Below are 42,040 nucleotides of genomic sequence, written 5' to 3'. Positions count from 1 at the left end.
CTGCCTCTCCGCCCCCCCCCCCTCCTGCTCCGTCGCCTGCTGGCTGCGGGGGGGGGGGGGGGGGTGGGGGGGGGGGGGGGGGGGGGGGGGGGGGGGGGGGGGGGGGGCCCGGGGGCCCCCCCCCGCCACGTCATGACCGGGCGTCGATGAAGGCGAAGAGTTCCTCGTCGGTCGCCCCGTCCAGGGCCGCGGACGCCGCGTGCGAGCGGCCGGTGTCGACGCCCAGGCGGTTCAGCGCCGCGCACAGGCTGTCGACCATGCGCTCCCGCAGCTCGGGCGGGGCCGCGTCGCACTCGCCCGTGATGCGGCGCAGCGTCAGGTCGAGCTCCGCCACCGGGTCCGGCGCCTCGGGGACCAGCTCTCCCGCCAGGTGGCCGGCGAGGGAGTCGATCGTCGGGTGGTCGAAGACCAGCGTCGGGTCGAGGTCCAGCGCGGTGTCCGCCTTGAGCCGGTTGCGCAGCTCCATCGAGGTCAGGGAGTCCATGCCCAGGTCGATGAAGGCGGCCGTGCGGTCCAGGGACTCCGGCGAACCGTGCCCCAGCACCGCCGCCACATGGCCCCGTACGGCGGCGACGACCGCCTCGTGCGCTTCCTGCCCGGTCAGCTCCGCCACCCGGGCGGCCAGTGCGCCGCCGGCCGGACCCTGCTCGGACCCGCTCCCCGCGGAGGCGGTCCGCCGTACGCCCTTGACCAGGCCGCGCAGCGTCTGCGGCACCGTCGCACCGTTCTCCACGGCGGTCCGCAGCGCGGCGAGCGCCCACCGGGAGGCGACCATCAGGGCGTCACCGTCGGGGTCGGTGAGCGCGATGTCCAGCAGCCGCAGGCCCTGCGGCTCGCTGAGCGCCGCGATCCCGCCCCGGGCCAGGCGCGCCTCGTCGGCAGCGGTCAGATGGGTGCCCATGCCGGACGTCGACCACAGGCCCCAGGCCACCGACACCGCGGGCAGACCCTGCGCCCTGCGGTGCGCGGCCAGGGCGTCCAGGAAGGTGTTGGCCGCGCCGTAGGTGCTCTGTCCGGCGTTGCCGAGCACACCCGCCAGCGAGGAGAAGAGGACGAACGCGCGCACCGAGGGCAGTTGGGCGGTCAGTTCGTGCAGCGCCCAGGCCGCATCGGTCTTGGGCCGCAGCACCCGCTCCAGACGCTCGGTGGTCTGCCCGGTGAGCAGGCCGTCGTCGAGGACCCCGGCGGCGTGCAGGACACCGGTCAGCGGCCGGTCCGCCGGGAGCGAGCCGATCAGTGCGGCGAGCGCGTCGCGGTCGGCCGCGTCGCACGCCTCCACCCGGACCGTCGCGCCCAGGGCGGCGAGCGAGGAGGCGAGTTCTTCCGCCCCCGGGGTGTCCGCGCCGCGTCGCGAGGTGAGCAGCAGGTGCTTCACCCCGTGCCGCTCCACCAGATGGCGGGCGACGATCGCGCCGAGGCCGCCGAGGCCGCCGGTGACCAGGACGGTGCCCTCGCCGAGCCCCGCGTCCCGCGCGTCCCGGGCGGAGGTCCGCCGGGCCACCCGGGGGACCAGCGCCCGGCCCTCACGGATCAGGAGCTGCGGCTCGTCCGCGTCCGAGGCGGCGGCCAGCAGCGCCCGCGCCGCGGCGTCCACGCCGGGGCTGCCGACGAGCAGGAACCGGTCCGGGTGTTCGGACTGCGCGGCCCGCACCAGCCCCCACACGGCCGCGGTGCCGAGCCGGTCCGGGGCGGCGGCCACCACCAGGCGGGAGCCGTCGAACCGGGCGTCCGCGGCCCAGCCGCGCACGGTTTCGAGAACCCGGCCGGTGATCTCCCGCACCGAGGCGGGCAGTTCGGCCCCGGCAGGGGACGTGGCCGACGACGCGGCGAGCGCGTCGCAGTCGAACAGCACGAAGTCGGGTGCGGCGCCCGCCGAGGCGAGCGCGTCCAGGTCGGCGTGGGCGGGCAGGCCGTCGTCGGCCGGGGCCCCGAGGCGTGCCCAGCGCCGTTCCCCGCCCGCCGGGGCGGAGGGCAGCGGGACCCAGTCCAGCCCGTAGTGGCCCTCGCCGCCCGCGGTGCCGACGGCGGCGGCCAGCGCGGCCGGGTCGACCGCGCGGACCAGCAGGCTGTCGGCGGCGAGCACGAGCGCGCCCCGCTCGTCGGCCGCGGTCAGCGACATCTGGTCCCCGTCGGCGCCGACGACCATCCGTATCCGGAGTGTGGTCGCCCCCGTCGAGGCCAGCCGCAGTCCCCGGAAGGCGAACGGCAGCCGCAGCTGGTCCGAGCCGCTCTCCAGCACGTACGGGTGGAACGCGGAGTCGAGGAGCACCGGGTGCAGCGCGAACCCGGTCTGCTCGGCCGCCTCCGGCACCCGCACCTCGACGAGCAGTTCGTCGCCCCGCCGCCATGCCGACCGGACGCCCCGGAACGACGGGCCGTACTCGTAGCCGAGGGCCGCCAGCCGTTCGTAGCCGCCGGTCAGGTCCACCGCGGTGGCACCCGCGGGGGGCCAGACGGCCGCCCAGTCGCACACGCCGCCGTGCTCGCCGTCCTCGGTGACGCTGCCGGAGGCGTGCCGGGTCCAGGGGGCCTCGCCGTCCGAGCGGGCCAGCACCTGCACCGAGCCGTCCGCACCGGCCACGACCCGCAGGTCCAGCGGGCCGCTGCGCGGCAGCGGCAGCGGTGCCTCGAAGGCCAGCTCCTCGATCCGGCCCCGTCCCGCCCGCGCGGCCGTCTCCGCGACGACCTCCAGCAGCGCGGTGGCCGGGACGATCGGGGTGCCGGCCACCGTGTGGTCGGCCATCCAGGGCAGGTCGTCGGCGGTGAAGCGGCCCGTGGTGACCAGAGCGCCGTCGTTCAGCTCGACCGCCGCCGACAGCATCGGGTGGGGCACGCCGGTGAGTCCGAACGCCTCGGCGTCCGGCCGGGCTTCGGGACCCGTCAGCCAGTACCGCTGGGTGTCGAAGGCGTAGGTGGGCAACTCCACGCAGCGGCCGCCCGCCGCCTGCGCGGCCCAGTCGACCGGCGCCCCGCCGGCCCACATCTCGGCGAGCGCGGTGAGCAGGGCCTCCGGCTCCCCGAGGCTGCGGCGGGACACGGCCGTGACCACCGCCCCGGTGTCGGGCAGCGAGGCCCTGACCATCCCCGACAGCACGGGACGCGGTCCGATCTCCAGGTACGTGCCGGTCCCGGCCTCGTCGAGCCGGCCGGCCAGGGCGGCGAAGCCGACCGTGCCGCACACCTGGTCCATCCAGTAGGCGGGGTCGGTCCAGTCGCGGTCCGGCCCCAGGTTGTTCTCCCGGGCGAGAGTGGGCGTGCGGAAGGTGAGGGTGGCCAGCTCGGCGGCGAACTCCGCCAGCATCGGCTCCATCAGCGGCGAGTGGAAGGCGTGGCTGACCGTCAGCCGGGAGGTGCGCCGGCCGCGCTCCGACCAGAGGGCGGCCACCTGCGCGCAGGCCTCCGCCTCACCGGAGACCACCACGTCCCCCGGGCTGTTGACGGCGGCGATCCCCGCCCGGCCCGCCAGGCCCACGAGGCTCTCCGCAACCTCCTGCGGGCTCGCGGAGACCGCGAACATCGCACCGCCGTGCGGCAGTTGCTGCATCAGCCGGGCCCGCGCGGTCACCATGCGGGCCGCGTCGGCCAGGTCCCACACCCCCGCCAGATGGGCGGCGGCGATCTCGCCCACCGAATGCCCGGCGACCCGGTCCGGGGTCACGCCCAGCGAGCCCAGCAGCCGGAAGACCGCGACCTGGTACGCGAAGAGCGCGGGCTGCGTGTAGTACGTGCGGTCCAGCTCGGCGGCCTCCGCGGTGTCCGGCTCGGCCCACATGACCTCGCGCAACGGCCGCTCCAGGTAGGGGTCGACGGCCGCGCACACCTCGTCGAACGCCGCGGCGAACACCGGGAACGCCCGGTACAGCTCGCGGCCCATGCCGGCCTGCTGGCCGCCCTGCCCGGTGAACAGGAACGCGGTGCGCGAACCGCCGGGCGCCACCGCCCCGTGCACCACCGGACCGGAGTCCTGACCGCGGGCGAACGACGAAAGCCGCTCCAGCAGTTCCTCCCGGTCGCGGCCGACGACCACCGCGCGGTGGTCGAACGAGCGACGGGCGGTCAGCGAGTGCGCGACGTCCGGCGCGCCGACCGCGGGACGCCCCGTGAGGTGGCGGTGCAGCCGCTCCGCCTGGCCGCGCAGCGAGACCTCGTTGGCGGCGCTCAGTACCCAGGCGCACGGCGCGCTCGCGGAACCGGGGGCGTCCGGGACGGACTCCGGCAGCGGCTCCGGCTCCTCCAGGATGACGTGGGCATTGGTGCCGCTGATGCCGAACGAGGAGACGGCGGCCCTGCGCGGCGCGTTCTCGCGGGCCGGCCAGGGCTGCTCCTCGGTCAGCAGGCTGACCGCTCCGGAGGACCAGTCGACCTGGCGGGTGGGCTCGACGATGTTGATCGTGCGGGGCAGCACACCGTGCCGCATCGCCATCATCATCTTGATCATCCCGGCGACGCCGGAGGCGGCCTGGGTGTGCCCGATGTTGCCCTTCAGGGAGCCCAGCCGCAGCGGCGGCAGCTTCTCGGGGCGCTCCCGGCCGTAGACGGCGCGCACCGCGTTGGCCTCGATGGGGTCGCCCAGCGGGGTGCCGGTGCCGTGCGCCTCCACCGCATCCACGTCGGCGGCGGTGAGCCGGGCGTCGGCCAGGGCCCGCGCGATGACCCGCTCCTGGGCGGGACCGCTCGGCGCGGTCTGGCCGTTGCTCGCCCCGTCCTGGTTGACGGCGGTGCCCCGGACGATCCCGTACACGGGGCGGCCGTTGCGGCGCGCGTCGGAGAGCCGCTCCAGCAGGACGACGCCCGACCCCTCGCCCCACGCGGTGCCGTCGGCGTCCGAGGAGAAGGGCTTGCAGCGGCCCGAGGGCGACAGGCCCCGCTGACGGGAGAACTCCACGAAGGAGTCCGTCGTCGCCATCACGGTGACGCCGCCGGCCAGCGCCAGCGAGCACTCCCCGGACCGCAGCGACCGCACCGCCTGGTGCACCGCCACCAGCGAGGAGGAGCAGGCGGTGTCGACGGTGACCGACGGCCCCTCCAGGCCGAAGGTGTAGGAGACCCGGCCGGAGAGCATGCTCGGCGTGCTCGACACCATCAGGGTGCCGTCGACCTCGGCCGGGGTGGCACCGGCGAACCGGGCCGAGTAGTACTCGTACATCAGCCCGGCCCAGACGCCGGTGTCGCTGCCCCGCAGCGTCGCCGGGTCGATGCCGGCCCGCTCGAACGCCTCCCACGCGGTGGCCAGGAAGAGCCGGTGCTGGGGGTCGATGCCCAGGGCCTGACGGGGGCCGATCCGGAAGAACGCGGCGTCGAACTCCCCGGCGTCGTGCACGAATCCGCCACGCGTGGTGTACGTGGTGCCGGGCTTGGCCGGGTCCGGGTCGTAGACCTTCGCGGCGTCCCAGCCCCGGTTGTCCGGGAACTCGCTGGTGGCGTCCGTACCGTCGGCCGCCACCCGCCACAGGTCGTCGGGGCTCTCCACGCCGCCCGGGTAGCGGCAGCCGATGCCGACGACCGCGATCGGCTCGTGGGCGCGCTCCTCGGCCCTGCCGATCTGCTGCCGGGCCTCCGCCAGGTCTGCGGTGACCCGTCTCAGATAGGTGCGGAGCCGCTCCTCGCTTGCCATGGTCATTCCTCCGTCTGGTCGCTCACGTGTGGGTGCGGTGCGGCTGCCCGCGGTCTACAGCTGGGTGTCGATGAACTCGAAGAGGGCGTCGTCGCTGGCCAGGCCGAGCTCGTCCGCCAGATCCCCGCCGGGACGGTCGCCGCACAGCTGCCGCAGGGCGTCGCGCAGCAGCGCTTCGGTGGCGTCGCGACGGTCGTCCCCGGCCCCGTCGGTGGGGTCGTCCCCGGGGCCGGGCACGGGCGTCAGCAGGGCGGTCACGTCGTCCAGTGCCTCGCGCAGCCGGGCGAGCGCCGGGTCGGCGTCCGCGGCGGCGCCGTCGGTGCCGCCGTCGCCGTCGCTGTCGCCGCCGTCGGCCGACGGGCCGACGGAGCCGAGCAGCTCCGCGAGATGGGCGGCGACATGGGCGACGGTCGGGTGGTCGAAGACGAGGGTGGCGGCGAGGGAGAGGCCCGTCCGCTGCTCCAGCTGGTCCTGGAGCTCCACGGCTCCCAGCGAGTCGAGGCCCAGATCGGTGAAGGGCTGGTCGGTCTCGATCTCCTCCGACGCGCCGTGACCGAGCACGTCGGCGACCGCCGCCCGGACCAGTTCCACCAGGGACTCCGGGCTGAAGTGCTCCGCGGTGGCCGTGGTCCCGGCTCCGGGTGCCGCCGTCGGTCCGGGCACGGGTGCCGGGGCCCCGCCCAGCACCCGCTCCTGGACCGGCGCGTCGTCCGCCGCCGCCCCGGCCGCCGGCGCACCGGCGGTGGCCGCGCCGAAACCGGTCGCCGCGTGGCGGAGGGTGACGGAGACCCGGCCCACCGGGCGGTTCCTGGCATCGCACAGCGCGAGCCGCACCCGGTCGCCCTGCGGGGACAGCCGCACCCGCAGCGCGTCCGTGTCCGGGCAGACCACCTCCGCGGCGTCGAACGAGAACGGCACCGGCCGCGAACCGGGCGTTTCGAGGACGAGCAGGTGCAGTACGGCGTCGAGCAGCGCCGGATGGAGCAGCGACCCCTCCGCGGCCACCGCCTCCGGGAGGCGGACCTCGGCGTAGAGGTCGTCGCCCGCCCGCCACGCGGCCCGCAGGCCCCGGAACGCCGGGCCGTAGCCGTAACCGGCGGCGGCCAGCCGTTCGTACCCGTCGGACAGGTCGAGCGGGCTCGCGCCGGGCGGGGGCCAGGCCGCGGCCCAGCCGGTCTCCGCGCCCTCCGTGGCGGGTGCGGCCCCGGGGGCGGCGGTGCGTCCGGTGGCGTGCGGGGTCCATACGGCGTCCGGGCTCCCCGCCGGGCGGGTGTGCAGGGCCAGCGTGCGCTGCCCCAGCGGGTCCGCGACGCCCACCGCGACCTGCACGTCCACCGCGCCCTCGGCGGGCAGTACGACGGGGGAGGTCAGGGCGAGCGAGGCGACCCCGGCGGCCCCGGCCGCGGCGGCGGCCCGCAGGGCGAGCTCCAGCAGGGCCGTGCCCGGGACCACCGTCACGCCGTCGATCACATGGTCGGCCAGCCAGGCGGTGGAACGTCGCGACAGCCGGGCGTCGAGCAGCAGACCGCCGCCGGCCGCCACGGCGGTGGTGCGGTACGACAGCCCCGCGCCGGTGCCGCCCGCGTCGGTGAGCCAGAAGCGCCGACGGTCGAAGGCGTAGGTGGGCAGGTCCGCGCGCGGGCCCTCGGGGAGGCCGGCCGCCCAGTCGACGGCCGTACCGGCGACGAACGCCCCGGCGAGGCCGTGCAGCAGCGCCGTGTGCTCGTCCCGGCCGCTCCGGGCGGTCGAGACGACGACCGCGGCCCTGCCCGCCGTACCCGCCGGACCGGCCGGCTCGTCCGTGCCGTGCTCCGCGAGGCACTCGCGCAGTGGCCCGGCCAGGTGCGCCTGCGGCCCGACTTCGAGGAGGACTTCGGTCCCCGCCCGCGCCAGCCGCTCGGCCAGCGGAGCGAACAGCACGGTCGCGCGGACCTGTTCCACCCAGTACTCGGGGTCGGTCCAGGGGCGTTCGCTGTCCGCCGCCCGCTCGTGCGCGAGGCACGGCTCGGCGTACGAGACCTGCTCCGCCTCCTTGCGGAAGCGGTCGAGCACCGGCTCCATCAGAGGGGAGTGGAAGGCGTGGCTGACGGTCAGCCGCTTGGTGCGCCGCCCCAGACCGGCCCAGTGGGCCGCGATGTCCTCGCAGGCGCCGAGCGTGCCGGAGACGACCACCCCGCGTGGCCCGTTGACCGCCGCGAGGGACACCTCGTCCTCCCGTCCGGCGAGGGTCGCGAGGACCTCCTGCGCCGTCGCGGAGATCGCGAACATCGCCCCGCCCCCGGGGAGTTCGTCCATCAGACGGCCCCGGGCCGCCACCAGCCGCGCCACGTCCTCCAGCTCCCACACACCGGCCGCGTACGCGGCGGCGAACTCGCCGACCGAGTGCCCGGCGACGGAGTCCACGCCGACGCCCAGCTCCCGCAGCAGCCGCCAGGAGGCCGCCTCGAAGGCGAACAGGGCCGGTTGCGCGTACCTGGTCCGGTCGAGCAGCGCGGCCTCGGGGCTGCCCGGCTCGGCCCACATCAGATCGCGCAGCGGGCGCTCCAGGTGCGGGTCGAGGGCGGCGAGGATCTCGTCCAGCGCCGCCGCGAACACGGGCCGGGCGTCGTGAAGGGCGCGGCCCATGCCGGGCCGCTGGGCCCCCTGGCCGGTGAACAGCACCGCGGTGCGGGCCGGCCGGCGGACCTTGCCGGTGACCAGACCGGGCGCGGAGCGTCCGGCCGCCAGCGCGGCGAGGGCGTCGCGCAGCTCGTCGCGGTCGGCGCCGACCAGCACGGCGCGGTGCGGCAGGACGGTCCGGCCGGCCAGGGTGCGAGCCGTGTCCGCCGGGTGCGGCGCGGCGGCGGCCTCGGCGAGGCGTTCCGCCTGCGCACGCAGCGCGGCCGCGGTGTGCGCGCTCACCGGCCAGACCAGGGGCGGGTGCGCGGTGTCGTCGTGCTCGTGCGGGACCGCGGCCGGCCCGGCCGGGGCGGGGGCCTCCTCCACGATCAGGTGCGCGTTCGTGCCGCTGATGCCGAACGAGGAGACGGAGGCCCGCCGCGTGCGCCCGCCGCGCGGCCACGGCACGTCCGCGGTGAGGAGCCGTACCCGGCCCTTCGCCCAGTCGGCGCGGGGCGTGGGCCGATCGGCGTGCAGGGTGGCCGGCAGCAGCTCGTGCCGCAGCGCCGCCACCATCTTGATGACGCCGGCCACGCCGGCCGCGGCCTGGGTGTGCCCGATGTTGGACTTCACCGAGCCCAGCCACACCGGGTGCGAGGCCCCGTCGGCGCTCTGTCGTCCGTAGGTGTCGATCAGGGCATTGGCCTCGACCGGGTCGCCCAGCCTGGTGCCGGTGCCGTGGGCCTCGACGGCGCCCACGTCGTCGGTGGTGAGCCCGGCGTCGGCGAGCGCGTCGAGCACCACCTGGCGCTGGGCCCGCCCGTCCGGGGCGGTCAGTCCGTTGCTGGCGCCGTCCTGGTTGACGGCGCTTCCCCGGATCACCGCCAGCACCGGGTGTCCGTTGCGGCGGGCGTCGGAGAGCCGCTCCAGCACCAGTACGCCCGCGCCCTCGCCGAAGGAGGTGCCGTCGGCGGCGTCGGAGAACGGCTTGGCCCGGCCGTCGGGGGCGAGACCGCCCTGCCTGCTGAACTCGACCAGGAGGCCGGGGGTCGACATCACGGTGACGCCGCCCGCCAGTGCCAGCGGGCACTCCCCGGCGCGCAGCGCCCGTACCGCCAGGTGCACGGCGACCAGGGACGAGGAGCATGCGGTGTCGACGGTGAGGGCGGGGCCGCGCAGGCCGAGGCTGTAGGCGATCCGGCCGGAGACCACGCTGGACGCGGTGCCGGTGAGCAGGTGGCCGTCGGCCCCGCCGGCGGGCCTGTGCAGCGGGGGGCCGTAGTCGGAGGCCATCGCGCCGACGAAGACGCCGACCCGCTGCTCCTCCAGCGACGCCGGGTCGATCCCGGCCCGCTCCAGGGCCTCCCAGGAGGTCTCCAGGAGCAGCCGCTGCTGCGGGTCCATGGCCAGGGCCTCTCGGGGGCCGATGCCGAAGAAGGCGGCGTCGAAGAGCGGGGCCTCGCGCAGGAACCCGCCCGCCGGGGTGGCGCACGAACCGGTCGCGCCGGACCCCTGCCCGGCGAGGGCGTCCAGGTCCCACCCGCGGTCGTCCGGGAGCGGGCAGATGCCCTCCGCGCCGTCGGCGACCAGCCGCCACAGCTTCTCCGGGGTGTCCGCTCCGCCCGGGTAGCGGCAGCCCATCGCCACGATCGCGATCGGCTCGGCGGCATCGGTGCCGTCGTCGCTCCCGGGACCGTGGGCGTCCTCGGCGGTGGTCCCGGTGTCCGGGGCCGCGCCGTCCGTCCGCCCCGCGACGAGCGCGGTCAGGTGGGCGGCGAGCCGGGCCGGAGTCGGGTACTCGAAGAGCAGGGTGCTGGGCAGCGTCAGCCCGGTCGAGGCCCCGAGCCGGCTGCGCAGGTCGACGGTGCCCTGGGAGTCGAGGCCCAGGTCCTTGAAGCTGCGGGCGGGGTCGATGCCGGAGGCGTCCGTGTGGCCCAGGACGACGGCGGTGGCGGTCACCACGAGGTCGCCCACGTCGGCGGAGGACCGCCCCGTGGGGCCGGTGGCCGTCACCGGGGCGACCGGTGCCGTCGCCGTGTCCCGCCGGGCCGTACGACGACGGGTGCCGGACGCGCCGTCCAGCCAGTGCCGTTCGCGCAGGAAGGCGTAGGTCGGAAGGTCCACCACGGCCGAGCCCTCCGGGGCCGCCTCCGGCGTCCAGTCGACGTCGGCCCCCCGGACATGGGCCTCGGCGAGGGCGCGCAGCAGCTGCGCAGGGCCCCCCGCGTCGCGGCGCAGCGTGCCGATGGCGGCGGCTTCCCGCCCCGCCGCCTCCGCGGTCTGCTCGATCGCGCCGCACAGCACCGGGTGCGGGGTGCACTCCACGAAGAGCGCGTGCCCGTCGGCGAGCGCCGCCCGGGTGGCGTCGGCGAACCGCACCGGCGAGCGGAGGTTGCGGTACCAGTGACCGGCGTCCAGGCCGGCGGTGTCCAGCAGGCCCCCGGTCAGCGAGGAGTAGAACGGCACGGACACCGGGCGCGGGCGGACCGGGGCGAGCGCTTCGAGGAGCTCGTCGCGGATCGCCTCCACGGCGGGGGAGTGCGAGGCGTAGGCGATGGGCAGCGTCCGCACCCGGACGCCGTCCGCGTCCAGCTCGGCGGCGAACGCGTTCAGGGCGTCCACCGGACCGGAGACCACGGTGGCCGACGGGCTGTTGACGACGCTCACGCACAGGCCGTCGTGGGCCGGCGTCCGGTCCAGGCGCGCCCGGACCTGCTCCGCGGACAGGGCCGCCGAGACCATGCCGCCGCCGTCGAGGGTGCGCAGCAGCCGACTGCGCACCGCGACGATCCGAGCGGCGTCGTCCAGGTCCAGGGCGCCGACGACGGTGGCGGCGGCGATCTCCCCCTGCGAGTGGCCCAGCACCGCGTCCGGGTGCACGCCGCGTGAGCGCCACAGCCCGGCCAGCGAGACGGTCACCGCCCACATCGCGGGCTGTACGACGTCCTCCCGGTCGAGACCGGGGGCCCCCGGGGCCTCGCGCAGGACGTCGTGCAGGTCGAAGTCGGTGTACGGGGCGAGCGCGCGGGCGCAGTCGGCCAGCCGGTCGGCGAACGGGCCGGGCACGTCCATGAGTTCGCGGGCCATCCCGGCCCAATGCGAGCCCTGCCCGGGGAAGACGAACACCCGCCGGCCGTCGAGCACGCGCCCCTGGACCACCGCCGCCCCCGGCAGGCCTTCGGCCAACTCCCGTATGCCTGCTCCGAGTTCCGCGAACGCCTCGGGGCCCGAGCCGGTGACCACGGCCCGGTGCTCGAACCGGGACCGGGTGCGCAGCAAGGACACCGCCACGTCCTCGGCCCGCAGACCGGGGCGGGCGTCCAGGTGCTCGGCCAGCCGGTCGGCCTGGCCGCGCAGCGCGGCGGCCGAACGGGCCGACAGCGTCCACACCGTGGGGCCCTCCACCGGCCGTGCCGCCCCGGGCGCGACGGCCGCCGCAGCCGCCGTCCCCGTCCCCGGGGCGGGGGCCACGATCAGATGGGCGTTGGTGCCGCCCATCCCGAAGGCGCTGATACCCGCCACGCGCCCCGCGGGCCAGGCACGGGTACCGGTGACGACCTCCAGGCCCAGCTCGGCCAGCGGGATTCGGGGGTTGGGCGAGAGGAAGTTGAGACTGGTGGGCAGCACGCCGTGCCGCAGCGACAGGGCCACCTTGAGCAGCCCGGCGATGCCCGCCGCGCCCTCCAGGTGCCCGATGTTGGTCTTCGCCGAGCCGACCAGCAGGGGCTCGGACGGCTCGGCGCTCCCGGCCGTCCGGCCGGGAGCGAAGACCGCGCCGAGTGCCGCCGCCTCCACCGGGTCGCCGACCGCCGTGCCGGTGCCGTGCAGCTCCACGTACGCCACGTCGGCCGGGTGCACCCCCGCCGCCGCGCAGGCCTGCTCGATCACCTGCCGCTGCGCGTCCGCGTCCGGGACCGTCAGGTGTTCGCCGGTGCCGCTGTTGACCGCGCCGCCCAGGATCACGCAGTGCACGCTGTCGCCGTCGGCGAGCGCCGCCGAGAGCGGTTTGAGGACGACGACGCCGCCGCCCTCCCCCCGCACGTAGCCGTTGGCCCGGCTGTCGAAGGTGTGGCAGCGGCCGTCCGGGGAGAGCGCGCCGAACCGGTCCAGTGCCTCGTCGGTCTCCGCCAGGAGATTGAGGTTGACACCGCCGGCCAGGGCCAGCGACACCGTGCCGCGCCGCAGTTCCTCGCAGGCCAGCTGCACCGCGACCAGGGACGAGGACTGACCGGAGTCGACCGTGAGGCTCGCGCCGCGCAGGCCGAGCAGGTGCGAGACCCGGTTGGCGATCAGGCTGCGGTGCGTGCCGGTGACGTCGTGCCGCCCGCCGCCCCCGGCCCGGTCGTGCAGCAGGGCGTAATCGCCGGTGATCGCGCCGACGAACACCCCGGCCGGACTGTCCTTCAGCGTGGCGGGCACGATCCGCGCCTGCTCCAGCGCCTCCCAGGACAGCTCCAGCACGAGCCGCTGCTGCGGGTCCATGGCGGCGGCCTCGGCCGGCGATATCCCGAAGAAGGCCGCGTCGAACCGGTCCACGTCGGAGAGGAAGGCGCCCTTGCGGCCCCCGCTCGCCCGGTGGTCCGCCGAAGTCGCGCCCACGGCCTCCCGGCCCTCGCTCAGCAGCGACCAGTACGCCTCGGGGTCGCCCGCGCCCGGCAGACGACAGGCCATGCCGATGACGGCGACCGGTTCGCCGACCGGAGGTCGTGCGGCCGAAGGCCGTGCGGGTTGAACAGACATGACCCACCTTCCTTTTGTGGGCGCTGAATACTGCTCGCCGATTCGGGAGAAAAGCGTGTGGGAAAACGAATCGATTTACCGGGAGCGCTGGGAACAGAGTTCGCGGCCAGTCGTGGTCCGGGTTTTCGGTATCGCTAGAAGACAGGCACCCGCCCTGCTGGGTCAAGGCTGTTCAGTGCGGAGGCGATGGCAATGAATGGCCGTCACTTGCTGCCAACGCGCGTGTGTTGACGGTGCCCGGCGGCCGTTCGTCAATGGGACGACGAGCCGTCCGGGAATTCCCGGGAAGGCGCCGTGAATATGGTAGGAGAGGGGGCGAGGCGCATGCGCAGGGTCGTTTGCACCTGAGAGTCGTCCCGTAATCCCCGGCGGGGGCGCGGCGCCAGCCGCGGCACCCCGCCGCGCTGCCGGAACGTCCGAATGCAGCCAGTATGCGAACGTCTCTCCGCCTCGCGGTGCACCGCATCCGACGTCGCGCGCCGATCCGCCACGGATTACGGGACCGTCCTCACGCCGCGAAGAGGCAGCACGAAGCGTGCGGCCCGCGCACCGGCCCCCGGCCGCCGCGCGGGCCGCCGCGCCCCTTCCCACCGGTCCCCCACCTCATGGAGAACCCATGGCCGCCGACGCGCCCCTCACGTTCGGGCAGTTGTCCACCTGGCGCTCGATCGAGACCTTTCCCGCCGACCGGTTGATGGAGGTCAACGTCCCCGCCCTGTGGGACGTCAGCGGCCTCACCGAGGACGGTGTCGAGCGTGCCCTGCGTGCCCTGACCGCCCGGCACGAGGCCCTGCGCACCACCTTCCACACGGATTCGGCCGGCCGGCCCTTCCAGCGGGTGCACGACGAGGCGCCCTTCTCCCTCGCCCGGGTCGACCTGCCCCGTCTCGACGGCGCGGAGGCGATGCGGGTGCTGCGGGACCTGTACGCGGTGCCCTTCCCGGTCGTCGGCGACCCCGGCCGCCACGCCACCTTGATCCGGGTGGCCGGGCGGCCCGCCTGGCTGGCGGTGTCGATGTCCCACATGGTGGTCGACGTCTGGGCGGTCCGGGCGCTGGAGGCCGAGTTGCGTGCCCTCGCCGGCGGTGCGGAGCCGCAACCCGCCCCGGTTCCCCGGGAGCTCGCGCTCCTCCAGCACGGCGAGGCGTGGGCCACCCGTCGCCGGGGCGCGGACCGCTACTGGCAGAAGGTGCTGGACACCGCCCTCCCGCACAACCTGCCGCTGGTCCCGGCCGGGGGCACGGACGAACGCCGGGTGCAGGCCACCCTCTCCTCCCACGGCCTGGCCGCCCTGGTGGCGGAGGCGTCCCGCACGCACAAGGTCTCCCCGCAGAGCCTGCTCACCGCACTGACGGCGCTGGCCCTCGCCGATCACCTCGACCACGACCGGGTGACCCTCAGCGTGATGTGCGCCAACCGGTTCGACCCGGCCTGGCTGTCCCTGGTCAGCACCATGAACCAGCTGGTGCCGCTGTCGCTCGCCGTGGACCGGGACACCCCGCTGGCCGCGTTCGTCAAACGCGCCCATCTGGCGGCCATGCTGGCCTACCGGCACGGCTGCTACGACGTCGACAGCGCCGCCCGCCTGTGCGCCGGGGCCGCGGCCGACGACAAGCCGCTCTTCCACCACGACTGCTGGTTCAACTACGTGGCCTCCCCGGCCCCGCAGGAGGACCCGGGCACCGCCCCGCCCACCACGGCCGCCGCCCCGGCGCCCGACGCGGTACTGGAGTGGTCCCCGCCGCCCCGGCACGCCGGGCACCCGTTCTATCTGCGGGTCAACAGCGACGGGGCGCAGTACATGGAGATGACGATGCGGGTGAATCCGGACCTGATCGCTCCGCAGGCGGTGTCCGGGCTGCTGCGCACCGTCGTGGTGGGCGTGAAGCGCCTGCTCGTCGAGCCGGACACCGGGCTGGGCGCGCTCCTCGGCGACGCGGCGGGCGAGCGGCTCGGGCCGGACCTCTTCCCCGTCGTACCGGCCCCGTGCCCGCCGGTCGAGCGCGAGGTGCGCGACCTGGTCGCCCTGCCGCGCTGACCGGCCGCCGTCCCCGGCCTGTCGGCACGGCAGGGCACCCGGAGGTCGCCCGACAGGCTCTCAGGCTCCCCGATGGGCGGAGACGGAGTGGGCGGAGATCACCATCGCCAGGGACAGCTGCACGTCCGGCTCCACCACCCTCACCTCCATGGTGAGCCGGGGGAAGAGGGGAACCACGCCGAGTACCGCGTAGTAGGCGTCGAGATCGCACTCGATCCGGTAGACCGCCGAACCCGGCCGTCCTTCGGGCCGGGGCGGCACCACCAGCAGTCCGTCCGGGTCGGTGCGCCCCCGCACCACCTCCTGCCAGTCGTCCTCCGCCCGTCGGCTCAGCAGAACGTCGACGTCGGCCGCTGGAACACCGAACGACGTGTCCACTATGCGGATGTCCACACTCACGGCTCACCACTTCCGATCCAGGGGCAGCCGCCGGCCGGGCGGGCCCTGCCAGCAAGTTAGGAAGGGCAGGCATCGTCGCGCTATCACTCCGCTGTTCCCTGGAGAGAGGGTCGACAGCGGGTCGATGCCGGGCGGGAGACGGGCCGACAGCGGCCTGCCGCACGATCGATGTCATCAAGGCGGCCGGCCCACCCGGGGCGGCGGCCCCGGAACGGTTTCAAGGAGATGGCACCATGACGGCTCACTTCCTCCTCCACCGTGTCACGCCCAGCGCACCGACCCTGTCGGCTCTCCTCGCCGGCGGGACGGCTGTGACGGCGCACACCGCTCCGACGGCACTCACCGCCGCCGGCGACGGCAACACCATCTGGGACTGACCGACCGCGGCCGGTCCGTCGCCCCGACAGGCCCTGACCCGCTCCCCGACCCGCTCTCTGCCCCCCCGGCGCACAGCGCGCCCGGGGGCAGCGGTGTTGCCGGGGCAAGAGGCATGTGTGCCGACTCCGGTCCGGGTCCAACTCCGGCTCCGGTCCGGGTCCAACTCCGGCTCCGGGGCCAACTCCGGCTCCGGGGAAGTCAGCGCCCGGCTGTCTCGGCCATGGTGCCGCCCTTCGTTCCGGTCGCCCCCGGCCGATCGCCCAGCAACTGGCTTATCTCGTCCGACAGTTCCGCGTAACCGCGGCCCACCCGCAGTTTCACCAGGATCTCCCGCGCGTCCAGCCAGTCCGTCCGCGCCGCGGTGAGTTCCCCGCCCGCCGCACGGGCCTTGCCCCGTACCACCATGGCCTCCGCCCGCTGCAACGGTGCCCCGATGGCCTCGAATCCGGCCAGCGCCCGTTCCGCGTACGCCCGTGCCGCCTGGACGTCGCCCGGCAGCGACGCCGAACTCAGCATCAGCGCGATCCGGCACTCCGCCAGGCGCGCCCCGGCCACCGTCGCCAGCTCCCGCGCCTTCATCAGCATCGTCCGGGCCGGGCCCTGCCGGTCCCGACGCACTTCGACCGTGGCCAGGCCCAGCAACGCGTAGCACTCCCCGACCCGGTCCCGTGCCTCCCGCGCGCTCGACAGGACGAACGCGTACGCCTCGTAGGCGTCCGACAGCCGTCCCATCGCCAGGTGCAGCCCGCCCATCCGGTTGCGGACCTGCGCCGCGACCCGCCGGTTGCCCACGGCGCCGCAGATCGCGTCCGCCCGGTTCAGCAGCGTCAGCGCGGCGTCCGGTTCGCCCATGTCCAGCCGGGTCTGCGCCAGGCTGTTCAGCACATGGGCCTCGGCGACGCGATCACCCGACTCCTGGAACACCGTCAGCGCCGCCTCCCACCGGACCCGGGCGGAGAGCAGGTCGCCGGTCAGCCGGTCCAGGTACGCGCTGTTGCGCAGCGTCAGCGCCGCCCCGGACTCGTCGCCCAGCTCCCGGTAGAGCTCGTACGCCCGGTCCAGTTGCCGCCGTCCGGGCTCCGCCGACTGCTCGAACATGTGCAGGGAACCCAGCGAGTACCGCATCGCGGCCTCACCGGGGACGTCCCCCGCCTGACACGCGGCCTCCAGGGCGACCTCGTGCGTCTCCCGCCAGTCGTCGAAGTAACAGCGCGCCTCGAACAGCGTGACCGAGTTCAGCGCCAGGTTCCAGCTGTGCTCCACGAGCCCCGCCGCGGCCGCGTGCCGCACCGCCGCGATGATCGTGGAGCGTTCCTGTTCGTACCAGTCGAGCGGGTCGGAGAGCAGCCGCTCCACCAGCCGCTCCGGCAGCGGCCAGCGGCTGGCACCGCTGGCCTGCTCCAGGAAGCCGCCCGAGTACTCACGGCGGTGCGCCTCCTGGGCGAGCGAGAGCAGCGCGCCCAGCCAGCGTTCGAGCGCGGCGCCGCGCTCCTGCGCGTTCTCCTCGGCCAGCTGCTCCTGCGCGAACGGACGGGTGATGTCGTGGAAGCTGTACCGGACCTGGCCGCCGAGGACCGGGGTCGCGTCGATGAGGTAGGCCTCCGCGAGCACCTCCAGGGCCTCCTGCGCGCGCAGCGCGTCGACGTCCAGCAGCGGGGAGCCGACCCACGCAGGGAAGCTCGGCACGTCGAGCAGGGCAAGCCGGCGGAACAGCAGCCTGGCGTCGTCGGGCAGGCTGTCGTACGTCAGTGAGGTGCTGGCCCGCACCGTCATCTCGCCGTGGCTCAGCTCGTCCAGGCGGCGGGACTCGTCCGTCAGCCGGTGCACCAGGTCGGCCACCGTCCAGTGCGGCCGGGCCGCCAGCCGGGCCGCGCAGATCCGCAGCGCCAGCGGCAGCCTGCCGCACAACCGGGCCAGCTCCGCCACGCTCTCCCGGTCGCTCACCCGCTCCGGACCGATGAACCGGGTGAGCAGTTCCACCGCTCCCTGTTCGTCCAGCGTGTCGATCTCCAACTGCCCGGCGGACGGCAGTGCGGTCAGGCGGCAGCGACTGGTCACCAGGACCGCGCAGTCGGCCGTACCGGGCAGCAGGGCGGACACCTGCCGTACCGTCATGGCGTCGTCCAGGACGATCAGGATGCGGCGACCGCTGACCAGGTTCCGGAACAGCTCGGCCCGCTCCTCCAGGGTCTTCGGCAGGATCAGACCGGCCACACCCAGCGTCCGCAGGAACCGCTCCAGGACGATCGAGGGGCTCACCGGCCGTTCCCCGGAGCGCAGTTCCGCGTAGAGGCAGCCGTCCGGGAACTGGGCGGTGAGGCGGTGGGCGACGTGCACGGCGAGCGTCGACTTGCCCGCGCCGCCCGGCCCGAAGACCACGCAGACCGGAACGGCGTTGTCGGAGCCGGGGGCCTGCCCGGACCCCGAGGCCGCCCGACCGGTCTGGTGGGCCGTCAGCTGCGTCAGGACGGTCTCGACGGCCTCCTCGCGCCCGGTGAAGTCCGGTATGGCGGCGGGCAGGAGATTCGGTCTTCGGAATGCGGGGGCGGAGGGGAAGGCCGGCCAGGAGGCCATGGCGGCGTCCTGGCCGGGGGACGGCTCCGTGGAGCCGCCCGGCGCGCCCATCGGATCGCCCGTGTGATGGTCGGGGGGCGGCGCGGTGGCGGTGTGGGGGGCGGTGTGCGTGGCAGGGTGGCCCGCGCCGGAGTGGGACAGGCCGGAGTGGGACGCGTCGGAGTGGGACGCGTCGGGGCGGGCGGCGGGGCCGGACGGCGCGTGGCTCCTCGGGCCGACGGTGTCGTCGCCGGACAGCAGCCCCGCGTGCAGGTTGCGGAGCTCGGCCCCGGGCGCGATCCCCAGCTCGCTGCGGAAAACCTTGTACGCGGCCCGGTAGGCGTCCAGCGCCTCCGCCTTGCGGCCCGAGGCGTGCAGGGCGGTCATCAGCAGCACCCAGAAGCGCTCGTGCAGCGGGTGTTCGGCGACCAGTGCACGTAATTCGCCGATCACCTCGTGGTGTTCACCGGCGTCCAGCGCGCACTCGAGGCACTCCCCGTTCACGGTCAGCCGCCGCTCGTCGAGCCGGCCCACGGCCTGCCGCACCAGGGGGCTGTCGACGTCGGCGAGCGCGGAGCCCCGCCACAGCGCCAGTGCCGAGCGGAACAGGCCCATGGCGCACTCCAGGTCGCCCTCCGCCCGCGTGGCCCGCGCCTCGCGGACGCGCTCCTCGAAGTCGTTCACATCGAAACGGTGTCCGTCGACACGGAGCAGATAGCCGGGACGCCGGGTTTCTATCGGGTCCCCGCCACCGGCCTGCTCCAGTCGGCGGCGCAACGCGGAGACGCAGAACTGGATCTGGCCGCGGGCGGTGGCGGGTGGCTCGTCGTCCCAGACCGCGTCGATCAGCCGGTCGATGGGCACCACGTGGCCTGCTTCGAGGAGCAACAGTGCCAGAACGGTCCGCTCGCGCGCACCGCCGAGCGGGACGGTGCGTCCCGAGGACGAGACATCCAGGTGCCCGAGGACGCAGAAGTCCAGCGGCTGTCTCCCGCCGCGCTCGCCTACCACAGTCATGTGAGTCGCTCATCCCCGCCAGGTGAAGGTTGTGTGCGCTGCTGACACGCTCGTCATCGTAGCGAGCCATTTCAGTCAATCCATGAGTCTTTTCGGCCTGATCAACAATCAGTTGAGAGCAAGGCGGCCCGCAACGCACGCGAGAATCCCGTATCTCCGACGGAGATGTTCAAAGTTTCAACTCACCTGCTCAGAGGGCTTTTTCGCTCCCCATACTGTCGCACACGATCTGCTTCAGTAACCGTTTTCGCCCCGATCCCGAGGAAGGGATGCCGAACGGTCGATCGCTCATTTCCAGCCATTCCCGCTCACCCGCGCCCGGCCCGGTCTGGACGCGGACGGCCTCCTCGCGTAGCCCGTCGACTCGACTCCCCGCACCGGAAGTTGCCGGGAACGACCGAAGACCCCGAGCCGCCGGGTGCCCGTGGAGCCGGGCCGGGCGGGGCTCCCGCCGTCAGGGGCGCCGGGCATGCCATCGGTGCAGGCCGGAAGCGCCCTCACGGCACGCGAATGGCGCCTGCCACGGGAATGACCTGGCCAACGGACGAGGCCCGGGCCGCCGCCCCGGGCCTTCGCCGTGGAGCGGGTGACGGGAACCGAACTCGCGCTCCGAGCTCGGGAATCATGGGTGCTTGTCCGGTCGAAGCGCCTCTGGCCTGGGTGTTTGTCCCTGAGGTGTGAATTCGGTGTGGTCCCGGGGCGCCGAGCTCGGCTGAGACCGAAGGAGTCGCGCGCACGGGGCCGGCCGAGTTCTTCGAGCTCGACGGGGTTCCAGCGGCCCGTGGCGGCCTGCACATCGATCAGACCCCTGGCGAGTCCGCGGTCGACCAGGCCGTGCGCCTGGACCGCGTGGTCGCCGGTGAGCGCGAGAGGGTATGCACCGCCCCCGGCGAGCACGTCCGGCAGGCAAGCGGTGGTGCAGGCCCGTGAGGTTCACGCAGCGGCCCGGACGCTGTCGGCCGGCTCGCCGAAGGCGCTCTCCCGGACCTCGCGGACATCAGGGCTGACCAGTGTGCGCAGTGTGGGCCACAGGCCGACGAGCAGGTCCTGGTCGAGGTACTGGACCAGGTCGTCGTGCCGGCCCTCGGCCAGGACGATGCGGCAGTGGCTCATCCGCAGCCGGGGCCGGTCGAGGTCGAACGTGGTCAACCCCGACCAGGCAAGGTGGAGCGGCAGGTGTACCGGGCCGTGCTTGGGACCGGCAAGCCCGGAGGGCGCTGCGGGCAGGCGCCGGCGAACTTGGCACGGCGGAGATCGGAAAGGCAAGGCTGTGATGCCATGCATCGGTTCTCCAGGAAGAGCCGACGACGAGCCGTTCGGGCCGCAGACACCACTCCTGCGAGCAGAAGACCGGCCCGCTGCCCCGCCGACTGCGAACATCGGGTTGAGTGGGGCCCACTGCGGCGAGTGCTGCCACGGCGTTGACGCCGTCCCCCGACGACCGCGACCCGTTTCCCTCCGGTGCACAGCGCACGGACGTTCCGCTTTGCGCTCGGGGCGCAGCGGGAGTACGTCTCGTCGACCCACGCCCTTGCCCAGGACCTGAAACTCCTCGCCCAGGACGAACTGATCAACCGGCTCGGCATCCGGACCTGTCCGAACTTCTCGGTCCGATCCGGAACGCCGGCCTCACAAGCCTCGCCATGCTGCACGGTCTCGGCCCGGCCGCCCGGCTCGCGACGGCCCCCTCGTCCTCCACCACGGCCGTGCCGTCACTGCGGGGCCGGTCCTCACACCTGCTGCCCGGCTCGGCCGCCGCCCCTGCCGGCATGTCGTGGCACACGTTGTGAGGAGCACTGATCAGCGCTCGCCCTCCGGAGCGGTTCGGGTCTTGCCGCACTCGTAATTGGGGGTGGGATGAGGCGGTCGTCGCTGTACGGGTTGTCGGTGGCACGTACTAACGTGCCCGCAGCGTTCCGTTGCTGTTCGTACGCCTTGAGGAGCCACGATGCCCGGAGGCACACCCGAGCTTCCCGCGAAGGACCTGCGCACCCTGATACCGGCGTACGCGGGCCTGCGCGGGAAGCCGCCCCCTCACCCGGAGCCCAGCGACCCTCGCGTGCGGGAGAGTGCGTCGGGGGGCGAGCTGCTGTGCTCCGCGGAGGGCTTCTGCGTTTCTCGTCCGCACCTCTTCCTGCCGGGGCCGAGAATGCGATCCCGGAACTGGCAGAGACCGCTGTTGACCTCCGCGATCGCAGAACTCTCATATGTTGGTCCGCAGTCGTCGGCATGCCGCTGAGAACGGAAAGACCGCCCAATTCTGATTCGATCGGAGTTGTCGCTCGGTGCGCGCAGTTCGGCGTTTTGTCCGGGTGCGACCCAGGAGGCTGTGAATGCGTAATCTGCTTGCGTTGTTCCTCGGGGGCTTTCCGTAATACCTGGCGGAAGCGCGATGTTCGACACCGCGAGCCGATCCGCCAGGGATTACGGGGTGACCCTCGGCTCGTACGGTCCTCGCGTCGGATGTCCGACCGCCTTGACCTCGGTGACCGGCGGCGTTGCTGAAAACAGTGCCGAAGCGAGACGGCGCCTCCTGGGCGCCTCCGTATTTCTCCATGAGTGCCGCGTTTCTTCGGTGATGCAGGAGGAGTTGTCCGCTGCTCCCCCGGAAGGAATTGCTTGCAGGTTGGCCGGTGTCACCACGAGTGCGAGGCCATGTGTAATGGGAAGTGACTGATCCTTTTCGTGGTAGAGTCTCAATGAATTCACAGGACGCCGCGATTAAAAAGGGGAATGGCGTGAACACCGAGAAGGTTACGGCTCGACGTCTTACGGCCGAGGAGATTTCAGGCTTGGGCCCCCAGGACGGAATCTTCGTCTCGGCAGGGACGAGTGGCCTTCCTCTCGACTGCTACGCCCCGGCTTTTCTCACGGAGCCGGGCAAAAATTTCGAGGGAGGGTCCTTCGCTGCGAGGACGGTTTTCGGTGAGGAGATTCACGTCCTCCCGGACAATGCCGAAGAGGCCGGGATCTGGATTGCCGACAAGGAGGGGGAGGAGATCGAGGTTCTCCAGAGTGCCGGCGTCCTCCTGAACCTTGCGCTCTTCGTGCCCAGCGGGAACAAGGAATCCCTGGAGTCGCTCTACTCCGCCGCGCGGGACGCGTTCGGTGCGGGAGTCGTTCAGCGCTGGAGCGAGGAAGTCCTCGCGGTGCCGGACGTCAAGGTCGACCTGTACGAGGAGCCGGTCCGGGCGCGGAAGAACGCGAACAGCCAGAACCGCGACCGCCGCGCCCTGGACATCTACCCGACCCGAGTGCGGTTCCTGGAGCCCAGCGAGGGCTGGAAGTTCATTGTCGAACCGCACAAGGAGATCGTCGACGACACACCGACGATCTGACCTGATGGCAGCCTGGAGGCCACGCCGGATGCACAGGCCCGCTCCCGGTGACGGATTCAAGAGGGCGTAGCAACCCGCTGGTCAAGCGGCTGTTGTCAGCAGTGCAGCCAGACGCTCGGCTGGAGTTTCCCAGCCGAGCGTTCTGCGTGGGCGTGAGTCGGATTCCGTAGTGCCGGCGTCCGGGTGGTCGTGGTACCGAGGACGACGGTCAGGGCGAAGACCGGCGGAGGCAGCGGAGACGGCAGTCCAGCCCACAGCTGTCCGACCTGCGGGAACGCTCTCATGGGCGGCTCTTGGCAGTGATCCGGTCATACTCGTTCCGACCGTTGTTCACCGCTCCGAAGGGCACGGTCGGCCGGCCTGAACGGGCAGGTTCTTCCCCACCGAGGAGTCGAGCGGCGTCCCTATTGCGTCGCGTCGCAATCCTGGCAGCGGCTTACGGCCGTCCGTCCGACGTTGCCCTGGGTGGCGCGGAGCGGGCTGGAGGGCGCGAGACGACGCCATGCTCCGGGTGAGGGGGCGAGCACCCAGCCGTAGACGGGTGGCCGGATGTCGGCCGGGGTGATGTGCATGCAGCCGGGAAGGTGGGCCTTGCCGCTGGCGTGGATGATGATCGTAGCCACCGGCCAGCCGTCCCAGTCGCTGGTGGGTGCGCTGCCGCGGGGTGCGCGCGGAGCGCAGTCTGCGCAGTTGTGCATTTCATGGCGTTCGCAGTACTGCATGGTCCTCACCCTGTCAGGTTTCGAGTCGCTGTTCGGTGCGTTCGAGCCAACTTCGGTACCAGTACGTGAAGTCATGCCCGGTCGGCTCGATCCCTCGGTCCATCGGTCTCAGATCCTCCCGGACGGCCCCTCGGTGCGGGCCCGTCATCACCATCGGCGACGCATGGCCGCATCCCTGCTCGCCGAGGAACACCGCGCCCGCCTCCTGCGCGTCGTACAGCTCCTCGTAGCGCGCATACCGGGCCGTGTCACGCGGCGGAACTCCTCGTCGGCCGCAGAGGCGTCCTTCTCGGGCTCCTGTGCCTCAAGTGCGGCAAGCTCACTTCGCAGCGCCTCGGCCACGTGTCCTCACTCATGGGTGCACGCTAAGGGTTGTCCCGCAATACCTGGCGGGCGCACGACGACAGCCACTTCCCCGAGCTCTCGGCTGCGCTCGAGCAGGAAGACCCCGTCCTCGCCGCGTTGTCGGAACGCCCGAATGCATCCAGTATGCGGACGCCCCTCCGCCTTGCGATGCACCGCATCCGACGCCGCGCGCTGATCCACCAGGTATTGCGGGACAACCCTTAGGGCGAGACGCGCCGTACCGACCCGGAATTCACCGTGGAGCACGAGTGCCCAGCGCACGCTGCCCCCTGCCGTTGTCGGCGTGATCGCTCGCGACGGCAGGAACCAGGTCGGCGGGCTCGCCGGCCATACGCGGCAAAGTTGCCGGCTGCACCGGCCGAGAAACCTGAGAGGTCCAGACAACAAAGAAGCCCCGGGCTGCTGGCCTGGGGCTTTTGCATGGAGCGGGTGACGAGAATCGAACTCGCGCTCCGAGCTTGGGAATCAACCGGCACTTGATGGCTCGCAGGGTTGCTGAGCTGCGAGAACGTTCACTGAAGGTACTGTTCTGGCCGCCTCGGCGGATCCCTTGTTGACCGCTGTTCACCGCCGCTACTGGCACGTTGTGGCACGCGGCGGTGCCAGGGGAGGAGGTGACGCCCGTGCCCAGTGGCGCCGTTTCCTGGTCGGCACCCCACGCGCATACCTCCAAATTCCGCATGATGCCGTGAGCGACCCCTGGACCGGGGCGATCCGGGGGTCGCCGTAGCCCGCCTGCGGCGGATCCGGGAGGATCCCGGTTCCGCCGGAGGGGCGGGAAGGCCAGGCCGGGTTGATGTTCTCCGCCTGGGAGCCCTTCTGGCCCTGGGTGACGTCGAACGTCACGACCTGGCCCTTCTGGAGCTCACGGAAGCTCGAAGGGCTGATCGCCGAGTAGTGGGCGAAGACGTCCGGGCCACTACGGTCCTAAGCGAAAAGCCGAAGCCCCTCCCCGCGGTGGAACGCTTCACAGTTCCCGCAGGCACGTCTCATGCCTTCCGGTCCGCCGGTGTCCGGCGGACTCGCACCGCCTCAGTCCTCGGTCGGCGGCTCTGCCGCTTCGGCGGCGCGGCGGTACTCGGCGTTGATGCGTTGCGCCTCTTCGAGCTGGTCTTCCAGGACGACGATGCGACAGGCGGACTCGATGGACGTGCCCTGGTCGACCAGTTCGCGGGCACGGGCGGCGATGCGCAGTTGATAGCGGGAGTAGCGGCGGTGCCCGCCCTCCGAGCGCAGGGGGGTGATCAGACGGGCTTCGCCAATGGCGCGGAGGAAGCCCTGGGTCGTGCCGAGCATCTCGGCGGCCCGGCCCATCGTGTAGGCGGGGTAGTCGTCGTCGTCAAGTCGGCCATACGAGTCGTCTGCTGTCACTTGCACCTCTCTTGTGGAACGCATGGAGGGGCCCTGATGCCGTACGGCACCAGGGCCCCGAAGGAACTACTACACCACCTGCCGGCCCTGATACTGCTACTGCACCGGCATTCTGTGTCCGCGGACCCGACCTGGCTGCTGTCGGGATTGCGGGGATCGCGGTTGCTTGACCGGGGACCACCTCACTATCGATGTCCTGCGGTACCCGGGCTCGTTGTTCCGGCCCGGGCGATCCTGATGGCGCGGGCTCCTCCGTTCTTCCCTCGGTGATCAACTATCTACCATGGGGCACTGCGTACTGCTGGTGATGCGAACTGCTCAGCGGCCGGTTACAGCGCCGCCTCCGGCAGCCAGCCCCGTTGCCTTCCTACATCTGTTCTGGCTTGGAACCCCACTGCCGAACTTCCCGGTGCGCGCGTCCGCAGCCGACGCCTTCACCGAGGTACCGCTCAGTCACTTCACTGCGGGGTACTGCGGACTGCACTCACGGGACCGCACCTTCCATGACAGCGGCCCCGCTCCGGCGGCCCCTCGCTGCGGGCCACCCCGGTCCGGCCGTCAGTCCCGTCGCCGTCCTGTAACAACCCTGGCTTCGAAACTCCACCGCCGCACCGTCCTGCGATTACATGCACTGCCGGCAGTTCTTCTCTGCCAGGCCCTGCTGTCTCTCTGGGTACGAGAGAAACCATAACCGCGCCACCGCTCAATGTCTACTCTGGCCAACAGAGATTTTCGCGTATCTCGTGAGGAGGTAATCGGCATCGCTGGAGGCCTCGGCCGGCCCGTGGCCAACCGGCTCGCCAGAGCGGCCGCGGTCACCTGCCGGGTCTCTCGGGGGAAGACAGCGACTGTCCGTCTTGCTCGGCAGCACGAACGGTCGGGGGGACGGGACGACTCGTGAATAGGATCGGCTTTCATGTCGAAGCCTGACGAGCTGCTCGTTGACGTCGCCGCGCTGGTGGAGTCCGGGCACAGCAATCAGATGTCCCTGACCGTGGTCACCGGTGGTGCTGTCATCACCGGCCGGCTGGCCCCCGAAGCCGTGTGGCGGCAACGGGTGGCGGAGGTCCTGACGGACTCGTCCCGCCTGGGCGAGTTCTCCGCCATGTTCACCGCGCCGACGCGGGGGGAGGGGCCGCCCGCGTATCTGCACTTCCATATGGCGCGGATCCTCCAGGGCACGGTGGGGATCCCGGAGACGGGTGGGATGTACCGCGTCTCGATCGCGGAGGTCAGCGCCTGGACCGTGGGCGACTTCAGCTACTCCGATCACTGACCTCGCGCCGCGCAGAGGAACTCACTGGTACGAGGGAGGGCCCGACCGGCGTGTGCCGGTCGGGCCCTCTTGGCTGTTCGGTTGTCAGCGCACGCTTCCCGTCGGTCAAACGATCAGGCGGTCGGACGGCCCGCCGGGACGCCGAGCATCGCGGAGGCGTGCTGGTGCGGGCTGAGGGCGCGGGTGGGCGCGGTGGCCTGAGGGAGGCCGCGGCAGGTGAAGCCGAGCTTGGTCATGGCCCGGACGACTTCGTCGGCACTGAAGTCGCGGCGATCCTGGCGGGTGATGACCTGGCCGACCTGCTTGACCGGGTAGGTGCGGCGACCGATGATCACGGACTCGCCGACGACCTCCTCGGGCTTGATGTCCTTCATGGAGTCCAGGACGCCGTTCCTGGTGAGCTCGAATGGGAAGCGGGCGATTGCACAGCGCACGATGCCTCACAGGGATCACAGGGAAGGGAAGGAAGTTGTTCCGCCGGGTGAGACGGTTCAGAGGGCCAGGACGAGGACGCCCGACGCGCCGACCTGCTCGTCCACGGCGGACGGGGTAGCGGGCCGGCGGTGGTGCGTGGCGTGCTCGGCCACCATGGTGGCGGGCGAGGCGTGCGGCCCGCGGTCGCCGAGGATGTCGCGCAGCTGGAGCCGGTCCGTGTAGGCGGGGCTGTCGCGGACGGTGGTGAGATGGGCCTGGGTGACCAGTCCGGTGCACAGACCGTCGTTGTCGCAGACCCTCAGGTGTCCGGTCCTGTCGCTGGCCATGACGGACAGGGCCACCTCGACGGTCATGTCGTCGCAGACCTGCGGCCCGGCCGTGCTCGTGGTGTCGAACGCCGCCTCGGGCACGGGGGTGGCGTTCGTCGAGGGGGGCTGCAGCTGGATCAGTGTCACAACGTACCTCCTGCAGAGATGGGTCGGTTTCCGGATCACGCGGTGTTCAGGCCGCCGCGTCGAAGGCGGACTTCCGCCCGCTCGCGCCCCGTGCGGCCCCAGCGGGGCTGCGTCGACCGCGGGAGGCCGTGCCGCGCTTGCGTCGCTCGGGTGTCGGCGCGGTGATCGTCACGGGGATGCCGGAGGGGGTCCGTGCGCCGGTGATCCGGCGGAGTGCTTCCTCGCCGGAGCGGACCTGGGTGGCCTGGGGCACGATGCCGGCGGCCGCCATGAGGCGCGTCATGTCGCGGCGCTGGTTGTTGGTGACCAGGGTGACGACACTGCCGGACTCGCCGGCCCGCGCGGTACGGCCGCCGCGGTGGAGGTAGTCCTTGTGGTCGGTCGGCGGGTCCACGTTCACGACGAGGTCGAGGTGGTCGACATGAATGCCGCGCGCCGCGACGTTCGTAGCGACCAGCACGGTCACGTGCCCTGCCTTGAACTGGGCGAGGGTGCGGGTGCGCTGCGGCTGTGACTTACCTCCGTGCAAGGCGGCAGCCCGGACACCGCTGGCGAGGAGGTCCTGGGTGAGGCGGTCAACGGCGTGCTTGGTGTCCAGGAACATGATCACCCGGCCGTCGCGCGCCGCGATCTCCGTCGTCAACCGGTGCTTGTCGGCACCGTGCACGTGCAGGATGTGATGCTCCATCGTGGTGACCGCGCCCTGGGAGGGATCCACGGAGTGAACGACGGGGTCCGTGAGGTAGCGACGGACCAGAAGGTCGACGTTACGGTCCAGGGTCGCGGAGAACAGCATGCGCTGGCCCTCGGGGCGGACCTGGTTCAGGAGCGCGGTGACCTGCGGCATGAAGCCCATGTCGGCCATCTGGTCGGCCTCGTCCAGGACGGTGATGGCGACCTGGTTCAGTCGGCAGTCGCCACGGTCGATGAGGTCCTTGAGGCGACCGGGGGTGGCCACGACGACTTCGGCGCCGCCCCGCAGCGCAGTCGCCTGCCGGCTGATCGACATCCCGCCGACGACAGTGGCCAGGCGCAGCTTCACAGCGCGGGCGTAAGAGGTGAGGGCATCGGTGACCTGCTGAGCGAGCTCCCGGGTGGGTACCAGAACCAGGGCCAGCGGCTGACGGGGCTCGGCGCGCTGCCCGGCGGTGCGGGCCAGCAGGGCCAGGCCGAAGGCGAGAGTCTTGCCGGAGCCGGTCCGGCCGCGGCCCAGAACGTCGCGACCCGCCAGAGAGTTCGGCAGCGTCGCGCCCTGGATCGGAAACGGCATGGTCACGCCCTGCGCGGTGAGGGTGGTCAGCAGGCTCCTCGGCATGTCGAGGTCGCTGAACACGTCGACTGCGGGCAGCGCCGGAGTGGTCGTCTCCGGCAGGGCGAACTCTCCCCGCATCGCAGCGGGCCGCCGGCCACCCGAACGGTTCGGACCTGCCGAACGGTTCGGGGTGGACGAACCGAAGCGATTGCCCCGAATCGAACCAGCAGTGGAGTCGTACCCGTGGCCGTCGTTTCGCCGGGCGCGGGAGGAACGGCTGTTCGTGCTTGTGGGGTTCATAAAGAACCTTCCTTGATACGGCACGTATCAAGGAATTCCCGGTGCAAGAGCAGCGCGGGGAATCACAGGTACGGACCGAATGGAATGCGAACGCGGTTCACGGGAAAGTCATGTCGGCGTACGCAAAAAATTATGGATGGCATGCGGAAAGTAATCCGGTGCGTCGTCGGGCGCTTTGGCGCGGCTCCGATGAGGCGGTGTGCCTCAACGGCGTGCCGCAGAAACGCGTGCAGCTGGGGCCCGCACCCCGAGGGATGCGGGCCCCAGCTACGAAATGCGCGTCAGCGTCAGGCGGAAACGATGTTCTCGGCCGTCGGGCCTTTCTGGCCCTGCGCGATGTCGAAGCTGACCTTCTGGCCTTCCTGCAGCTCGCGGAAGCCTTGGGCGGCGATGTTCGAGAAGTGGGCAAACACGTCAGGGCCGCCACCGTCCTGCTCGATGAAGCCGAAACCCTTTTCCGCGTTGAACCACTTCACGGTGCCAGTAGCCATGTCATATCTCCTCTGGGCAGTACACCGGAATCCGCACTGTACGGAAACCGTGTCGCCGCGATGATGCCCCGTCCGGAAAATGACCGGAAATACAAAGCGCTTCCCTGTGGCCTGAAGGCCGACCGGAAGCGCTTGAAGTTTTTTTGGGTACCAAAACTGCAACCGAGTCCGACAGTAGCACGCTGCGGCGGCTTGTGCGTGTCAAATTTATTCCCCGTGTGCGCTGCGGTAAGAACTCTCCCGGTAAGGGTCGTTAAAGTCTGAGACCGCCGACACAGGTATTCATTTACCTCGGGTGCGGCTTTTCCGAAAGCCAGGAGGTCGACCGGCTGCGACGTCTGCGGTCCATCGGAACCCGTCTCTGAGGGCTCGATCCCGGGAAGCCCTGCCGGCGGCTCGCAGGAGACCCTGTGCCCGCGAGCCCGTCGGTACCGTCGAGTCACCTGTTCTTCGGGATCGAGCAGTGGAACGTCGGCCGGTCCAGGCCGGTGCCAGAGTTCGGTACGTCGCTGCCGGAGAGGAGAACGCTGCGTGCCGCGTCGAGCATGCCGCGCACGGACTTCACCGAGAGCTGCCGCTTCTCCGGGAGACTGATCGCGGTCGCGCAGGGCCGGCTGCCGAGTCGCGGATGGTCGGCCGAGAGCTGGGCAGGGTCGGCCGCGCCCGGTACGGCAGCAGGGCCCGGTATGGCAGCAGGGCCAGGATCGCGCGTCGTGGTTCTGGCCCTGCCCCATGCGGTGCCGCCCCGCGGCGGCGGTGCGTCAGCTCTGTGCGATGTCGTCGCCCGTCTGCCCGGCGCCCTCGGCCGCGTCGGCCTTCTCGCGCATCTTGCGCACCAGCTCCGCCTTCCGGTCGGCGGCACCCTGGCGGTCGAGGTTGCGATGCGGACCGTTGTTCTGCCGTTCGGCGCGGGACAGCCTCTTGCGCTGGCCGCCGCCCATGCCCACGGGGTTGTTGATGTTCTTGCTCACGGTCATGGTTTCTCCCGGAATGATGTGAAGTGATCTAGGGCTTCAACGGTGAGGGACGGGCGCGGCGACGCCGAGGGATGTCAGCAGGGGCCCGGTCTGAGCAACAAACAAGGCCCTGGTCTCCGACCAGGGCCTTCATCAAAGAGCGGGTGACGAGAATCGAACTCGCGCTCTGAGCTTGGGAATCACCCGGCATTTGGGCCCGCGAAGCGCTTCTGACCTGCGGAAACGCCACCCGGACGCCGCTTCTGCATCGCCTGCTCGACTCCCTTGTTGTCCGCTGCTGACCGCCTCTACTGGCACGTTGTGGCACGGCGGCGGATCAGCCGCGCCACTCGACCAGGACGAGAGTGGCGTCGTCCGAGGTGGCTTCGCCGCGGGCTCGCTTGAGCGTGTGGGACAGGTCCCGTGCCACCGTGCGGACGCCTCGGTCCGTCTTCTCCAGCTGGTTCACCCAGTCGATCAGCTGGTCCTCGCCGAACTGCTCCTGCCCGCTCTCGTGTTCCTCGACCAGGCCGTCGGTGAAGCAGAGGATCCGGTCCCCGGGCGCGAGCGTCACCTCGCTGACCTGTGGTTGTGCTCCGCCGAAGCCGACGGGGAGGGTGGTGGGGCTGTCCAGGCGGCCCATGACACGGTGCTCCCGGATCAAAACGGGGGCGGGGTGTCCCGCGTTGACCCACTGGAGACGGCCGGTGGTTGTGTCCAGCCGCATCATCTGCGCGGTGACGAAGTGGTCGGGGGCGAACTGCTCGGCCACGGCCCGGTCCATGAAGAGATAGACCTCGGACAGCTCGATACTGATGCGGCGGGCGTGCCGGTATGCGCCGATGGCTACGGTCGCCATGGCCGCCGCGTCCAGGCCGTGACCCATGGCGTCGATCACGGCGAGGTGGAGGGTGTCGCCGTTCAGGGCGTAGTCGAAGCTGTCGCCGGCGATGTCGTACGCGGGCTCCAGGACTCCGGCGACGGCGACGCGCGGCATGGTCATGGTCAGCGGCGGCAGGAGCGCCCACTGGATCTCCGCGGCTATGCTCATCGGCTCGCTGCGGCGGGTGCGGAAGAAGAGGTCGGTGTGGTTGTTCTTGGTCTGCAGCAGATCGGCGATCAGGCTCGCGATCCTGCGCAGGAGGCGGCGGTCGTCGTCGTCGACCGTGTCCAGGGTGACGGCCAGGACGCCGGCCTGGTCGCCGCCGTCGAGCAGCGGTATGTGGACGCGTACTCCGTCGGCCAGCGCCAGCTCGACCGTGCGCGACGTGAGGAAACACCTGCCGGCCTCCGAACCGTCGATGGACAGCGGCTCGCCGCCCGTCAGCCCTTCGGCGAGTAGGGGAACCAGCCTCTGTTGCCCGTAGTCCTGGAGCAGGATCTGCGGACTCCTGCCCCCCAGCCGGCTCACCGTCTCGGCGACGACCAGCCCGACCCGATGGGGCGGCAGTTCGTGCGCCCGGTCCAGGATCGTTCCCAGGAGTCCCTCCCCGAAGCTCTCCGAGCGATCGGGTTTCCCGCGTCGTCCGAGGGTCATCCCGTTGCCTCCAACCGAGCGGCGATGACCTTGCCCGGTCCTGCCGTACGGGGCGGGGTGCCGCGACTGCGCGGCGACCGGGTTCCGGAGCGGCCCGCACCACAGATGTGGCCTCCAGGATGCTCCTCGGCGGCAGGCCACGCCACAGGGACGCCGTGCGGGGACACAGCTTGCCGGTGACCGGAGGCGGACCGGTTCAGCCGCCCTCTTCCTCCTCCGCTTCCATGACGCGGATGCCCTGATGGGTGAGCGAGACCATCGCGGGTGCGTTTCCCGGCTCCCAGTCGACGGTGACCAACCCCTCGCCCGCGAGGTGGGGGCAGGCGGAAGCGAGGTCCTGCTCCGGGATGCGCAGGTTGTGGTTAAGCGCGGCTCCGGTGATGCCGAGCAGGCGGTTGCCTTCGGCGGCTGTGTAGACGGCCCGGAGGATCTGCCGACGGTGCCGCTGCCGCTCGTGGAGTGTCGCCATGGCCGCGTGGTCCTGTCGTCCGTGTGGTGGTCGTGCGTGGCCGGTCAGGGCTCCTCGGTGTAGGCGCCGGTGCCGGTGGGAGGTCTGCTGGTGGCGAGCCAGGTGCGGGCGGGTCCGGCGGCGGTCTCGGTGTCGACGGTGAGGTGGAGCCGTGTACCGCTGCCTGGCACGGGGTAGCTGCGCTGCTCCGCGCCGGCGAAGCACCGGCGGATCACTTCGGCGACCGCGCGGGCGGCCTCGGGCGTGGCGGAGACGATACGAATCTCGGCGTGTCCCTCCTGCGGCAGTGGTTCGTTCTCGGTGGGGTGCAAGACGGCGGGCTCCGTTCGGGATAAAGAGCGAGAGGCCGGCGGGTGGGTCGTTCCTGGTGTCGGGTGCCCCACCCGCGACCTTCGGCCGGAGGACCGGAGGAGTGGTCTGGGGTCAGGCAGGTCAGGGCCAGGTGCCCGCAGGCCTCCCGATCGGCGATTCGCTCGGGCGGCCTGGGGTTGCCGTGGCCGGGGGGACGGCGGAGGGAGGGGTAGGGCCGTCGAAGTGGTGGGCCGCTATGCGTGCGTCGTGCTGGGAGTTCAGTCGGTGGATCAGGCGTGTTCCGAGCACGATCAGAAGTGCGCCTGCCATAAGCGTGATCAAGGTCCCCATGCCCTCACCTTCCGGTACGTCCCGGTATCGGAATCATCCGCGCGCCGACGACCGGGTGTGCCGCTGGATGCGACCGGGGCGCCGAGGCGGCCCCGCCATCGGTCTCCCAGGCGTCTTCGCTGCTCCGTACCTCCCGCATACGGCGGATGGTCGCGGCCTCGCCGGACATCAGCGAGCCCGCGGTGAGGACGCTGCCGGGGCGTGCGGCGGCGGCCATCAGCCGGGCCGCGGAGGCAGGTTCGGTCTCGGGCGGAATCACGAGCAGGTCACAGCGGCCGGTCGTGTAGGACAGCAGGATGATCTTGTCCGGGTCCTGCTCGGTGAACCAGCCCACGTGCAGGACGTGGCCGGTGACGGCGACCTTGTGCGGGACGACGGGCCAGTGGCCGGGGTTCACCAGGGCGCGGGTGATACGGCCCCAGCGTTCTTCGAGGGCGTCGGCCAGCGGAGGCAGCTCGGCTGCCAGGTCGCGCGAACGGGGCCACCAGGCGCCGTCGAGCCGACCGGCGAGAGTGGTCTCAGGGGTGAGCGACAACCGGGCCGGAAGCTCTGGGGTGAGGGCGCGGTTCGCAGTCCTGTCGGGGGTGGTGGTCATGGCGGACCTGCCCCCGGGCTGCCCGTCGGCAGCCCGGTTTTTCGTGTTCCCCGGAAATGACACCTGCGTGGAAGCTGGTGCTCGAAGTACTTCCGGTAGTTCCAGGATACGTCTGATCAGCCCGTTTTCGGCCTGATACGGGGAGGTACTTCCGGTTCGCGTGGACGAGTGTGCGGCGACGGGCGGATCTGCGGGAGCCGGGGTTACCGTGAGATGACGGCACAGTCGCCCGCCGGCGGCCTGCCGTATCTCGGCCGGCCGCGGCCGTGGCGGACCGCGGTACCTCACCCGTAGACGAGCGGATCCACCATGACCGACTCCGACATCCCGCCCCCGTTGCTCCTGCCTGACGAGATCCATCAGTCGGTACGCCCCGGAACGGCGCTGCTCCGGCTGGAGACGACGCACTCCCGCCAGGGCGTCCTCGACGGGGCGTGGTGGCCGCGCACCCGAGGCGTGGAGCAGGAGGTTCCCGCGCTGGTGTCCGTGCTGACCGAGCACCTGGGCCCCATCACCCGGGTCGGCCTGGACGCCACCGCGTGGGACACGATCCCGACCCGGCTGGTCATCGACGACCGGGTCGTCCACCTCGACTCCTTCCCCGTCGGCGACGACACCGTGCTGATCACCCGCGGCGACAAGGACCACTTCGCGCTGATGGTGGTGCCGCCGGACACGGAACCCGACGCCGCCCGCACGGCCATGGCCCGCGCGGTCCGCGCCGACAACATCACGCGGGCCACCGAGCTCCTTGTCGCCGCACTTCCCCCACCGGTGACCGAACAGGGAGGGGAGGCATGATCCGGACGGCGGACATCCGGGAGTGGCGCAACCAGGCGCAAGAGGTCGAGACAACAAACAAGGCCCGGGTCGCTGACCAGGGCCTTCATCATGGAGCGGGTGACGAGAATCGAACTCGCGCTCTGAGCTTGGGAAGCTCATGTTCTACCATTAAACTACACCCGCGAAGCGGGCCGCATTGGCGGCTCGCATCGTTCGATACTGTACCCCATGCCAGGTCCCCGGCGTTTGAGCCGTGGGGCCTTTTTTGTTGTGGGGGAGGGTGGATGCGGTTGCTGGGGGCGGGAGTTGAGGGCGTAGCGTGGGTGGTCGGAGTGCCGTATGGAGCAGCGTCCCGTTCATCCCCTAATGTGGCTTTTTCGTCCAAGGCTTGTTGGGGAAGGGACTTGATGGACTCCATGGAGCGCACCGTCGTCCGCTGTGCCGAAGGGCACGTTTTCGCTACCTCCTCGTTCCCGATGCAGCAGCTCGGGGCCGGGCGGATCGGGCCCGGGAGGCTCATTCGCTGTCCGCGCTGTGCGCGGCTGCGGCATGCCGTGCCCGTGGTGTTCGAACGGCGGTAGGGGGCGGTGACAGGCGCGCGGGCGGTCCCTGAGTGGGGCGGGCCCGCGCGTTCTGCGTATCCTCGGGGCGTGCTTCTCTCAGACAAGGACATCCGGGCCGAGATCGACGCCGGACGTGTTCGCATTGATCCATTCGACGCGTCGATGGTGCAGCCCTCCAGCATCGATGTGCGGCTCGACCGCTATTTCCGGGTGTTCGAGAACCACCGCTACCCCCACATCGACCCTGCCGTCGAGCAGGCCGATCTGACTCGCATGGTCGAGCCGGACGGGGACGAGGCGTTCATTCTGCATCCGGGCGAGTTCGTGCTCGCCTCGACGTACGAGGTCATCTCGCTGCCCGACGATCTCGCGTCGCGGCTGGAGGGAAAGAGTTCGCTGGGGCGGCTCGGACTGGTGACACATTCGACGGCGGGGTTCATCGACCCCGGTTTCTCCGGGCACGTGACCCTGGAGCTCTCGAATCTCGCGACGCTGCCGATAAAGCTGTGGCCGGGGATGAAGATCGGCCAGTTGTGCATGTTCCGGCTGAGCTCGCCCGCGGAGTTCCCGTACGGCTCCGAGCGGTACGGCTCGCGGTACCAGGGTCAGCGCGGGCCGACCGCGTCGCGGTCGTTCATGAATTTCCATCGGACCCAGGTGTGATGCCCCATGACCAGCAACAATGACGTGGACGACACGCGGGAGAACCTGACCTACGAGGGGTTCGGTCGCGCCGTGCGGGAGCTGGCGCAGACCGTGGCCGACGACGGGTTCGAGCCCGACGTCGTGCTGAGCATCGCCCGCGGCGGGGTGTTCGTCGCCGGTGGGCTCGCCTACGCGCTGGACTGCAAGAACATTCACCTGGTGAACGTCGAGTTCTACACCGGTGTGGGCACCACCCTGGAAATGCCGGTCATGCTGGCACCCGTTCCGAACGCCATCGACTTCTCGGACAAGAAGGTCCTGATCGCCGACGACGTCGCCGACACCGGGAAGACGCTGAAGCTGGTGCACGATTTCTGCATCGATCATGTCGCCGAGGTGCGCAGCGCGGTCATCTACGAGAAGCCGCATTCGCTCGTGAAGTGCGAATACGTGTGGAAGAAGACCGACCACTGGATCAATTTCCCGTGGAGCGTGGAGAAGCCCGTCGTGCGGCGCAGCGGGCAGGTCCTCGACGCCTGATCCGGCGGGAGAACACCGGCAGGAGAACGTCGGGGCAGAGCAGCCCCGGGAGAAAACGAAGACCCCCGGCACATTTCGTGTGCCGGGGGTCTTTCGCTGCCGGTGCGGCGGAATTCCGTGCGGTGGTGGCCGCGTGTGTCGGAGCCGACCGCTCGCGTCGGATCCGACAGGGTGGGTCAGAGCGTGCCGAGCTTGATGATCGACAGCAGTGCGATCAGCTGGATCGCGGACGCGCCCAAGGCCTTCGGCCACGGCAGGTCGTGCGACTTGCTCACCATCGTGGTGAACAGCGCGGCCGAGGCCAGCCAGGTGATCCAGCCGAGGATCTGCACCAGGGAGTTCTCGCCGCCGAGGAAGAGCGCGAACACCAGACGGGGCGCGTCCGTGATCGACATGATCAGCATGGACAGGCCCACGGTCGGTTGCCAGGCGCCGTCGCCGCCCAGCTGGCGGGCGAGCGTGTGGGTGACCGCGCCCAGGACCAGGCCGCCGATGACGAAGCCGACGCCCGTGAGCACGACGTAGGGCACCGCCGTGGAGATCGTCGCGTTGATCGCGTCGTCCCGGGCCTGGTCGAAGCCGAAGAGTGCGAGCAGGCCGTACAGGAACGTGACGATCAGCGCCGGGCCCCAGACGGGGTAGTCGCGCATCTGCCAGAACGTCGGTCCCGGCCGCAGCACGATGCCGGTGAGCAGTTCCTTCCAGGGCAGTCGCGGGCCCGCGGGCGGGGCGGGCGCCTGGCCGGCGTGGTAGGTGCTGCCGTCGTTGTAGGGGTCCTCGCCGATGCTGAACGCCCGCGTGTGACCGGGGGAGTCGGCGAACGGATCGCCCTGCTGGGGAGAACCGTGGGGTTGCTGGGGCGAGTTGTACGGGTCGCCGAAGTACTCCGGCTCGCCGTGGCCGGCCTGGCCGTGACCGGCCTGGGGGGCGCCGGGGTAGCCGTTCCCGTGGTTGCCGTAGCCGCCGTTCCCGGGGGCGCCGTTGTGGTACGGGGGCGGGGCGGCGTTGCCTCCTGCCGGGGGCCAGGGCTGCTGCCCGTACGGCGGTGGTGCCTGTGTGCCGTACGGCTGCTGCCGCGGTTGCTGTTGCCCTTGTTGCGGGGTGCGGTTGTCCCGGCCGCGTCCGATCCTGAATCCAGCCACTCGTCGAACGTACCTGGTCCGCGCGGGTGCGGTCAGAGGGCCCGGGGCCCCTGCCCGCCATTGCGGCCGAGCTGTGACATCCCCTAGGGGGAACCCCCGGCACCCGGCGGTGCGTACCGAAATACGGAAGCGGCCGGTCCGCTCCATGGCGTACCGGCCGCTTCCGTCGTACCGCGGTCGGGTTACTTCACCGGCTCCGGCTCCGGGGTGTCCTCCGTCTCGGCCTCCCCGGCCGGGTCGGCCGGGGTCTTGACCGAGTCCAGCAGGAGCTGCGAGACGTCGACGACCTGGACCGACTCCTTGGCCTTGCCGTCGTTCTTCTTGCCGTTGACCGAGTCGGTCAGCATGACGAGGCAGAACGGGCAGGCGGTGGAGACGATGTCCGGGTTCAGCGAGAGGGCCTCGTCGACACGCTCGTTGTTGATGCGCTTGCCGATCCGTTCCTCCATCCACATCCGGGCACCACCGGCACCGCAGCAGAAGCCGCGTTCCTTGTGGCGGTGCATCTCCTGCTGGCGCAGACCGGGGACCTTGTCCATGATCTCGCGCGGCGGGGTGTAGATCTTGTTGTGACGGCCCAGGTAGCACGGGTCGTGGTACGTGATCAGGCCCTCGACCGGGGTCACCGGGATCAGCTTGCCCTCGTCGATGAGGTGCTGGAGCAGCTGGGTGTGGTGGATGACCTCGTACTCGCCGCCGAGCTGCGGGTACTCGTTGGCGATGGTGTTGAAGCAGTGCGGGCAGGTCGCGACGATCTTCTTCGACGACTTCGGCTTCTTCGTCTCCGGCTCGTCCCCTTCCTCGCCCGGGGCGGACTCGCCGAACGCCATGTTCAGCATCGCGACGTTCTCCTGGCCGAGCTGCTGGAACAGCGGCTCGTTGCCCAGACGGCGGGCGGAGTCACCGGTGCACTTCTCGTCGCCGCCCATGATCGCGAACTTGACGCCCGCGATGTGCAGGAGCTCCGCGAAGGCCTTGGTGGTCTTCTTGGCGCGGTCCTCCAGGGCGCCGGCGCAGCCGACCCAGTAGAGGTAGTCGACCTCGGTGAGGTCCTCGACGTCCTTGCCGACGATCGGGACCTCGAAGTCGACCTCCTTGGTCCACTCGACGCGCTGCTTCTTGGCCAGGCCCCAGGGGTTGCCCTTCTTCTCCAGGTTCTTGAGCATCGTCCCCGCCTCGGACGGGAACGCGGACTCGATCATCACCTGGTAGCGGCGCATGTCGACGATGTGGTCGATGTGCTCGATGTCGACCGGGCACTGCTCGACACAGGCGCCGCAGGTGGTGCAGGACCACAGGACGTCCGGGTCGATGACGCCGTTCTCCTCGGCGGTGCCGATCAGCGGGCGCTCGGCCTCGGCGAGAGCCGCGGCGGGGACGTCCTTGAGCTGCTCCTCGGTGGCCTTCTCCTCGCCCTCCATCGTCTTGCCGCCGCCGGCCAGCAGGTACGGGGCCTTGGCGTGCGCGTGGTCGCGCAGCGACATGATCAGGAGCTTCGGGGAGAGCGGCTTGCCGGTGTTCCAGGCGGGGCACTGCGACTGGCAGCGACCGCACTCGGTGCAGGTGGAGAAGTCGAGGAGGCCCTTCCAGGAGAACTGCTCGACCTGCGGGACACCGAAGACGGCGTCCTCGGCCGGGTCCTCCCAGTCGATCTCCTTGCCGCCCGACGTCATCGGCAGCAGCGCGCCGAGCGCCGTCCCGCCGTCGGCGTTCCGCTTGAACCAGATGTTCGGGAAGGCCAGGAAGCGGTGCCAGGCGACGCCCATGTCCTGCTTCAGGGCGACCGTGATCATCCAGATGAAGGAGGTCGCGATCTTCAGGCCGGCGAAGAAGTAGGTGAGGTTCTGGAGGGTGGAGACGTCCATGCCCTCCAGCCAGTTGACGACCGGGTACGAGATGAAGAAGGAGGCCTCGTAGCCGTCGACGTGGTGCTGGGCGCCTTCGAGGGCGTGCAGCATGAAGATGCAGACGCCGACGATGAGGATGACGGCCTCGACGAAGTACGCCTGGCCGAAGTTGGACCCGGCGAAGCGGGACTTGCGGCCCGGCTTGCGCGGATGGGCCAGCTGGCGGATGACGATCAGGGTCAGGATGCCGAGCACGGTCATCGTGCCGATGAACTCGACGAAGACGTTGTACGGCGCCCAGTCGCCGATGATCGGCAGGATCCAGTCGGCCTTGAAGAGCTGGCCGATGGCGTTGACGATCGTCAGCAGCAGTGAGAAGAAGCCCACCGCCACGAACCAGTGCGCGACACCGACGACGCCCCAGCTGTTCATCCGGGTGTGGCCGAGGAACTCCCTGGCCACGGTGACGGTGCGCTGTGCGGGCTCGTCCGTGCGGGTGCCCGCGGGCACGTTCTGGCCGAGCCGCATGAAGTTGTAGATCTGCAGGAGGGCGCGGAGGAACAGGGCCACGCCTACCACGATCAGAACCAGCGACACGATGATCGCGGCGAGTTGCATTTGGGGGCTCCTCGGGCCTGCGAGGGTGGAATCCAGTGTCAATGAACGAGTACTGGCGATTATCTGGTCTTACCAAGCAGTAACTTAATCAGTCCGTGCTGACACTATCCACTTCTTCCGGTGGGCTGTAGCCGCCCCGGCGGTGATCTGTGTCGCTCGGGTGCTCCTTGCCGCGCCGGGCCAGTGCGCGGACCGTCCGGTGCAGCGGAGCGTGGGCGGCCCTCGCCAGGATGGCCAGGTCCAGTCCCACGTGGTGGTGCTCGGCGTAGTGCTGGTCGAGCAGGTCCGGCTCGTCCCAGGGCATTCCGGAGCGGGAGCGCACCTGCGCCAGGCCGGTGAGGCCCGGTTTCAGTTCCTGCCGCCAGTGTCTCGCGGCGGGGGAGGTGCTGGGGGCCGGGGTGCAGGTTCTGCCCTGTACGGGGGACCCGTCCGGTGCCTGGGGACCGTCGTGTGCGGGGGATTCGCCTCGTACGGGGGGCCCGTCCTCCTCGCGCGGCGGCAGGGGTTCCGGGCCGACCAGGGAGAGTTCGCCCCGTACGACGTGCGGCAGCCGGGAGAGCACGTCCAGTCGCAGGCGCCGGGTGCGCAGCGAGCGCAGGACGAAGACACGGCCGCCGAGGCCGACCCGGGGCGAGCGGTCCAGTACGCCGCCGGGGGGCCGTCGGGCCGCGAGGGCGAGGGCGCCCGCGGCGAGCAGGGGTGCGGCCAGGGCCAGCAGGACCGAGCCGAGGGCCAGGTCCAGTACGCGCTTGGCCGACGGCCGTTCCGGCATGCCCCGCGCCCGGTCGCGCGTCCGGGCCCGCGTCTGCGTCCGCGTCCGGGTCTGCGCCCGTGCCCGCGCCCCGGCCCGGTGCCGCGGGTCCGTCCGCCGCTGCCTCTGCGCCTGCTTCTGTGCCTGTCTCTGCCTCTGCGTCTGCATCGTTCGCACCTGCCTGGGATCGACGGCCCTGCCGGGGTCGCGGCGGATCGAGTGCCGGTTTTGCGTGGCTCACAGCATTTTGTGACAGAACGATCCCATGGGGGTGATGATGAGAAGGGGTTGCGCCGCCCGGGGGACAGGTGAGTGTCGTCCCTGATCGCCCCGTATGCGGCGTTGTGAGGGTGTGGGGATGTGGGGTCGCAAGATCGATGCGCACGGACGGCTCACGGGTGGCGCGAGGTGTGTGCACGATAGTTGAGTCGACTCGACTCAGGTCTGTTGACAGTGTGGCGGGGGTCATGCATCCTTGAGTCAGATCCACTCAAGTAGTCAAGCTGGAGGAACCGAAATGGCACGTGCGGTCGGCATCGACCTGGGCACGACTAACTCCGTCGTCAGCGTTCTCGAAGGCGGCGAGCCCACCGTCATCACCAACGCAGAGGGCGCCAGGACCACGCCGTCCGTCGTCGCCTTCGCGAAGAACGGCGAGGTGCTGGTCGGCGAGGTCGCCAAGCGCCAGGCAGTGACCAACGTCGACAGGACGATCCGCTCCGTCAAGCGCCACATGGGCACGGACTGGAAGATCGAGCTCGACGGCAAGAACTTCAACCCGCAGCAGATGAGCGCCTTCATCCTGCAGAAGCTGAAGCGGGACGCCGAGTCGTACCTGGGCGAGAAGGTGACCGACGCGGTCATCACCGTCCCCGCGTACTTCAACGACTCCGAGCGCCAGGCGACCAAGGAGGCCGGCGAGATCGCGGGCCTGAACGTCCTGCGCATCGTCAACGAGCCGACCGCCGCCGCGCTTGCGTACGGGCTCGACAAGGACGACCAGACGATCCTCGTCTTCGACCTCGGTGGCGGCACCTTCGACGTGTCGCTCCTGGAGATCGGTGACGGCGTCGTCGAGGTGAAGGCCACCAACGGTGACAACCACCTCGGTGGTGACGACTGGGACCAGCGCGTCGTCGACTACCTGGTGAAGCAGTTCGCCAACGGGCACGGCGTGGACCTGTCCAAGGACAAGATGGCTCTCCAGCGTCTGCGCGAGGCCGCGGAGAAGGCGAAGATCGAGCTCTCGTCCTCGACCGAGACCACGATCAACCTGCCCTACATCACCGCGTCCGCCGAGGGCCCGCTGCACCTGGACGAGAAGCTCACGCGCTCGCAGTTCCAGCAGCTCACCGCGGACCTCCTGGAGCGCTGCAAGACGCCGTTCCACAACGTCGTCAAGGACGCGGGCATCCAGCTCTCCGAGATCGACCACGTCGTTCTCGTCGGTGGCTCCACCCGCATGCCGGCCGTCGCCGAGCTCGTCAAGGAGCTGACCGGTGGCCAGGAGGCCAACAAGGGTGTGAACCCGGACGAGGTCGTCGCCATCGGTGCCTCGCTCCAGGCCGGTGTCCTCAAGGGCGAGGTCAAGGACGTCCTGCTGCTCGAC

Annotated in this window: 27 protein-coding genes, 1 tRNA gene and 4 pseudogenes; 9 read left to right on the top strand and 23 right to left on the bottom strand. The window is 71.4% G+C overall.

Annotated elements, in window-relative coordinates; translation table 11 throughout:
- Positions 1-130: 130 nt before the first annotated feature.
- A pseudogene (locus ACWCXX_RS33210) lies at positions 131-5,572 on the bottom strand (SDR family NAD(P)-dependent oxidoreductase); the annotation flags it as partial.
- 96 nt (positions 5,573-5,668) lie between these two features.
- Complete coding sequence (locus ACWCXX_RS33205; RefSeq protein WP_451133802.1) at positions 5,669-12,952, bottom strand: type I polyketide synthase; 7,284 nt, start codon at positions 12,950-12,952, stop codon at positions 5,669-5,671.
- 616 nt (positions 12,953-13,568) lie between these two features.
- Here ACWCXX_RS33205 and ACWCXX_RS33200 point away from each other — a divergent pair.
- Positions 13,569-14,990 (top strand): condensation domain-containing protein, encoded by a 1,422-nt coding sequence (locus ACWCXX_RS33200; RefSeq protein ID WP_451133800.1) that lies wholly within the window; start codon positions 13,569-13,571, stop codon positions 14,988-14,990.
- Between the two features lie 60 nt (positions 14,991-15,050).
- On the opposite strand, the gene ACWCXX_RS33195 is transcribed toward ACWCXX_RS33200, so the two are convergent.
- On the bottom strand, positions 15,051-15,389 hold the full coding sequence (locus ACWCXX_RS33195; RefSeq protein WP_451133798.1) for a hydroxyisourate hydrolase: 339 nt from the start codon (positions 15,387-15,389) through the stop codon (positions 15,051-15,053).
- 233 nt (positions 15,390-15,622) lie between these two features.
- On the opposite strand from ACWCXX_RS33195, the gene ACWCXX_RS33190 reads away from it, so the two are divergent.
- Complete coding sequence (locus tag ACWCXX_RS33190) at positions 15,623-15,766, top strand: hypothetical protein (protein WP_451133796.1); 144 nt, start codon at positions 15,623-15,625, stop codon at positions 15,764-15,766.
- A gap of 199 nt (positions 15,767-15,965) precedes the next feature.
- Here the strand turns inward: ACWCXX_RS33190 and ACWCXX_RS33185 are convergent, their stop codons facing one another.
- From ACWCXX_RS33185 to ACWCXX_RS33175, 3 genes and pseudogenes are all read right to left on the bottom strand, one after another.
- Positions 15,966-19,337, bottom strand: coding sequence for a BTAD domain-containing putative transcriptional regulator (locus ACWCXX_RS33185; protein WP_451133794.1), 3,372 nt, complete (start codon positions 19,335-19,337; stop codon positions 15,966-15,968).
- A gap of 711 nt (positions 19,338-20,048) precedes the next feature.
- Positions 20,049-20,274: pseudogene (locus ACWCXX_RS33180) on the bottom strand (hypothetical protein); the annotation flags it as partial.
- A pseudogene (locus ACWCXX_RS33175) lies at positions 20,271-20,617 on the bottom strand (transcriptional regulator). The pseudogenes ACWCXX_RS33180 and ACWCXX_RS33175, both read right to left, overlap by 4 nt.
- 363 nt (positions 20,618-20,980) lie before the next feature.
- Here ACWCXX_RS33175 and ACWCXX_RS33170 point away from each other — a divergent pair.
- Positions 20,981-21,127, top strand: coding sequence for a hypothetical protein (locus ACWCXX_RS33170; RefSeq protein WP_451133792.1), 147 nt, complete (start codon positions 20,981-20,983; stop codon positions 21,125-21,127).
- Positions 21,128-22,075: 948 nt separating this feature from the next.
- Positions 22,076-22,675 carry a hypothetical protein gene (locus ACWCXX_RS33165; RefSeq protein ID WP_451133790.1) on the top strand — a complete coding sequence of 200 codons (600 nt, stop codon included), beginning with the start codon at positions 22,076-22,078 and terminating at the stop codon, positions 22,673-22,675.
- A gap of 404 nt (positions 22,676-23,079) precedes the next feature.
- Here ACWCXX_RS33165 and ACWCXX_RS33160 read toward each other — a convergent pair whose 3' ends face one another.
- The 3 genes and pseudogenes from ACWCXX_RS33160 to ACWCXX_RS33150 all read right to left on the bottom strand — a co-directional run bounded on the left by ACWCXX_RS33160 (position 23,080) and on the right by ACWCXX_RS33150 (position 25,134).
- Positions 23,080-23,298, bottom strand: coding sequence for a hypothetical protein (locus ACWCXX_RS33160; protein WP_451133788.1), 219 nt, complete (start codon positions 23,296-23,298; stop codon positions 23,080-23,082).
- A gap of 1,251 nt (positions 23,299-24,549) precedes the next feature.
- Positions 24,550-24,749, bottom strand: a pseudogene (locus tag ACWCXX_RS33155) (cold-shock protein); the annotation flags it as partial.
- A 46-nt stretch (positions 24,750-24,795) separates the two neighbouring features.
- Positions 24,796-25,134: a MerR family transcriptional regulator gene (locus ACWCXX_RS33150; protein ID WP_366288915.1), complete on the bottom strand. Its 339-nt coding sequence runs from the start codon at positions 25,132-25,134 to the stop codon at positions 24,796-24,798.
- 916 nt (positions 25,135-26,050) lie between these two features.
- On the opposite strand from ACWCXX_RS33150, the gene ACWCXX_RS33145 reads away from it, so the two are divergent.
- The gene (locus ACWCXX_RS33145; RefSeq protein WP_451133785.1) at positions 26,051-26,410 is read left to right on the top strand and encodes a hypothetical protein; all 360 of its coding nucleotides are present in this window, start codon (positions 26,051-26,053) and stop codon (positions 26,408-26,410) included.
- 113 nt (positions 26,411-26,523) lie between these two features.
- On the opposite strand, the gene ACWCXX_RS33140 is transcribed toward ACWCXX_RS33145, so the two are convergent.
- From ACWCXX_RS33140 to ACWCXX_RS33095, 10 genes are all read right to left on the bottom strand, one after another.
- Positions 26,524-26,844, bottom strand: coding sequence for an SCO5918 family protein (locus tag ACWCXX_RS33140; RefSeq protein WP_451133783.1), 321 nt, complete (start codon positions 26,842-26,844; stop codon positions 26,524-26,526).
- Between the two features lie 57 nt (positions 26,845-26,901).
- A complete protein-coding gene (locus tag ACWCXX_RS33135; RefSeq protein WP_451133781.1) occupies positions 26,902-27,300 on the bottom strand; it encodes a CBS domain-containing protein in 399 nt (132 codons plus the stop codon).
- A gap of 46 nt (positions 27,301-27,346) precedes the next feature.
- On the bottom strand, positions 27,347-28,852 hold the full coding sequence (locus ACWCXX_RS33130; protein ID WP_451133779.1) for a DEAD/DEAH box helicase: 1,506 nt from the start codon (positions 28,850-28,852) through the stop codon (positions 27,347-27,349).
- Between the two features lie 287 nt (positions 28,853-29,139).
- The gene (locus ACWCXX_RS33125; RefSeq protein ID WP_030323642.1) at positions 29,140-29,343 is read right to left on the bottom strand and encodes a cold-shock protein; all 204 of its coding nucleotides are present in this window, start codon (positions 29,341-29,343) and stop codon (positions 29,140-29,142) included.
- Positions 29,344-29,782: 439 nt separating this feature from the next.
- Positions 29,783-29,908 carry a hypothetical protein gene (locus ACWCXX_RS33120; RefSeq protein WP_451133777.1) on the bottom strand — a complete coding sequence of 42 codons (126 nt, stop codon included), beginning with the start codon at positions 29,906-29,908 and terminating at the stop codon, positions 29,783-29,785.
- 196 nt (positions 29,909-30,104) lie between these two features.
- Positions 30,105-30,320, bottom strand: a complete 216-nt coding sequence (locus ACWCXX_RS33115; protein ID WP_451133775.1) for a DUF6243 family protein — start codon at positions 30,318-30,320, stop codon at positions 30,105-30,107.
- Between the two features lie 316 nt (positions 30,321-30,636).
- The gene (locus ACWCXX_RS33110) at positions 30,637-31,836 is read right to left on the bottom strand and encodes a PP2C family protein-serine/threonine phosphatase (RefSeq protein WP_451133773.1); all 1,200 of its coding nucleotides are present in this window, start codon (positions 31,834-31,836) and stop codon (positions 30,637-30,639) included.
- 196 nt (positions 31,837-32,032) lie between these two features.
- Positions 32,033-32,305: a hypothetical protein gene (locus ACWCXX_RS33105; RefSeq protein WP_451133771.1), complete on the bottom strand. Its 273-nt coding sequence runs from the start codon at positions 32,303-32,305 to the stop codon at positions 32,033-32,035.
- A gap of 44 nt (positions 32,306-32,349) precedes the next feature.
- Positions 32,350-32,616 (bottom strand): hypothetical protein, encoded by a 267-nt coding sequence (locus ACWCXX_RS33100; protein ID WP_388989181.1) that lies wholly within the window; start codon positions 32,614-32,616, stop codon positions 32,350-32,352.
- 335 nt (positions 32,617-32,951) lie between these two features.
- Complete coding sequence (locus tag ACWCXX_RS33095; protein WP_451133769.1) at positions 32,952-33,542, bottom strand: DUF5994 family protein; 591 nt, start codon at positions 33,540-33,542, stop codon at positions 32,952-32,954.
- A gap of 309 nt (positions 33,543-33,851) precedes the next feature.
- Here ACWCXX_RS33095 and ACWCXX_RS33090 point away from each other — a divergent pair, with 309 nt between their 5' ends.
- Positions 33,852-34,343, top strand: coding sequence for a DUF5994 family protein (locus tag ACWCXX_RS33090; RefSeq protein ID WP_451133767.1), 492 nt, complete (start codon positions 33,852-33,854; stop codon positions 34,341-34,343).
- 91 nt (positions 34,344-34,434) lie between these two features.
- Here the strand turns inward: ACWCXX_RS33090 and ACWCXX_RS33085 are convergent.
- A tRNA-Gly gene (locus ACWCXX_RS33085) sits at positions 34,435-34,508 on the bottom strand.
- A 467-nt stretch (positions 34,509-34,975) separates the two neighbouring features.
- On the opposite strand from ACWCXX_RS33085, the gene dcd reads away from it, so the two are divergent.
- Together dcd and ACWCXX_RS33075 are read left to right on the top strand one after the other, a co-directional pair.
- Positions 34,976-35,551, top strand: a complete 576-nt coding sequence (dcd, locus tag ACWCXX_RS33080) for a dCTP deaminase (RefSeq protein WP_283852536.1) — start codon at positions 34,976-34,978, stop codon at positions 35,549-35,551.
- A 6-nt stretch (positions 35,552-35,557) separates the two neighbouring features.
- Entirely contained in the window at positions 35,558-36,073 is a 516-nt protein-coding gene (locus ACWCXX_RS33075) for a phosphoribosyltransferase (RefSeq protein WP_451133764.1), read from the top strand.
- Positions 36,074-36,249: 176 nt separating this feature from the next.
- Here the strand turns inward: ACWCXX_RS33075 and ACWCXX_RS33070 are convergent, their stop codons facing one another.
- The 3 genes from ACWCXX_RS33070 to ACWCXX_RS33060 form a co-directional block, all read right to left on the bottom strand.
- The gene (locus ACWCXX_RS33070; protein WP_451133762.1) at positions 36,250-37,215 is read right to left on the bottom strand and encodes a YIP1 family protein; all 966 of its coding nucleotides are present in this window, start codon (positions 37,213-37,215) and stop codon (positions 36,250-36,252) included.
- Positions 37,216-37,397: 182 nt separating this feature from the next.
- Positions 37,398-39,680 carry a (Fe-S)-binding protein gene (locus ACWCXX_RS33065; protein ID WP_451133760.1) on the bottom strand — a complete coding sequence of 761 codons (2,283 nt, stop codon included), beginning with the start codon at positions 39,678-39,680 and terminating at the stop codon, positions 37,398-37,400.
- Positions 39,681-39,768: 88 nt separating this feature from the next.
- Positions 39,769-40,599 carry a sugar transferase gene (locus ACWCXX_RS33060; protein WP_451133758.1) on the bottom strand — a complete coding sequence of 277 codons (831 nt, stop codon included), beginning with the start codon at positions 40,597-40,599 and terminating at the stop codon, positions 39,769-39,771.
- A 349-nt stretch (positions 40,600-40,948) separates the two neighbouring features.
- On the opposite strand from ACWCXX_RS33060, the gene ACWCXX_RS33055 reads away from it, so the two are divergent.
- Positions 40,949-42,040 (top strand): Hsp70 family protein (locus tag ACWCXX_RS33055; protein ID WP_392080236.1); only part of this gene is annotated, 1,092 nt, incomplete at its 3' end.

The organism is Streptomyces sp. NPDC001732, assembly GCF_053596315.1.
Note: the sequence above shows the minus strand (reverse complement) of the source record. Positions and strands in the feature narration are given on the sequence as shown.

What these genes read in the sequence shown, in the direction of transcription:
- ACWCXX_RS33200 (WP_451133800.1), top strand. Translation starts at nt 13,569, where the DNA reads ATGGCCGCCGACGCGCCCCTCACGTTCGGGCAGTTGTCCACCTGGCGC.
- ACWCXX_RS33190 (WP_451133796.1), top strand. Translation starts at nt 15,623, where the DNA reads ATGACGGCTCACTTCCTCCTCCACCGTGTCACGCCCAGCGCACCGACC.
- ACWCXX_RS33130 (WP_451133779.1), bottom strand. Translation starts at nt 28,852, where the DNA reads ATGAACCCCACAAGCACGAACAGCCGTTCCTCCCGCGCCCGGCGAAAC.
- ACWCXX_RS33090 (WP_451133767.1), top strand. Translation starts at nt 33,852, where the DNA reads ATGACCGACTCCGACATCCCGCCCCCGTTGCTCCTGCCTGACGAGATC.
- ACWCXX_RS33075 (WP_451133764.1), top strand. Translation starts at nt 35,558, where the DNA reads ATGACCAGCAACAATGACGTGGACGACACGCGGGAGAACCTGACCTAC.
- ACWCXX_RS33185 (WP_451133794.1), bottom strand. Translation starts at nt 19,337, where the DNA reads ATGACTGTGGTAGGCGAGCGCGGCGGGAGACAGCCGCTGGACTTCTGC.
- ACWCXX_RS33095 (WP_451133769.1), bottom strand. Translation starts at nt 33,542, where the DNA reads ATGACCACCACCCCCGACAGGACTGCGAACCGCGCCCTCACCCCAGAG.
- ACWCXX_RS33060 (WP_451133758.1), bottom strand. Translation starts at nt 40,599, where the DNA reads ATGCAGACGCAGAGGCAGAGACAGGCACAGAAGCAGGCGCAGAGGCAG.
- ACWCXX_RS33170 (WP_451133792.1), top strand. Translation starts at nt 20,981, where the DNA reads ATGCTGCACGGTCTCGGCCCGGCCGCCCGGCTCGCGACGGCCCCCTCG.
- ACWCXX_RS33145 (WP_451133785.1), top strand. Translation starts at nt 26,051, where the DNA reads ATGTCGAAGCCTGACGAGCTGCTCGTTGACGTCGCCGCGCTGGTGGAG.
- ACWCXX_RS33205 (WP_451133802.1), bottom strand. Translation starts at nt 12,952, where the DNA reads ATGTCTGTTCAACCCGCACGGCCTTCGGCCGCACGACCTCCGGTCGGC.
- ACWCXX_RS33115 (WP_451133775.1), bottom strand. Translation starts at nt 30,320, where the DNA reads ATGACCGTGAGCAAGAACATCAACAACCCCGTGGGCATGGGCGGCGGC.
- ACWCXX_RS33065 (WP_451133760.1), bottom strand. Translation starts at nt 39,680, where the DNA reads ATGCAACTCGCCGCGATCATCGTGTCGCTGGTTCTGATCGTGGTAGGC.
- ACWCXX_RS33110 (WP_451133773.1), bottom strand. Translation starts at nt 31,836, where the DNA reads ATGACCCTCGGACGACGCGGGAAACCCGATCGCTCGGAGAGCTTCGGG.
- ACWCXX_RS33105 (WP_451133771.1), bottom strand. Translation starts at nt 32,305, where the DNA reads ATGGCGACACTCCACGAGCGGCAGCGGCACCGTCGGCAGATCCTCCGG.
- ACWCXX_RS33125 (WP_030323642.1), bottom strand. Translation starts at nt 29,343, where the DNA reads ATGGCTACTGGCACCGTGAAGTGGTTCAACGCGGAAAAGGGTTTCGGC.